The sequence below is a fragment of the Dactylosporangium sp. NPDC005555 genome (assembly GCF_040605635.1).
Taxonomy (GTDB): domain Bacteria; phylum Actinomycetota; class Actinomycetes; order Mycobacteriales; family Micromonosporaceae; genus Dactylosporangium.
Genome location: NZ_JBEXDG010000060.1, coordinates 1 through 57,671, shown reverse-complemented (window position 1 = coordinate 57,671; position 57,671 = coordinate 1). Strand labels below are relative to the sequence as shown.

At 73.7% G+C, this 57,671-nt stretch carries 47 protein-coding genes (1 of these 47 running past the window's edge); 30 read left to right on the top strand and 17 right to left on the bottom strand.

The window, feature by feature from the left end; translation table 11 throughout:
• Positions 1 to 3,530: the 3' portion of a hypothetical protein gene (locus ABZS58_RS41570; RefSeq protein ID WP_354789360.1), read on the top strand. Its footprint begins 10 nt before the window's first position; the window shows 3,530 of its 3,540 coding nt (coding positions 11-3,540); the start codon falls outside the window, past its left edge; it ends in the stop codon at positions 3,528 to 3,530.
• 7 nt (positions 3,531 to 3,537) lie between these two features.
• Here the strand turns inward: ABZS58_RS41570 and ABZS58_RS41565 are convergent, their stop codons facing one another.
• Both ABZS58_RS41565 and ABZS58_RS41560 read right to left on the bottom strand, forming a co-directional pair.
• Positions 3,538 to 4,680, bottom strand: coding sequence for a HAMP domain-containing sensor histidine kinase (locus ABZS58_RS41565; protein ID WP_354789358.1), 1,143 nt, complete (start codon positions 4,678 to 4,680; stop codon positions 3,538 to 3,540).
• Positions 4,680 to 5,333: a response regulator transcription factor gene (locus tag ABZS58_RS41560; protein ID WP_354789356.1), complete on the bottom strand. Its 654-nt coding sequence runs from the start codon at positions 5,331 to 5,333 to the stop codon at positions 4,680 to 4,682. The genes ABZS58_RS41565 and ABZS58_RS41560 overlap by 1 nt, the downstream gene beginning before the upstream one ends.
• 117 nt (positions 5,334 to 5,450) lie before the next feature.
• Here ABZS58_RS41560 and ABZS58_RS41555 point away from each other — a divergent pair, with 117 nt between their 5' ends.
• The gene (locus ABZS58_RS41555) at positions 5,451 to 6,320 is read left to right on the top strand and encodes an ABC transporter ATP-binding protein (protein WP_354789355.1); all 870 of its coding nucleotides are present in this window, start codon (positions 5,451 to 5,453) and stop codon (positions 6,318 to 6,320) included.
• Positions 6,317 to 7,318, top strand: coding sequence for a transmembrane transport protein (locus tag ABZS58_RS41550; protein ID WP_354789353.1), 1,002 nt, complete (start codon positions 6,317 to 6,319; stop codon positions 7,316 to 7,318). The genes ABZS58_RS41555 and ABZS58_RS41550 overlap by 4 nt, the downstream gene beginning before the upstream one ends.
• 45 nt (positions 7,319 to 7,363) lie before the next feature.
• Here ABZS58_RS41550 and ABZS58_RS41545 read toward each other — a convergent pair whose 3' ends face one another.
• Together ABZS58_RS41545 and ABZS58_RS41540 are read right to left on the bottom strand one after the other, a co-directional pair.
• A complete protein-coding gene (locus tag ABZS58_RS41545; protein ID WP_354789352.1) occupies positions 7,364 to 8,338 on the bottom strand; it encodes a helix-turn-helix domain-containing protein in 975 nt (324 codons plus the stop codon).
• 625 nt (positions 8,339 to 8,963) lie between these two features.
• Complete coding sequence (locus ABZS58_RS41540) at positions 8,964 to 9,545, bottom strand: TetR/AcrR family transcriptional regulator (protein WP_354789350.1); 582 nt, start codon at positions 9,543 to 9,545, stop codon at positions 8,964 to 8,966.
• A gap of 61 nt (positions 9,546 to 9,606) precedes the next feature.
• Here ABZS58_RS41540 and ABZS58_RS41535 point away from each other — a divergent pair, with 61 nt between their 5' ends.
• Together ABZS58_RS41535 and ABZS58_RS41530 are read left to right on the top strand one after the other, a co-directional pair.
• Positions 9,607 to 10,617 (top strand): hypothetical protein, encoded by a 1,011-nt coding sequence (locus ABZS58_RS41535; protein ID WP_354789349.1) that lies wholly within the window; start codon positions 9,607 to 9,609, stop codon positions 10,615 to 10,617.
• A gap of 56 nt (positions 10,618 to 10,673) precedes the next feature.
• Positions 10,674 to 11,135 (top strand): hypothetical protein, encoded by a 462-nt coding sequence (locus ABZS58_RS41530; RefSeq protein ID WP_354789347.1) that lies wholly within the window; start codon positions 10,674 to 10,676, stop codon positions 11,133 to 11,135.
• Between the two features lie 28 nt (positions 11,136 to 11,163).
• Here ABZS58_RS41530 and ABZS58_RS41525 read toward each other — a convergent pair whose 3' ends face one another.
• The 6 genes from ABZS58_RS41525 to ABZS58_RS41500 form a co-directional block, all read right to left on the bottom strand.
• Positions 11,164 to 12,105 (bottom strand): hypothetical protein, encoded by a 942-nt coding sequence (locus tag ABZS58_RS41525; RefSeq protein ID WP_354789345.1) that lies wholly within the window; start codon positions 12,103 to 12,105, stop codon positions 11,164 to 11,166.
• Between the two features lie 59 nt (positions 12,106 to 12,164).
• Positions 12,165 to 13,919: a hypothetical protein gene (locus ABZS58_RS41520; protein WP_354789343.1), complete on the bottom strand. Its 1,755-nt coding sequence runs from the start codon at positions 13,917 to 13,919 to the stop codon at positions 12,165 to 12,167.
• Positions 13,883 to 14,194: a hypothetical protein gene (locus tag ABZS58_RS41515; protein WP_354789341.1), complete on the bottom strand. Its 312-nt coding sequence runs from the start codon at positions 14,192 to 14,194 to the stop codon at positions 13,883 to 13,885. The genes ABZS58_RS41520 and ABZS58_RS41515 overlap by 37 nt, the downstream gene beginning before the upstream one ends.
• A 187-nt stretch (positions 14,195 to 14,381) precedes the next feature.
• Positions 14,382 to 14,822, bottom strand: coding sequence for a TIGR03618 family F420-dependent PPOX class oxidoreductase (locus tag ABZS58_RS41510; protein ID WP_354789340.1), 441 nt, complete (start codon positions 14,820 to 14,822; stop codon positions 14,382 to 14,384).
• Positions 14,823 to 14,832: 10 nt separating this feature from the next.
• A complete protein-coding gene (locus tag ABZS58_RS41505; RefSeq protein ID WP_354789339.1) occupies positions 14,833 to 15,300 on the bottom strand; it encodes a hypothetical protein in 468 nt (155 codons plus the stop codon).
• A gap of 157 nt (positions 15,301 to 15,457) precedes the next feature.
• A complete protein-coding gene (locus ABZS58_RS41500) occupies positions 15,458 to 17,122 on the bottom strand; it encodes a protein kinase (protein WP_354789337.1) in 1,665 nt (554 codons plus the stop codon).
• 213 nt (positions 17,123 to 17,335) lie between these two features.
• Here ABZS58_RS41500 and ABZS58_RS41495 point away from each other — a divergent pair, with 213 nt between their 5' ends.
• On the top strand, positions 17,336 to 17,800 hold the full coding sequence (locus ABZS58_RS41495) for a hypothetical protein (RefSeq protein WP_354789336.1): 465 nt from the start codon (positions 17,336 to 17,338) through the stop codon (positions 17,798 to 17,800).
• Between the two features lie 2 nt (positions 17,801 to 17,802).
• On the opposite strand, the gene ABZS58_RS41490 is transcribed toward ABZS58_RS41495, so the two are convergent.
• Together ABZS58_RS41490 and ABZS58_RS41485 are read right to left on the bottom strand one after the other, a co-directional pair.
• The gene (locus tag ABZS58_RS41490) at positions 17,803 to 18,297 is read right to left on the bottom strand and encodes a hypothetical protein (RefSeq protein ID WP_354789334.1); all 495 of its coding nucleotides are present in this window, start codon (positions 18,295 to 18,297) and stop codon (positions 17,803 to 17,805) included.
• An 888-nt stretch (positions 18,298 to 19,185) separates the two neighbouring features.
• Positions 19,186 to 20,619: an oligopeptide:H+ symporter gene (locus tag ABZS58_RS41485; protein WP_354789332.1), complete on the bottom strand. Its 1,434-nt coding sequence runs from the start codon at positions 20,617 to 20,619 to the stop codon at positions 19,186 to 19,188.
• 88 nt (positions 20,620 to 20,707) lie between these two features.
• On the opposite strand from ABZS58_RS41485, the gene ABZS58_RS41480 reads away from it, so the two are divergent.
• The gene (locus ABZS58_RS41480; RefSeq protein ID WP_354789330.1) at positions 20,708 to 21,262 is read left to right on the top strand and encodes an MOSC domain-containing protein; all 555 of its coding nucleotides are present in this window, start codon (positions 20,708 to 20,710) and stop codon (positions 21,260 to 21,262) included.
• A gap of 116 nt (positions 21,263 to 21,378) precedes the next feature.
• Here ABZS58_RS41480 and ABZS58_RS41475 read toward each other — a convergent pair whose 3' ends face one another.
• Together ABZS58_RS41475 and ABZS58_RS41470 are read right to left on the bottom strand one after the other, a co-directional pair.
• Positions 21,379 to 21,723, bottom strand: a complete 345-nt coding sequence (locus tag ABZS58_RS41475; RefSeq protein ID WP_354789329.1) for an L-rhamnose mutarotase — start codon at positions 21,721 to 21,723, stop codon at positions 21,379 to 21,381.
• A complete protein-coding gene (locus ABZS58_RS41470) occupies positions 21,720 to 23,837 on the bottom strand; it encodes an alpha-L-fucosidase (protein WP_354789327.1) in 2,118 nt (705 codons plus the stop codon). The genes ABZS58_RS41475 and ABZS58_RS41470 overlap by 4 nt, the downstream gene beginning before the upstream one ends.
• Positions 23,838 to 24,033: 196 nt before the next feature.
• Here ABZS58_RS41470 and ABZS58_RS41465 point away from each other — a divergent pair, with 196 nt between their 5' ends.
• Positions 24,034 to 25,353 carry a hypothetical protein gene (locus ABZS58_RS41465; protein ID WP_354789325.1) on the top strand — a complete coding sequence of 440 codons (1,320 nt, stop codon included), beginning with the start codon at positions 24,034 to 24,036 and terminating at the stop codon, positions 25,351 to 25,353.
• A 4-nt stretch (positions 25,354 to 25,357) separates the two neighbouring features.
• On the opposite strand, the gene ABZS58_RS41460 is transcribed toward ABZS58_RS41465, so the two are convergent.
• Both ABZS58_RS41460 and ABZS58_RS41455 read right to left on the bottom strand, forming a co-directional pair.
• Positions 25,358 to 26,050 (bottom strand): DUF4232 domain-containing protein, encoded by a 693-nt coding sequence (locus ABZS58_RS41460; protein WP_354789323.1) that lies wholly within the window; start codon positions 26,048 to 26,050, stop codon positions 25,358 to 25,360.
• Between the two features lie 75 nt (positions 26,051 to 26,125).
• The gene (locus tag ABZS58_RS41455; RefSeq protein WP_354789322.1) at positions 26,126 to 26,308 is read right to left on the bottom strand and encodes a hypothetical protein; all 183 of its coding nucleotides are present in this window, start codon (positions 26,306 to 26,308) and stop codon (positions 26,126 to 26,128) included.
• A 72-nt stretch (positions 26,309 to 26,380) separates the two neighbouring features.
• Between ABZS58_RS41455 and ABZS58_RS41450 the strand changes: the two genes are divergently transcribed.
• Both ABZS58_RS41450 and ABZS58_RS41445 read left to right on the top strand, forming a co-directional pair.
• Positions 26,381 to 26,698 carry a hypothetical protein gene (locus tag ABZS58_RS41450; protein ID WP_354789321.1) on the top strand — a complete coding sequence of 106 codons (318 nt, stop codon included), beginning with the start codon at positions 26,381 to 26,383 and terminating at the stop codon, positions 26,696 to 26,698.
• On the top strand, positions 26,695 to 27,573 hold the full coding sequence (locus tag ABZS58_RS41445; protein ID WP_354789320.1) for a fructosamine kinase family protein: 879 nt from the start codon (positions 26,695 to 26,697) through the stop codon (positions 27,571 to 27,573). The genes ABZS58_RS41450 and ABZS58_RS41445 overlap by 4 nt, the downstream gene beginning before the upstream one ends.
• Positions 27,574 to 27,734: 161 nt before the next feature.
• On the opposite strand, the gene ABZS58_RS41440 is transcribed toward ABZS58_RS41445, so the two are convergent.
• Positions 27,735 to 28,628: a DUF4437 domain-containing protein gene (locus tag ABZS58_RS41440; RefSeq protein ID WP_354789318.1), complete on the bottom strand. Its 894-nt coding sequence runs from the start codon at positions 28,626 to 28,628 to the stop codon at positions 27,735 to 27,737.
• A gap of 84 nt (positions 28,629 to 28,712) precedes the next feature.
• Here ABZS58_RS41440 and ABZS58_RS41435 point away from each other — a divergent pair, with 84 nt between their 5' ends.
• From ABZS58_RS41435 to ABZS58_RS41340, 20 genes are all read left to right on the top strand, one after another.
• Entirely contained in the window at positions 28,713 to 29,270 is a 558-nt protein-coding gene (locus ABZS58_RS41435; RefSeq protein ID WP_354789316.1) for a TetR-like C-terminal domain-containing protein, read from the top strand.
• Positions 29,267 to 30,010 (top strand): arylmalonate decarboxylase, encoded by a 744-nt coding sequence (locus ABZS58_RS41430; RefSeq protein WP_354789314.1) that lies wholly within the window; start codon positions 29,267 to 29,269, stop codon positions 30,008 to 30,010. The genes ABZS58_RS41435 and ABZS58_RS41430 overlap by 4 nt, the downstream gene beginning before the upstream one ends.
• A gap of 96 nt (positions 30,011 to 30,106) precedes the next feature.
• The gene (locus ABZS58_RS41425; RefSeq protein WP_354789312.1) at positions 30,107 to 31,780 is read left to right on the top strand and encodes an ABC transporter ATP-binding protein; all 1,674 of its coding nucleotides are present in this window, start codon (positions 30,107 to 30,109) and stop codon (positions 31,778 to 31,780) included.
• Positions 31,773 to 33,452: an ABC transporter ATP-binding protein gene (locus ABZS58_RS41420; RefSeq protein WP_354789310.1), complete on the top strand. Its 1,680-nt coding sequence runs from the start codon at positions 31,773 to 31,775 to the stop codon at positions 33,450 to 33,452. The genes ABZS58_RS41425 and ABZS58_RS41420 overlap by 8 nt, the downstream gene beginning before the upstream one ends.
• A 10-nt stretch (positions 33,453 to 33,462) precedes the next feature.
• Positions 33,463 to 34,299, top strand: coding sequence for an alpha/beta hydrolase (locus ABZS58_RS41415; RefSeq protein ID WP_354789309.1), 837 nt, complete (start codon positions 33,463 to 33,465; stop codon positions 34,297 to 34,299).
• Positions 34,296 to 35,111 carry a siderophore-interacting protein gene (locus ABZS58_RS41410; RefSeq protein WP_354789307.1) on the top strand — a complete coding sequence of 272 codons (816 nt, stop codon included), beginning with the start codon at positions 34,296 to 34,298 and terminating at the stop codon, positions 35,109 to 35,111. Before ABZS58_RS41415 ends, ABZS58_RS41410 begins: the two co-directional genes overlap by 4 nt.
• The gene (locus tag ABZS58_RS41405; RefSeq protein WP_354789305.1) at positions 35,098 to 36,138 is read left to right on the top strand and encodes an iron ABC transporter permease; all 1,041 of its coding nucleotides are present in this window, start codon (positions 35,098 to 35,100) and stop codon (positions 36,136 to 36,138) included. The genes ABZS58_RS41410 and ABZS58_RS41405 overlap by 14 nt, the downstream gene beginning before the upstream one ends.
• 124 nt (positions 36,139 to 36,262) lie before the next feature.
• The gene (locus ABZS58_RS41400; RefSeq protein WP_354789303.1) at positions 36,263 to 37,360 is read left to right on the top strand and encodes an iron chelate uptake ABC transporter family permease subunit; all 1,098 of its coding nucleotides are present in this window, start codon (positions 36,263 to 36,265) and stop codon (positions 37,358 to 37,360) included.
• Positions 37,357 to 38,145, top strand: coding sequence for an ABC transporter ATP-binding protein (locus ABZS58_RS41395; protein ID WP_354789301.1), 789 nt, complete (start codon positions 37,357 to 37,359; stop codon positions 38,143 to 38,145). The genes ABZS58_RS41400 and ABZS58_RS41395 overlap by 4 nt, the downstream gene beginning before the upstream one ends.
• 85 nt (positions 38,146 to 38,230) lie before the next feature.
• Positions 38,231 to 38,980, top strand: coding sequence for a 2,3-dihydro-2,3-dihydroxybenzoate dehydrogenase (locus ABZS58_RS41390; protein WP_354789299.1), 750 nt, complete (start codon positions 38,231 to 38,233; stop codon positions 38,978 to 38,980).
• 60 nt (positions 38,981 to 39,040) lie between these two features.
• Positions 39,041 to 40,222 (top strand): isochorismate synthase, encoded by a 1,182-nt coding sequence (locus ABZS58_RS41385; protein WP_354789298.1) that lies wholly within the window; start codon positions 39,041 to 39,043, stop codon positions 40,220 to 40,222.
• Positions 40,223 to 40,310: 88 nt separating this feature from the next.
• Entirely contained in the window at positions 40,311 to 41,900 is a 1,590-nt protein-coding gene (locus ABZS58_RS41380) for an AMP-binding protein (RefSeq protein ID WP_354789296.1), read from the top strand.
• Between the two features lie 5 nt (positions 41,901 to 41,905).
• Positions 41,906 to 42,547 carry an isochorismatase family protein gene (locus ABZS58_RS41375; protein WP_354789294.1) on the top strand — a complete coding sequence of 214 codons (642 nt, stop codon included), beginning with the start codon at positions 41,906 to 41,908 and terminating at the stop codon, positions 42,545 to 42,547.
• Between the two features lie 160 nt (positions 42,548 to 42,707).
• Positions 42,708 to 42,965, top strand: coding sequence for a phosphopantetheine-binding protein (locus tag ABZS58_RS41370; protein ID WP_354789292.1), 258 nt, complete (start codon positions 42,708 to 42,710; stop codon positions 42,963 to 42,965).
• Complete coding sequence (locus ABZS58_RS41365; protein WP_354789291.1) at positions 42,962 to 44,455, top strand: tryptophan 7-halogenase; 1,494 nt, start codon at positions 42,962 to 42,964, stop codon at positions 44,453 to 44,455. Before ABZS58_RS41370 ends, ABZS58_RS41365 begins: the two co-directional genes overlap by 4 nt.
• Complete coding sequence (locus ABZS58_RS41360; protein ID WP_354789289.1) at positions 44,452 to 45,765, top strand: cation:proton antiporter; 1,314 nt, start codon at positions 44,452 to 44,454, stop codon at positions 45,763 to 45,765. The genes ABZS58_RS41365 and ABZS58_RS41360 overlap by 4 nt, the downstream gene beginning before the upstream one ends.
• A gap of 38 nt (positions 45,766 to 45,803) precedes the next feature.
• The gene (locus tag ABZS58_RS41355; RefSeq protein WP_354789288.1) at positions 45,804 to 46,811 is read left to right on the top strand and encodes an ABC transporter substrate-binding protein; all 1,008 of its coding nucleotides are present in this window, start codon (positions 45,804 to 45,806) and stop codon (positions 46,809 to 46,811) included.
• Positions 46,812 to 46,824: 13 nt separating this feature from the next.
• A complete protein-coding gene (locus tag ABZS58_RS41350) occupies positions 46,825 to 47,487 on the top strand; it encodes a GNAT family N-acetyltransferase (RefSeq protein WP_354789286.1) in 663 nt (220 codons plus the stop codon).
• A 2-nt stretch (positions 47,488 to 47,489) separates the two neighbouring features.
• Positions 47,490 to 47,705 carry an MbtH family protein gene (locus ABZS58_RS41345; protein WP_354789284.1) on the top strand — a complete coding sequence of 72 codons (216 nt, stop codon included), beginning with the start codon at positions 47,490 to 47,492 and terminating at the stop codon, positions 47,703 to 47,705.
• A gap of 46 nt (positions 47,706 to 47,751) precedes the next feature.
• The coding region (locus ABZS58_RS41340) for an amino acid adenylation domain-containing protein (protein WP_354789283.1) at positions 47,752 to 57,671 on the top strand (9,920 nt) is incomplete at its 3' end.

Genomic DNA, 57,671 nt, shown 5'->3' with positions numbered 1-57,671 from the left:
TGGGGTTCGCGGCTGGGTTCGCGCAGCACACGACGTACGGCACCGTGGAGGTGATCGTGCCGTGGCCGGACGGCGGGTTCGCGTTGTACTTCTTCGACCGCAGCGCCGGGCGGTGGAGCGGGCCGTGGCCGTGTGTGCCGGCGTCGGTGGGCGTCGTCGACTCGGTCAGCTGGCACGAGGGCGACTACCAGAGCCAGGACGGCGAACACAACAACTTCGAGCTGGTGACCGTCGAGGACGGCAGGACCGTGCACTGGTTCCGGGACAACGGGCCGCCGAACCGGTGGACCCGCGCCCGCGTCGGGCTCGGCGGGGATCTGGCCGACGCGGCCGGCGCGACGCTCACCCGCACCAACTGGGAGCCCAGAGACGGGGACAGCGCTCCGCATCACAATCTGCTCCTGGTCGCCGCGACCCGCAAGGGCGGCGGCATGTATCAGCAGCGGCAGCTGATGACGCTGCATTCCGAGGTGTACGACTGGTCGGGCGCGCCGTTCGAGGAGATCGTCCAGCTCTACGCGACGAGCACGCGCACCGAGCCGGTCACCGGGCCGTTCGACGGTGCCGGCTGGGTGCTGGGGACCGTCGGCAGCGCGGAGACGGACTTCGAGGACAACTACCGGGGGCGGGAGATGTACGTGGCGGTCCGCGGTGACGGCACGCTGCGCTCGTTCGAGGCGGGCCGCTACCCGCTGAACATCGGCAGCGGGGTGCGGGGGCGGCCGGCGATCATCCAGAGCGACCGAGGCCGCTCGGACCCGGTCCTGGGCTTCGGCCGGCACGGCAACTACGAGGTGTTCGCACCTTCGAGGACCGGCGGCATCCGGCACTTCTGGCGGCCGAATCCCGGGTACGCCGACGAGAACAACGACTGGGTCGCGGTGGAAGGCACCATCGGCACCGGGTTCTACGACGAGGTGTCGGTCGTGCAGCTGCGCGACGAGGACACCCCCGACGGCGACAGCACCGCGCCGCTGTGGCTGTTCGCGCGCTGCGACGGGCAGTCGTGGGTGGACCTGTTCCAGCAGCGGCACATCGGCGACGGCTTCGTGTGGGAGCGGCTGCCGACGCTCGGCGACCCGGGCCGCCGACCCCAGGTGCGGCTGACCGTCGAGGAGGACTTCGTCGTCGTCAACCCGCTCAAGCGCGGCGAGGTGCGCCGGATCGCGTACACGTGCTTCGAGGGCAGCCCGGTCATCTGGGTGCAGCAGGACGGCGGCGGCTGGGTGTCGTCCCGGGGCGATGCCCTCCGGGACCGGATGCGCGCCTCGACGGTCCGCACGGACGGCGAGGCCGCCGCGGAGGAGGGCCTGGACACGTTCGAGCGGAAAGGCCACCTGGACACACCGTCGATGACGGCCGGCACCGTCGTGCGGATCTGGGGCACCACCGACCCGTCGGCGGACCCGAACGTCACCCCGCCGCCGCGCGACGCCGTCGCCTGCGTCATCGCGACCGGCCGGCCCGGCAACCTCGCCGAGGTGCACGCGTTCCCCGAGGCGGACCGGGTGCGCGTCGAGGTCACGCACGACGCCGGGCCCGTGTGCCTGATCGCGGAGATCGGCGAGGGTGAGCCCGCCGAGCACCGCCCGTACGGGCACGCGTACCACGCCTTCGACCGCCCGGCCGGCCGGTTCGTCTGTGGCGAGCTGCGGCAGTCGTGGCAGGAGGACCTCGTCAGGGCGCCGGGACACGAGCTGCGGCCGGGCGCTTCGTACACCGTCGTCGTGCGGGTCATGGACACCCGCGGCTACTGGTCGGAGACGGTCGCGCCGGTGACGCTGCGGCAGCGGCGCGTCGACGTGACCGTCGACCGGGTCGACATCGTCGCCTCCGGCGACTCCGGCTCCGCCGACGGCTGGTTCAGCGCCGAGGTCTACACCGGGCTCGTCCGGCAGGGCGTCGTCGAGCGGGTCCGCCGGTGGCAGTTCGGCGACGAGGACAACTGGGCGGAGCTGGAGGCCGGCGACGTGTTCGGCACCGGCGGCTCCCTGCACGCCGCCGGTCCGCCGTGGACCGCGACGATCGGGCCCGGCCCGACGGCGGTGCGGCCGTTCGGGGTGCGGCTGGAGATCTTCGACGAGGACGGTCTCTTCGAGCCCGACGAGCACGCCAGCGGCGCCTGGGAGACCGAGGACGACCGCCCCGTCGTCGACGCGCCGTTCACCGTCCGCACCGACCGGGAGCCGTCCTACGCGACGGCGGAGGCACGCGGCCGGTACACGATCGCCTACGTCAGCCCGCCCGGCCAGCCGGACCGGCTCGACTGGCGGTCGATGCGCGTCGACACGAGCCCCGACCTGCCCGCCGGCGCCGACTACAACGGCGACGGCACCATCGACCCCGGCGTCTGGCGGCCCTGGCCCGGAGCGTGGGTGATCGAGCTTTCGACCGGGGGTCCGCGGCGGTACGAGCTGGGCGAGCCGGGCGATCTGCCGGTGCCCGGCGACTACTCGGCGACGGGTTCCGCCGAGCCCGCGGTGTGGCGGCCGGGTGCGGGCACCCTGCGCACCCTGACCGGGCCGGCGTCGGCGCCGGCCGACCTGCCCCCGCACCGGCTCGGGGTGCTCGCCGTGTCCCTCGCCGCGCTGGTACAGGCGCTGCGCGCCGAAGGCCGCGACGCGGAGGCCGACGCGGTCGCCGTGGAGCTGGCGCGGGTCGAAGGCCCGGCGTACGCGACGGCGGCGATGTGGCTGCAGCGCTCGGTGGCCGCCCACCCCGCGGACATCCCGGCGCAGCTCACCGCGGCCCACAACGCGTGGGACATCGTCGCCCGGCTGACCGCGTCGCCCGCGGTGACGGCGGACCAGCTGCGGGTCCTGGTCGCGCAGCTGGACCTGCTCGCCCGGTTCCTGGCCTTCGGCTCGACCGACCCGTCCGACGGCGTGCGGGCCGCGACCCTGGCCCGGACGGTGTACGCCGGGCTCGGCGGTCACGAGCTGGAGATCGCCCGGTCCTGGAACAACCAGGCGCTCACCCACCACGAGGTCGCGTTCCACCCCGCGCAGCCGGACGCTCAGGCGCAGCTTGCCGCGCAACGGGACGCGGCCGGGCACGCCGCCGAGGCGTACGCCGTGGTGCTGCGGGGCCCGCTCGACGACACGCGACGCCTCGCCGTCGCCCGGGAGCTCGACCGGGTGGCCCGGCTGCGGGTGTTCGGCTCCGCCGACTTCGCGCCGTTCACGCCGATCGCGCGGACCGCCCGCGACCTGTTCCGCGCCGAAGACTGGGCGGACCTCGCCACGTCCTACGTGAGCGAGGCGGTGACGCACCACGAGATGGCCTTCCACCCGCGGCAGCAGGACGCCGCCGCCGAGTTCGCCGCGCAGCGGGCCGCCGCGAAGGAGGCCGCCGAGCTGTACTTCGACCACCTGCCCGGCGGTGACCCGCAGGCGGCCGCGGGGAACCTGCGGCAGCTCGTCGGCCTGCTGACGACCGGCCTCGACGACGCCGACACGAGCCCGGCCGCCGAGACCGCCCGGGAGTACGCGCGCCGCGCCGCCGAACTGGCGGCGTCCCTGACCGGCTAGTACCGCGTCAGGTGCGCAACGACGGGAACGTCACCTCGATGACGAGGCCGCCGCCGGGGCGGGGGTCGGCCTTGACGGTGGCGGCGTGGGCGGTCGCGATGGCGCGGACGATCGACAGGCCGAGGCCGTGGTGGCCGTCGTCGGCGGTGCGGTGCATCCGCTGGAACGGCTCGAACAGCCGGTCGACCTGCTCCGGCGGGACGACCGGCCCGGTGTTGGCGATCGCGAACGACACCCGCCCCACCCGCGGCCGGACCGCGACCTCGATCCGGCCGCCCGGCGCGTTGTAGTGCACGGCGTTGTCGCACAGGTTCGCGACGAGGCGGGCGACGAGCAGCGGGTCGCCGTGGATGCGGGCCGGCTCGATCGACGGCACCGCGCGCAGCCCGGCGCGGTCGAGGTCGCCGGCCCGGTCGGCGAGGGCCTGCTCGGCGATGCCGGCCAGGTCGACCGGCTCGCCGCGCGGCTGGTCGTGCTCGCTGCCGGACAGGGTGAGCAGCGCCTCGAGCAGCTTCGCCCGGCCGGCGCTGATCGACAGCAGGCGCTGGAAGTTCTCCCGGAACGCCTCGACGTCGGCGCCGGGGTCGATGAGCGGCTCCTCGAGCAGCGCGTGTTCGACGGTCAGCGGGGTGCGCAGCTCGTGCGCGGCGTTGGCGACGAACCGTCGGTGCGCGTCGAGCGACGTCTCGAGGCGGGCGAGGAGCCCGTCGACGGTGTCCGCGAGGTCCTTCAGCTCGTCGCGCGGGCCCTGCACCGCGAGCCGTTCGTGCACGTTGCGTTCGGAGATCCGCTGCAGCCGGCTGGCCATCGTGCGGACCGGACGCAGCAGCCGGCCGGCGATCAGCCAGCCGAAGCCGAGGGACAGGCCCGCCATGATCGCGAGGGCGAGGGCGGGGACGACGACCAGCGACGCGGGCTCCGCCGCACGACCGATGACGGGGTCCACGAGGGGCCCGGGATCGGGCACCGGGCCCAGGTCGTGCGGGGGCGGCGGCGCCGGCACGGCGTCCGGCAGGAATGCCTTGACGTCGCTGTTCAGGCCCCTCGACAGGCTGTACACGATGACCAGCAGCACGGCGCCGGACACCACCGAGACTCCGCAGATGACCAGGGTGAGCCGCCACCGGAGGCGGTTGGGACCGTGGCGCATCAGATCCGGTACCCGGCGCGCGGGACGGTCTCGATGAGCGGCGGGCTGCCGAGCTTGGCCCGCAACCGGTTCATCGTCGCCTTCACCGTGGTCGTGAACGGGTCCGCCGCCTCGTCCCACACGCGGTCGAGCAGCTCCTCCGCGGACACGACCCGGCCGCGGCAGGTCAGCAGGTACTCCAGGACCGCGAACTCCTTCGGGCTGAGCGGCAGCCGGGCACCGGCCCGGGCGGCGACACGTTGCGCCGGGTCGAGCCGCAGGTCACCATGCGTCAGTACGGGCGGCGTCGCTGGACGGGACCGCCGGCTGACGGCGCGGACCCGGGCGACGAGCTCGGCATAGGCGAACGGCTTCGGCAGGTAGTCGTCGGCGCCGAGGCCGAGCCCCTCGACCCGCTCCGCGACCGTGCCGGACGCGGTCAGCATGAGCACCCGCGCCGGCGACTCCCGCGCGACCAGGGCGCGGCAGACCTGGTCGCCGTGGACGACGGGCAGGTCACGGTCGAGCACGACGACGTCGTAGTCGACGACCGAGGTCCGCTCCAGCGCCGCGGCACCGTCATAGGCGACGTCGACGGCCATGCCCTCGCGCCGCAGCACCCGCGCGACCGAGTCGGCCAGCTCAGGTTGGTCCTCCACCACCAGCACCCGCATCGCCCGAGGTTATCCGGGCCGCGGTCACAGACCGGTCACAGCGTCACGGACCGTGCTGTGACCGCCCGCTGTCTAGAACTGACCTCGACACGATCCCTCGACGAGTAGGAGCGAGCGATGACAGCGGTCATCGAAACCCAGGCACTCGGCAAACGCTACGGGCACGTCACGGCGCTGACCGAGTGCACGCTGAGCGTCCCGGAGGGCCGCGTCGTCGGCCTCGTCGGCCCCAACGGCGCCGGCAAGTCGACGCTGCTCGGCCTCGTCGGCGGGCTCATCGCGCCGAGCGCCGGCAGCATCAGCGTGCTCGGCGACCCGCCGGCGGCCAGCGCGGCGCAGCTGGCCCGGGTCGGGTTCGTCGCGCAGGACGCGCCCGTCTACGGCAGCCTCACCGTCGCCGATCACCTGCGGCTCGGCGCGCACCTGAACCCGCGCTGGGACGCCGGCCTCGCCGAGAGCCGGATCCGGCAGCGCAACCTCGACCCGCGGCAGAAGGCCGGCCGGCTCTCCGGCGGGCAGCGGGCGCAGCTCGCCCTGACGATCGCCGCCGCGAAACGCGCCGACCTGCTCATCCTCGACGAGCCCGTCGCGGCGCTGGACCCATTGGCGCGCCGGGCGTTTCTGCAGGACCTGCTGGACTTCGTCGGCGAGCTCGGGGTCAGCGTCGTGCTGTCCTCCCACCTGCTCGGCGACCTGGAGCGGGTCTGCGACCACCTCATCGTCCTGGCCTCGGCCCGGGTGCAGCTCAGCGGCGACGTCGCGCGGCTGCTGGCGCAGCATCAGCGGGTGACCGGGACGCTCCCCGGTTTCGACGGGCTGCCGGCCGGCACCGACATCATCCACGCCGAGCACAACACCATGATCGTGCGGACGGATACCCCGATCGACGGCGCCGGACGCGTCGACCTCGAGGACCTCGTCCTCGCATACCTGACCCGGGCGGCGAGCTACGACGGCACGCCCATGCTGGCGGAGGCCCACCGATGATCTGGCTCACCTGGCGGCAGTTCCGCGTGCAGGCGATCGTGACCGCCGCCGCGCTCGCCGCGCTGACCGTGTACCTGCTGCTGATCGGCTTCGGCAGCCGCGACGCCTACGACACCGGCATCGTCGGCTGCACCCCTTCCGAGTGCGCCGCCGCGCTGCAGGCCTTCGTGCACGACTACAACGCCCCGTTCGGCATCATCGGCGCCGTGCTCCTCGCGATCCCCGCCCTCGCCGGCATCTTCTGGGGCGCGCCGCTCGTCGCCCGCGAACTGGAGGAGAAGACCGACAAGCTGGTCTGGAACCAGAGCGTCACCCGCCGCCGCTGGCTGGCGGTCAAGCTCGGCCTCATCGGCCTGACCACCGCCGCCGTCGCCGGCCTGCTCAGCCTCCTGCTCACGTGGAGCGCCAGCCGCTACGACCAGGTGACCGGCGAACGCTTCGCCGCGCTGACCTTCGTCGCCCGCAACGTCGTGCCGATCGGCTACGCGCTCTTCGCCTTCACCCTCGGCGCAGTCACCGGCATGATCGTGCGCCGCACACTGCCCGCCATGGCTATCACCCTCGCCGTCTTCGCGGCGGTGCAGATCGCCGTCCCCAACGGCATCCGCCAGCACATCATGCCGCCGGTCACCGAAACGGTCCGGCTGGACGCAGCGGCCGTATCGTCCATCAACGGCCTCGGCTTCCGCGGTGAGGGCACGGGCGGCAGCATCCACGGATACACGAAACCCGGCGTGTGGCCCCTCGTCGAGGAGATGCACCTCTACAAGTCCGACGGCTCCGCCTACCTCATCGCCGACGCCAAGCCCTGCATGGTCATGGGCAGCTTCGAGGAGTCGATGGCCTGCACCGCCGGCCAGGACCTGCACTTCACCTTCACCTACCAGCCCGGCGACCGGTACTGGCCGTTCCAGTGGATCGAGCTGACCGCGTTCCTGGTCCTCACCCTGCTGCTGACCGGCATCGGCTTCCTCTGGATCCGCCGCCGCCTCAACTGACCTTTCGCCCGCCGGAGATCGGTGGTGTCTGCCGGGCAGGGTCGGTCAGTTCCTCACCCGATACTCACTGGGAGACACCCCGTACTTCTCCCGAAAAATCCGACTGAAGTGAGCAACGGAACGGAAGCCCCAGCGGCTCGCGATGGCGTGAACAGGGCGGTCGCGCAGAGCGGGATCGGCCAGATCCTTCTGGCAGCGCTGCAGCCGCCGTGTGCGAATCACCTCGGCTACAGGGGCTTCACCGGCCAGAAAGAGGCGCTTCAGCGTGGTCATCGAGACGTTGTGCGCCGCGGCGACCATCTGCGGACCTAGATCCGGCCTGTCGAGGTTGGCGTCGATGAACGCGTCGATGCGAGTGCGCAGCACGACCTGCTGGACGTTCCTCGATAGGGAACCCGCGACGTTGAGCTGTTGCGCGAGCATCGCAGTGATCAGGTTGAGCGCGATGCCCGCGAGGAGCGGGGCGTCCGACGTGTCGTACTGCTCGGGATGGGCGCTGATCTGTCGCAGGTGCCGCGCCAGCAGGATGCCCATCCCCCCGGCTGACGGCAGGGGCATGCCAAACAGGCGGCTGACCTTGTCGTGCGGTATCGGCAGCTGCGAGTGCGGAATGACCACGACGATAGAAGCGACAGGCTCCGGCGCAACCGCCTGGATGCCGTGGGATGCCTCGTAGGGTCGGGACGAGGTGAGCAGCGTGAAGTGGCCCGGCTGGATGGCCGACTCAGACCGGTCCTGCTCGACCGTGCCGGAACCCGATGTCAGCAGCGCCAGATGGTACTGCTGAGGATCGGAGCGACGGATCAGTTTCGCCGTCCGCCGGGTGGTCAACGATGGAAACCGGAGCGTCGTGAGGGTGAGGGCCCCCAGACTGCTCATTCGCATCCAGACGTCGAAGTCGTGGGCGTGCGTGCTGCTGATCTGGTTGGGCGCGATCTCCTTGGCCACGAGATCCGCCCAGTGATCGAATCGCTCGGCGGGCGGGAGCGGGGACAGGTCCACAGTGTGCGTCGCCAGCATCTGCGATCATCCCCCGCGTGCTCCTGGACAGTTCCTCGGCGGGCCGGGGCGGCATCATATCCTTACGCGCGGCGATACTGTCAACGCGCGCTTCCGTGGCCGTCGACAAGGCAAGCCTGGCGAACGTGTCGGCCCACTGAGCCGGGCGGGCGCGGGCGCCGTGACGGACGCCGGTTCGCGTGCCGCACGCTCGGGGCGTTCGGGGTACATGAGCGGAATTTGGACCGCATCGACAACAACGTGGTCCGGATAGGCAACGACCGTTGCGTCTCCTGCCCACAGACTGGCACAGATCACCATGATCACTGGTGGCGACAGCAGGTGAACGGGGGGTGCGATGAAGCGGCAGAACTTGCCGGCCCATCGCTCCGCGTCGCGAACGGCCGCTGGGCCGCGTGACGCCATCACCAGCGGCCACTCGACCCAAAGGTCCTCGCCCCCGGGGCAAGCGTTCGCGCCGGGGGCGAGGCGCGCCCGTGGCCTCCATATGAACAACCCGGTGTCGAAGCGGGTGTCGTTCGACTCGTTGCCGCTGCCGGGTGACTCGGCAGCGGTGGCGGGCCCGGACGACGCGGCGGCGGCTGCCGGGGAAGCCCAGCGGACCACCGAGCGGCACGCTGCTCGTTCAGCCGCGGCCGCGGACGAGGGGTAGGAAGACCTCGTCGACGATCTCGACGAGGATCTCGTCGGGGACCGAGGGGATGCCGCGCATCGCGTACTCGGCGCGCAGCAGCATCATCGGGGTGGTGGCGACGCGCAGGTGGACCGCCGCCGGGGGAGCTTCGCCGCGGGCGACGGCGCGGGTGAGCATCGACAGCCAGGCGCGGTCCATGGTGTCCGCGCCGGAGCGTTCGCGCATGAGGGCGAGCAGTGCCGGGTCGTCGGCGGCGGCCGCGAGCAGGCCGCGCAGGATCGCACCGTGCGGCGACGACCAGGTCTCGTTCGCCAGGCGCAGCATTTCGAGCGCGTCGCCGCGCAGGGTCCCCGTGTCGGGTTGCGGCAGCACGGCGTCGGAGAGGTGGCGGTACGCCGCGATGCCCAGCGCCGCCCGGTGCGGCCACCGGCGGTAGATGGCGTTCTTGTTGGTGCCGGCGCGGGCGGCGACCCGGTCCATCGTCATCCCCGCGTAGCCGGACGTGCGCAGTTCCTCGGCCGCCGCCGAAAGGATCGCCCGCTCCAGCTCCGAACCCCGGCGCCGTGTCGTCATGGCTTGCAGGGTACTCGACGTACCCTATAAGGTACGCGAAGTACCTTAGGAGGGGGCGCCAATGCGCGTGTTCGGCATGAACTACGACACCGGGTTCGTCAGTGCCGGCTCCACGACCCACGAGCCGTGGGACCCGGAAGCCGTGCGTCGCGACCTACGCGTCATCCGCGACGAGCTGCGCTGCGACGCCGTGCGCATCACCGGCGGCGTGCAGGACCGGCTCGAGCTCGCCGCGCGGTACGCCGCCGAACTCGGCCTCGAGGTGTGGTACTGCCCGTTCACCAACGGCCTCGACCGCGACGGACTGATGGCGTTCGTCCTCGACGGCGCCGAGCGGGCCGAACGGATACGACGGACCGGGGCGTCGGTCGTCTACCTCACCGGGTCCGAGATCGCCATGTTCACCGACGGGTTCCTGCCCGGCCGGGACCTCGCCGAGCGCATGGCGCTGCTCACCGATCCGATGCGCCTGCGCGAAGCGGTCCCCAGGGCGCGCGACGCCGTGCGCGACTTCCTCGCCGAGGCGGTGCCCGCGGTGCGGCAGCGGTTCGGCGGACCCGTCGCGTACGCCTCGATCCCCCTGGAAGCCGTGGACTGGACGGCGTTCGACATCATCGCGAGCGACGCCGGCTACCGCGACGCCTCCAACGCCGCGGCGTTCCCGCAGTCGCTGGCGGCGGCGACGCGGCAGGGCAAGCCGTACGCCGCGACCGAGTTCGGCTGCTGCACGTTCCGCGGCGCGGGGGAGGTCGCCGGCTCGGCCGAACCCGTGACGTACGACCACGGGACCGGGCACGCAGAGCAGCTCACCCCCGGCCTGGAGCGCGACGAGGAGGGCCAGGCCCGCTACATCCTCGACCTGCTGCGCGACTACGAGGCCTGCGGAGTGGACGCGGCGTTCGTGTACACGTTCGCGAACCGGCACCTGCCCACCACCGACGACCCCGAACGCGACTTCGACCTCGCCGCCCGCGGGATCGTCCGGGTGCTGCCGGACGGTTCGTGGACCCCGAAGGCCGCGTTCCACGCCCTGGCCGAATACGGCCGCACACGCGCCGGACAAGCCGCATAGTCAGGACCGGGCGACCGATCTGACCCGCCGCGGACCACCGGCCTAGGCTGTCGATCGTGGCGATCCCAGACCGCGTGCCGATCACCTACGAGCCGGACTATCACACCCGCACGATCGGGCGGTACGACGAAGGGCAGTTCTTCGCCTGGGTGGTCGCGACCCTGGGCGACAGCGACAGCGCGGACGACGACTGGCCGAGCCGCAAACGGTGGTACGCCGTCCTGCACCGCTTCGACGACGACGGCGCGCACGCCGGCTCGACGATCGAGTACACGGGCACCAGCGTGGACGAGGCGACGTCCGTCGACCGGGCGCGGGCCCGGGTGGACGAGCTCGTCGCGGCGCTGCCCGGCGTGGAGTACGGCGACATCGCGATCCGCCTGTTCCAGGTCGAGGTCGACGGGGAGGTGTTCGGGCTCGTCGACTGGTCCGAGGAGTACGACGGCGACGACCACGCGGAGTTCCTGCCGGGCGAGCTGGGCTTCGACCCGCCGTGGGACGGCGCCTACGACACGTGAGGCATCGACTGGACGGGGCGCAATCCGATCATGCGTCGTCGTCCTGTGCGCCGGTGCGGTGCGGGACCTCGCCGGAAGGGGCGCTGCCGCGGGCCGGGGCGAGCGCCGTGGTGGTGAGCCAGCGGACGAGGAGGCAGCCGCCGGCGGCGATGGCGAGGACGGCCGGCACCGAGTACATCCAGCCGGGGAACATGCCGACGTCGGCGAGCGGGGCGACGAGGCCCGCGCCCACGCCGCCGGCGACCGCGAGCGCCGCTACGACGGGCAGTTCGCGCCAGTGGCGGCGGCGGGCGGCGGTGACCAGGCCGGTCAGCAGGATGGCGGTGGCCGTGGCGGCGCCGACCGTCACGGCCAGGACGGTGAGCGCCGAGCCGCCGATGCGGGCCGGTGGGTCGTAGAAGCAGCAGCCCTCGCCGGAGTCCGGGACGCCACGGCGCTGCCAGTCGCCGTGCACGTCGCGGAACAGCAGGCCGTCGCGGCCGTTGGCGACGAAGATCACGTGGCCGCCCGGCACGGCGTGCACCACCAGCGACCGCGACGATAGGTGCAGCGCCGGGTCGCCGAGGTCCGGATATTCGCCGCTGAGGCCGATGTACGAGGCACCGCCCACCTCCCACGCCGGGGTGAACGTGGCGCCGCCGTCACGGCTCTGCTCGACGCGGAGCGCATCGCCGGCGACCCGATAGCAGACGTCGCCCTGGCAGTGCTGGGACTGTGGCGTACCGCTGCCGCCGCCGTCGCCTTCGAGCCACTCGACGACCTCGCCGGTGTCGTCGACGCGCCATGCGGCGGCGCGGTCCTCGCGCACGGTCTCGACGACGACGGTGCCCGGCCGGTCGCCCTCGACGACCGCCGTCACCTCACCGACGGACAACGCCGACAGTGCCATGCCGCGCACGCACGCCCACAGCGCCACGCACACCACGCCGCCGACGAGCACGACGATCAGAACCTGCCCCCGCCTGTTCATCGACCCAGGATCCCAGCCATCGACAACGGTCAGGCCACGCCGAGGACACGACCCGACGGTCAGGCGGCGCTCTGCGATGTCAGGTCGATGACCCGCTGATACACGAGCGCCGCGCCCTCGTGGTCGTTCTGCTGGTCGTACATCTCGGCGAGGCGGACCAGCAGGTCGGGCCGCGCGGGTTCGAGCGCGATGCCTTCCAGCAGCGCGTGCTCGGCGTCCTCGGCGCGGCCGAGCTGGTCGAGGAGGACGTCGGCGAGTTCGGCGAGCGAGTCGGCGGTGTCGGCGGGCTGGCCCGTGCGCAGGCGTCCGATCCGGTCGTCGAGCCAGGCCCGGACCGCCGCCTCCGTGTCGACCGGCCGGCGCAGCGCGAGGGCCGCCCGGTGCGCCGGTTCGTCGCCCGCGTCCAGCAGGTCCCGGAGGAGGAACTCGGGCCTGATCCTGCCGTCCCACCGGCGGGCCGCCCCGGCGAGGACCCTGACGAGCGCGCGGGCGAGCGGCAGGTGACCCGGCGCCTCGTCCATGGGGACGGTCCGGAACGCCGCGCGGACCTGGTCGAGCCTGACCGGGCAGTCGTGCCGGTGCCGGACGATGCCGGCGAACAGCGCGATGAACAGGTGCCACGGCTGGACGACGGCGGAGCCGGCCGCCCTCGCCTCGTCCTCGGCCGCGACGAGCGCCCGCACGACGTGGATGTCGCACCGCGACAGCACGCCCGGCGGCCTTGCCTCGGCGTTCACCGCGGCGACGGGCCTGCTCAGGTACCCCATGTCGATGCCGTGGACGACGACGGGGAGCGCCAGCTGGTCGTCCCAGGCCCGCAGCGGACTGGCCGGACGGGAGTACCAGTCCCGCAGCTGCCGGTGCCGGAACTGGTAGACCCCTCCGGACCGGAGGAAGATCCCGGCCTCGTGCCCGCCGGCGAGGAACGTCTCGACCGCGGCGGGCCAGTTGCGGCGGACCGCTGCGGTGCCGAGGATCCGGTCGAGTTCCCCGCTCGGGGTCAGCGGGTCCTCGCCGTCAGGGGCCCTGGAGTGGATCCTCCTGCTCAGATGGCCCGCGAGGCCCACGCAGACGGCCGGGACCAGGCCAGCGGTCACGGCGACGCGCAGGGCGGTGCCGACGCCGGCGACGGGCCACGTCTCCAGGAACACGACCGCGCCGACGGCCGCCAGCACCAGCAGCGCGAAGACCACGAACGCGCCGGCGCCCACCAGGGGGTGGATCCTCGTGCGCGACAGGCGCCGGGTCTCCTTCCTCGCCCGGGGCACGCCGACGGCCGACAGGCCGAAGATCCCGAGCCCGGCGGCCACCGCCCCCGGCACGGCGGCGGGCGCGTGCGCCAGCTGGCCCAGACCCGACCGGATGCCAGGGATGACCGCTGTGCCGGCGACGAGGTCGACGAGCCAGGCGCCGAGCGTCAGCAGTCCCAGGGCGACCGCCGCGACGAGGGACCACGTCGCCACGGCGACCGCCCGCCGGATCAGTTCGACGGCCCAGGACCGGTCGGCCGAGCAGTGCGCGATGATGTCCTGCCGTGGCCCGCCCCTCGCCTCCTGCGCGCCGAGGTCCTCGGCGACGAGCCGGCACCAGGCCTCGGTCCGCTCCCCGGACTCGACCGCGTGCAGGCGGGCCCGGGCCGGCGCGAAGGAACGCACCAGCAGATCGCCGACTCTGCGCGTGTACCGATCGGCCGGCTCGTCGCCCCGGGGCACGAGTGCGTCCGAGCTGCCCTGGTCGAGGACGAAGGTGACGGCCAGCGTCAGCCGCCACGGCGTGCTCAGCGCGTGCCCGACGGCGGGCGCACCGTCCCGCAACGCGGCGAGGACAGGCTGCCAGGCGACCGGTTCCAGGCTCTCGATGCAGCCGGGATGAGCTCGCCGGCGAGGGCGCTCTTCCCGGCCCCGGCGGCTCCGAGGATGACGAGCCGGCGCTCCGCGGTGCCGGTGAAGAACCCGGCGATGTCGGTGTGCACGGCCGCGTCCGGGTCACCGGCGTCGCGGAACCGTGCGGTGAGCGCGACCGCGTGCCGGGCGTTGCGCAGCTCCTCGTCCCGGACCCTGGCGGCCAGCTCCGCGGCGCCGCTGGTCACGAGCCGCCGATCCTCGCGCGAGCGCCGCGCCGGCCCGGCCATCGACGCTGTGTCATACGCCTATCATCGACCCGCACGGCGTCCGCACGCTCGCGGAGATCGGTTGATCTCCGCAGCCGTGCCGGTGACGCCGCACCACCCGTTCGTCGCGCCCGGATGACCGCCGGCCGGTTGCAGCCGCGACACTTCAGGGGTTGGTGGCGAACCGTTCCGGCGTGACGAGCACGGCGACGCGGCGGTCCTCGACCATGGCCCGGTCATACTCGTCGAGGTCGGGGTGCACGCCACCGGCGGCGTGGTAGACGTCGCGCAGCAACAGCCGCAACGTCTCGGCCCCCGCCTCGGGTCCGACGACCTCGGCCGCCCCGCTGACCGAGATCCACTCCCAGCCGGCCCGGAACACGAGCGTGGCCCGCGGCCGTCCGGCGAGGTTCCGCAGCTTCGCGGTGTCACCCCGGGACACCAGCCCGACGACCGGCTCCCCGGTCACGGGGTGCGGCAGAATCCCGGCGTTGACGACCGACGTCGACGGATCCCCGTCGGGCCGGGTCGTCACGAGCACCGCCAGCCACTGCTCCCGGCCACCCAGCTCAGCCACCCGCGCCAGCCCCGCCTCGATCGTCGTCATGCCAGGCAGCCTAATGGCCTGCGGTGAGGTCGAAGGTCCAGACGGGGAACGGCGGGCAGGAGCTGTCCGGAGCGTCGACGGCGTCGGCCGGTCCGAGGTCCTCCCAGGCGACGAGACCGGGCGTGGCATCGCTGAGGAAGCCCGCGACGATGGCACCGAGCTCGTCGGTCCGGCGGTATCGGCCGCCGAACGGCAGGTTGTCCCGGGACCTGGAGGAGACCGAGCACCGCAACTGCCCCGCCTGATCGTCGTGCCACACGTAGAAGGTCGCCGTCCTGGCGGGGCCGGCGGCGCCGAGCCGCTGCTGGAGTGTGCGCGCGGTCCGCTGGAACGCGGCGACCACCTGCCCCACGGACAGGGTCGACAGCTCCTCGGCGCCGGCGCTGAGCCAGTGCGTGTTCGAGAACTCGGCCTTGACGTCGCCGGGCGTGAGCGTCACCGTGTCGCCGGCGATCTCCTCGATGTCATTGAGCAGCACCCGCCCAGTCTGGCAGGACCTGGGCGCAGATCTCCATCGTGATCAGGCACTCGGCGTGACCGGCACGGAGCGGGCCGCAGACCAGGATGCACCGGGCACGCGGCGTACGAGCGGCCGGCAGCGAGCCGTCAGAGCGCGATCGGCCGGTAGCTCAGGGTCATGCGGCCGGCGTGGTGGTGCAGACCCAGTCCTCCTGGGCGGTGGGGAAGTAGGGCGAGACGCCGGCGGCGTTCGACGCGCGGACCTTGAAGCACATGTAGGTCCCCGCCGTCAGGCCGTCCCAGGTGTACGACGTCGCGTTGGCGCCGATGGTGCGGGACGCGGCGCCGTTGATGACGGTGAAGCCGGTCTCGTTGCCCGAGTTGTCGGTCCATTGCAGGCGGATGGCGGTCGGGCCGGTCGGCGTCGCCGACAGTCCGGTCGGCGCGGCGGGACCGGAGCCGGCGAGGCTGGTCGCGCAGACCCAGTCCCCTTGCGCGGCCGGGTGATAGGCCGACGGCCCGGCGGCGTTGAACGAGCGGACCTTGAAGCACATGCGGGTGTCCGGCGCCAGGCCGTCCCAGTTGAGGCTGGTCGCGTTGGCGGCGGCATTGCGGGACGTCGCGCCGTTGAGGACGCTGAAGCCGGTCTCGTTGCCCGAGTTGTCGGCCCACTGCAGGCGGATCGTCGTGGCGCTGACCGGGGTGGCGGTCAGGCCGGTCGGCACCGCCGGTGCACCCGCCGCGGCGGAAGGCGCCGGACCGGTGGTGCCGGGGGCCGCCGATGCCGGGCCGGAAGCGCGTGAGGCTGTCGCCGAAGGGGTCGGCACAGGGACCTCGGTGAGGCCGGCGGCCGCGGCCGGGTGCGTCTCGCCGGTGTCGGCGGCGGCGGAGGGCGCGCCGGGGTCGCGGCCGTCGAACACGAGGAACGCCGCCACGACGGCGACGACCGCGAGCACCGCGACGAATCCGGCGAGCACCAGCGGTGGGCGGCGGGTCAGCGCCGGGGTCACGGGGACGGTCGGCTCCGCGACCATCGCCTGGCGGGCCGCGGCGGCGAGGGCGGCACCGGAGGGCCAGCGGTCCGCCGGATCCTTCTCCAGCGCTCGTACGACCACATCCCGGACAGCCAGGGGCACATCGGACGGTAAGGGGGGTGGTGCGTCGTGGGCGTGCCGGAGCGCGATCTGCAGCATGCTCTCGCCGGTGAACGGCAGGTCGCCCGCGAGGCACCGGTACGCGACGACACCCAGGGAGTAGATGTCCGACTGGGCGGTCGCCTGCTCGCCGCCGGCCCGCTCCGGCGCGATGTACGACGCGGTGCCCATCAGCAGGCCCATCGACGTCTCGTGGGTGCTGGTGGCGGACCGGGCGATGCCGAAGTCGGTGAGCACGGTGCTGCCGTCGGGGCGCAGCAGCAGGTTGGCGGGCTTGACGTCGCGGTGCGTCACGCCCTTCTCGTGCGCCGCGTGCAGCGCCTCCGCGGCCTCCGCGACCAGGCGCATCGTCGCCTCCGCGGTCAGTTTCCTGTCGCCGCGCTCGAGGGTGCGGGCGAGCGACTCGCCGTCGATGTACTTCATGACCAGGTACACGCCGGCGACCGGGTCGTCACCGAAGTCGTACACGTCGACGACCCCGGGGTGACTGATCGTCGCCATGGTGCGCGCCTCGGACCGGAACCGCTCGATGAACGACGGCTCGCCCACGGGCGCGCGGAGCAGCTTGATCGCGACGGTCCGGCCCAGCACCCGGTCGTGGCCCTGCCACACGTCACCCATGCCGCCGCTGGCGATGTGCTGCCCGACCTCGTACCGCCCGGCCAGAACCGTTCCCGCGCCGATCAACGCGTCTCCCTCCGCAGGCCCCTGACCGACCTGGACACGAGGACAGCCGGACAGCGGGATTCTGCCAACACCTGGCACCGAGGACAACCGCATCGGCCGGCCGGCCCGCAGTGCAGGCCTGTCGCGCCGCGTGGGACGCCCCACGGCGTGTGACGGTCGCGTGTGCGGACCGACACGCTGTGCATCGATGAGGGCGTGCCGGATGATCAGGGTATGGCGACACGGTCCCGGGCGACGAAGGTCGCCGCTGCGATGCTCATCCTGCCCCTGCTGCTCGGCTGCGGCTGCTGCGAGGGGCCTGCCGTGGTCCTGGACTCGATCCTCGGCGGGGACCGGGACACGTTCACGGATCAGGATGTGATCGGTGACTGGTCCAGCGACTGCGGTGGCTCGGTCAGCATCCGCGGCGACGGCACCGCCACCGTCAAGGATCTGCCGATCCGCGAGGAGCACGTCAAGGGCGCCGTCGACGACGTCGAGGTGAAGACGGGCGGCGAGTTCACGTGGAAGATCTTCGCCGCGACCGCGGACACCGACCAGGAGGTCCGGTTCCAGCCGAAGGAGCGCGGCGGGGAGGAGTTCAGCGCCCACGCGGAACGCACCTGGGGCGGCTTCGAGCATCTCGAGTACTACAAGAACACGCCGAGCGATCCGGTCTACTGCGTCCTCAGCAGGTAGCTTCAGGCGGGCTGGTCGTCGCCGGGGATGTCGGTGATGAAGCCGACCTGCGGCGGGGCCTGGTCGCGGCACGCGGCGGGCAGCACCGGCTCGGAGGTCGTGCCGCCGGCGAGACCGACGCGGAACGTGCCCGGGGCGCCGGTGCAGGACGTCGCGGTGTACGTGATGTGGGTGCTGTCCGGTGCCCACGTGGGTGCGGTCGCGGTGCGGTCGCTGACCTGGTGCTTGCCGGCGCCGTTGGCGCGCATGACCCAGACGGTGTTGTTGTGCACCCACGTGATGCGCTTGCCGTCGGGGGAGAGGCTCGGCTCGGCGTTGACCCGGTCCTCGGTGAGGCGCACCTCGCGGCCGGCGGTGCTGGTGTAGATGACGCCGGCGCGGGCGTAGACCTCGGTGCCGGCCGTGGCGGAGGCGTGGGCGGCGGTCCCGCAGAGAAGGCCGCCGAAGGTGGCGAAGCCGGCGAGCGCGAGCGCCTTGGTGATCGTGGTGCGGTTCATCCTTGCCCCCTGTGGTCCGTCGCTTCCGTGTGACGCTGGGACCATCGGCGCAACCGGCCGGCACCTGAACGATTCCCGCCGGCAACCTGGGTCAGGAGCAGCGGTGCCACCGACGACGGCGACGTCCTGCGACCCGGTGCCGACCTGCACCGTCCACAGTGGGCGCGGGCCCGCCGGCTCGGGCCGCTGTCCGGGACCGCAGGCGGTCACCGCGAGGACCGGTCCGAGCATGCCGACGACAGACCAGCGCATGGCGGCCACGCTATCGACCCGGGGCGATGCCCGCGGCCCGGCTCCGGCGGTAGCCCGCAAAGACGCGGACGGGATCCGCACCCCTCGATGCGGATCCCGCTTCTCGCGCGCGGCGCCGTTTGCATGCGACGCCCGGGCGGGTCGTACACCTCTGTGCCGGTCTTGGACTGTTTGACCCCCGGTGTAACCGCCCCGCCTGGCAGGGCGCTACCCAGCCGGAGCCGGCATCGAACAAAATTCGTCCGGTGTCCGATTTCGCGGAATCAGTACAGACGGGGAGGTAGCGGCGGACGGAGGTCGCGACGATGACCACGGCCGTGCCGGGCGCCCCGTAGCGGCGCAGGGCCGGCTGGTCCAGGGCGGCGGTGCGGCCGGACACGGTCACCAGCTCGGTGAGCAGCACCGCGACCGGGGTGTCGGACACGACGACCTGCCCGTCCGCCGGGAGGCCGGCGTCCGCGGCCAGGAACGCGGTGGGGCCGAAGACGCCGGCGGTCAGCTCCACCTGGACGCCGGCGGGTGACCGGCGACGGCCGCACGTCAGGCGTCGGCACCGGGTCGGGCCCGCCGCCGGTGCACGCGCCGGCCAGCAGGACGATCGCGAGCGCCGCCGCCGGCCGCATCGATGGCCTCCTGTCAGTGCACGCCGTCCATCATGCGCCGGATCGCGGGGACGAGCGCAGCGAGCAGCCCACCGAAGAGCAGGGCCGCGCCGCCGAGCGCGCCGAAGTACCACGGCTCCGAGTCCACGTCGTAGTAGCGGGCGAGGACTCCGGACATCGCCGTTCCGAGCGCCACGGACAGGAAGAACAGCGCGACCGTCTGGGTGCGGAACGCCACCGGCGCGACCTTCGTGGCGAGGGAGAGCCCGACCGGCGACAGCAGCAGCTCGGCGATCGTGAAGACCAGCAGGATCCCGGCGAGCGCGAGCAGCGGCGCGCTGCCGGGCCCGCCGCCGGCGAGCGGCAGGAACGCCAGGAACGCGAGGCCCATGACGGCGGTCCCGGCGGCGAACTTCGCCGGCGTCGACGGCTGCCGGTCGCCGAGCCGGGTCCAGAGGGCGGCGAACGCGCCGGACAGGACGATGACGAAGACGGGGTTGATCGACTGCACCCACGAGACGGGCATCTCCCAGCCGAGGATCGTGCGGTCCAGCCGCTGGTCGGAGTAGATCGTCACGACGGTGAACTGCTGCTGGTACAGCGACCAGAACACCGCGCTGGCCAGGAACATCGGGATGAACCCGATCATGCGGCGGCGCTCGACCGGGGCGACCGCGCGGCTGGACAGGATGACCACGAAGTACGCGGCGGCCGCGGCGGCGCTGACGACCACGACGGCCGTCGCGAGTCGGGACGCCGGCAGCAGGAACGCGATCGCCCCGATCGCCGCGGCGGTGAGGATCCCGGCGGCGGCGACCAGCGGACGCCTCGCGGCCGGGAGCGGGTTGGGCACCTCGCGGGCGGCGCCCGTCAGGTTCCGCCGGCCGATGGTGTACTGGCCGAGCCCGACCGCCATGCCGGCGGCCGCGAGCGCGAAGCCGTAGTGGAAGCCCGCCGTCTTCTGCAGCAGGCCGGTGAGCAGCGGCCCGGCCAGCGCACCGAGGTTGATGCCGAGGTAGAACAGCGAGAACCCGGCGTCGCGGCGCGGGTCGTCCTCCGCGTAGAGCATGCCGACGAGCGAGGTGGCGTTGGCCTTCACGCCGCCGCTGCCGACGGCGACGAGCACGAGGCCCACGGCGACACCCGCCAGGCCGGGGACCGCGGCGAGCGCGATGTGGCCCGCCATGACGAGCACGGCGCTGCCGAAGAGCACCCGTTCGGCGCCGAACAGCCGGTCGGCCGTCCACGCGCCGAGGATCGTGGACAGGTAGACCGCACCGCCGTACGCGCCGACGATGCTCGTGGCGGTGGCCTCGTCGATCCCGAGCCCGCCCTCCGAGGCCCCGTAGTAGAGGTAGATCAGCAGGATGCCCTGCATGCCGTAGAACGAGAAGCGTTCCCACACCTCGACGCCGAACAGGTTGGCCAGGACCCGCGGCTGCCCGAAGAAGGTGCGCTCCTCGCTCATACCGCGGGCCCTACCCCCGGCCACCCGGGTCCAATCGGCCCCGCGCCAACTTCCGCATCGACAGCGATAACTTTGTGAGACTGGAGGTATGACAGGGACGACGCAACCGGTGGTCGTGGCGGTCTCCCGCGACGACCAGCACCGCTTCAGCAAGGCCTCGACCGGGGAGATCACCCTGCTGGAGGGCCTCGGCGTCGAGGGCGACGCCCACGCGGGCGTCACCGTGCAGCACCGCTCCCGCGTCGCCGCCGACCCGACCCAGCCCAACCTGCGGCAGGTCCACCTGATCGCCGCCGAGCTCCACGACGAGCTGCGGGAGCAGGGCTTCACCGTCGCCGCCGGCCAGCTGGGCGAGAACATCACCACCCGCGGCGTCGACGTCCTGGCCCTCCCGCGCGGCACGGTCCTGCGGATCGGCCCGCACGCCGTCATCGAGGTCACCGGCCTGCGCAACCCCTGCACCCAGATCAACGACTTCCGTCCCGGCCTGCTCAAAGCCGTCGTCGGCAAGGACGACCAGGGCCACCTGATCCGCAAGGCGGGCATCATGGCCGTCGTCCTGCACGGCGGCCCGGTCGCCCCGGGCGACGCCATCCAGGTCTCGCTGCCGCCACCCCCGTACCACCCACTCGACCGCGTCTGAGCGTGCCCCTGCCTACGGGCGTCCGCAGCGGCATCGTACCGGCGCCCCGATCCGTTGCGGCCGACTCCGGAAGCGGTGACGTCGTGCTGTGTGAGATCTGGGGCCGGCTGATGTGGCTACGGTGGCGCAGGAACCTGGCGAGGGAGCTCCCAGGCGACCGGCAGGCCGGCGTCGCCGTCGGTGTAGTCGTGGGTGACGGCGAGGAGTTCGGCCATGCGGGCCTGCCAGGCGATGTTGACCGGCAGATCGGCGAGTTCGGCGAGCAGCCGGGGGTAGTCGTCGCAGTCGATGACGTGGAAGAGGTCCAGGCCGGAACGCCAGATCGTCCACTGGTGCGCGCCGGCGCGGCGGATCGCCAGGACCAGCTCGGCGGGGACCTCCTCGTGCGCCTGCTCGTAGGCGGTCTCGGCGCCCGGACGGAGCCGGGTGTGCAGGGCGATGCGCATCGGGCGGCCGTTCACGCGGTGACGTCGAAGCGGTCGACGAGCATGTACGTGCCCGAACGTTTTACGCCGCGCAGGGTGTGGGTGCCCGGCGGGAGGCCGCGGGCGCTCCAGATGACCTGCTGGGTCAGGCGTGGCCCGCTGGAGGTGTCGACCGTTGCCTGCAGTGCGCCGTCGAGGTACACGTCGACGAGACCCTGGTCGCTGTTGCGTTCGGCGAGGTAGTCGATGCCGGTGCCGGTGAAGGTGTAGCTGAACGAGGCGCCGTCGGTCGTCGTGTACGAGACGTCGTCGTTGAAGTCGCCGAGCCCACGGCCGGTGCTCGTGGACCAGCCGGCGGTGTAGGTGGCGACGGTGTCGTTGCGGCGGACGGTGGTCCCCGCGGCCGGGGAGAGCTGCGTGCGGGGCACGACCTGCGCCGGTGTGTTCGGGCTCGACCAGATGAGTTTCATGTACGCCTCGCCGCCGCGTTCCGTGTGTTCGAGGCGGATGTCGTACCGGCGGCCGGCGACGAGCGTGATGCCGCCCTGGTCGACCGCCGGGCCGTGCGGGGTGGTGTTGTCCACGAGCAGTTCGCCGCCGACCCAGAGGCGCACGGTGTCGTCGGAGACGGCGGTGAACGTGTACCGCTCGGAATACCGCGGCTCGATCGAGCCGGTCCAGCGCCCGGCGAAGTTGTCGGTGCCGATGGACGCGGCCGGTGACCCGCCGGACCGCCAGGCGTAGTTCACCGTCGGGTCGGTGCGGGTGACGAGCGGCGCGCCGCTGAAGGTCGTGTTGTTCCAGAACTCGGCCTTGAGGCCTGTTCCGGTGCCGGCCGCAGTCGGGGCCGGCGCGGCGATGTCCGCCTCGATGACGGTGGCGATGCTGTTGGTGGGGCTGCCGCTCGGGAGCAGGTCGAAGCCGTCGCCGGCCGCGCGGACCGTGACCGGCGAGGCGCTGCCGAGCACGCGGGCGCCCGTGATGGTGAAGGGTGAGCGCTGCCGCAGATGCAGGGTGCCGGCCCAGGCGTTGACGGTCAGGTACAGCTTGCCGCCGCTGCGGCTGACCCGTCCCCAGGCGGGCTGCTCGACGAGCCCGGTGTAGCCGGCGCCGTGCACGGCCTTGCTGTTCGTCGCCATCCACGTGCCCACGCCGCGCAGCGCGTCGGCCTGCCCGGCGGTGACAGCGCCGGTGTCCGTCGGGCCGATGTTGAGCAACAGGTTCGCGCTGGTGCTCGTCAGTGTCGTCAGGTTCCGCACGAGGGTGGCCGGCGACTTGAACGTCGTGTCCCAGGCCGCGTAGCCCCACGTGTTGTTGATGGTCATGCACGATTCCTGCAGCTGCGCCGACGGGGCGGCTGAGGCGAGCTCCTGCTCCGGGGTGCCGTAGTCGCCGTCGACGGCGCGGCGCTTGCCGACCCGGTTGTTGATGACGACCTGCGGCGAGATGCCCCGCACGTAGCGCTCCAGGTCCTCGCCGTCCTGCGGGGACCACGGGTTGGTGGGGTTGGTCTCGGTCCATTCGCCGTCGAACCACAGCAGCGCCGGGTCATAGGCGGTGACGAGCTCCTGGAGCTGGGCCTTCATCGTGGTCACGTAGCGGGGGAAGTTCGCGGTGAAGTCCGGGTTGTGCCAGTCCCAGATCGAGTAGTAGAGGCCGAGCTTGATGCCCTGCGCGGTGGCGGCGGTCTTCAGCTCGCGCAGCAGATCCCGGCCGGGGTCGAGGCTCGAATGGTTCCGCAGGTTCCAGGCGTTGGTGGCGGTGGGCCACATCGCGTAACCGTCATGGTGTTTGCTGGTGATGACGATGTACTTCTGGCCCGCCTGCTTGGCGAGCTGCACGATCGCGTTGGCGTCGAAGGCGGCGGGGTTGAACGCGGCGGCCTTCGCCTCGTAGTCGCTCCACGGGATGTCGCACTCGCGTTTGATCCATTCCGCGCCACGGCACGAGCCGTACTGTCCTTTGTAGACCGCATACGGTCCGAAGTGGACGAACATGCCGAACCTCGCCTCGTCGAACCACCGCGTGCGCGGCGCGCTCAGCGCGTCGTCGGCGACGAGGTTGTCCCCGGGGGCGGCGGCGGCCGGCGCGACCGGCACCAGCACCCCCGCGGCCATGACGAGCAATGGGATCAGTGCCCTCAACCGCATCGTGCCACCTCCTGACGCATCGACAGCGACCAACGAGTGTCGTCGAGTTAACATGGGATGTATCCATCGTGTCAAGGACTTCTCGGTGCCGATATGCACGGTCGTCCAGTTCAGTCATCCGATCTTTGTGCTACTCAGATCGGATGAGTACCCCAGCGGATAGTCGACCGGGCGCGGCGGCGCGACACTGGTCGGCATGGACGACGACGCCGCGAGGCGACGCGCGCGCATGGTCGCGCAGCTGGCCGCCACCTGGACGATCGGCGCGTTCGGCCTGCCCGCCGCGGCCGGCGTCGTCGCTCTCGCCGCATACACGGGCGGCTCCGGCGGGCCGATGGTCGCCGGGCCCCTGGCCGCCGGAGTCCTGGGGATCCTGCTGTGGCTCACCATCAGCGGCACCGCCACCGCGTCGGTGCTCGGCGGCACGATCCCCATGCGGGTGCTGTGGGTGCTGCTCGTGCTGGGCCCAGGCACCGTGCTGTGGGGGTTCGGGTGGGCGCTGACCGCCGGGTCCGTGTTCGGCATCGCCGGCGACGCCTGGCTCGTCCTGCTCTGCGGCGGTCTCCCGTTCGCCTTCGTCGCTGGTGTACTGCTCCGCGGCCGGCTCGCCCGCACCGCCGCGACCGGGACCGTGGTCGTGCTCACGGTGGCGGGATTCGTGGCCCTGGCAGCCTCCACGCCGACGGCGGCGCAGGAGCGGCTCGGGCAGGCCGGCCGCGAAACGCTGTACGTCGTGTCGATCCCCGGCTACCGCCCGATGGACACCTCGTACGGCGGGCACGTCGGCGCCGGCGGGTTCATCTCCGAGGTTCCCGAGGTGATCCCGCCGCAGCGCTGGATCACGATCGTCGCCTCCCCGCGCGGTGCCGCGGTCGACGAGCCCGGCCCGTGCGGCGAGACCGCGCGCGGCGCCGGTCTGGACGGCGCCGGGTGCACCGCCGAACCCGACGGCTGGATCTACCGCCGCGACGGCTCGGAGCACGGCTACCAGGTCACGTCCGGTGAGCTGCTGGTCGTGGTGGCCGGCCCGCACGCCGTGGACCGCCAGGTGCTGCGGGCCGCCGCCGCGACGGTGCACAGCGCGACCCCGGCGGAGCTGAGCGCGCTGAACGCCGTGGGGAAGGAGGGCATCCACATGGCCGACGTGCCCGGCTACATCGCGCACGTCCGGGGCGAGCCGCCCGGTGTGACCATGGAGCCGGCCAACGTGCCACCGCCGCAGAACCTGCTGATCGACCTGTCGACCGCCCTGACGGTGGACATGTGCGGCGGCGCGGACTGCACCACCGAGCCCGACGGGCTGGTCTACCGCCGCACCGACGGCAGACACGGCTACGTGGTGCGCCACGGCCGCGTCAACATCAGCGTCATGGGCGGCCTCGCCGTCGACAGGACCCTGCTGCGCCGGGCCGCCCTCGACGCCCGCCCGGCGACGGACGAGGAGATCCTGGGGTCCATGCCGCCGGTGCCGGAGCAGTCCTTCCTCGAGCGCCTGCGCGCCCGGCTGCGCGGCTGACGGCCTACAGGGTCACGCCCAGGGCGGTGACGCCGACCTTCCCCTGGCACGGCTGCAGCGGCACGGGACGCAGGATGATCGGCGCCCTGTCGCCCGGCACGCGGATCTCCGCCTCGTACGGATCGGCGAACCACGGCCCGGGGCAATCCTCGGCCTGCGCGACGATCTGATGGTTCCACAACACGTCGAACGCCACGTATTCCCCGGGTCGCACCACGTACAGCTGCGGCGGCCGCAGATCGACCCGGCTGACCTGCTGCTCGGGTCGCGCCCGCAGATCCGGCGCGCACGGGGACGCCACGAACGGGTTGTCGTCACAGAGCTGCGCCTTCCCGACCATCGTGAACTCGGCCCATCCGTTGAGCGTGCACGCACTGGAGGACCGGTTCGTCAGCGACACCAGTACATCGAACGCCCACGGCGCCGGCACCCTGTGCGACTCGTGGTTCGTGGCGCTCGCCCGCAGGTCCGTCGCCCGGCACACCCGCGTGGCCGGCGCGGTGGTGGCACCGGCACCGGCACCGGCACCGGCACCGGCACCGGCCCGCGCGCTCGGCGACCGCGGCACCGGGGCGGAGGCCGTGACGGCAGGCGGCGCCGAGGTGTCACGCGCCGGGGCCACGACAGGCGGGTGCGACGTGTCGCAGGCGGCGAGCCCCACGACGGTCAGCGCCAGCAGCATGTGCCGAACCCTCATGGCGCGCACGCTAGTCCGCCGGACGCGTCACCGAGCGCCCCGGCGGGATCCGTTCACGAGCCTTTCGTCCGGCCGTCAACCAGTGAGGAAGGCGACCGCCCGGTCGAGGACGTCCGCGGTGTCGATGAACCACAGGGCGTCGGTGCCGGGGACGGTCCGCAGGTGGGCGTCCGGCAGGTGGGTGGCGAGGTAGCGGGCGTGGCCGACGTCGACGTTGAGGCAGTTGCGGCGGTGCGGCACGAGCGTCGGGGCGGTCACGGCGGCGAGGCGGTCACGCAGGTCGGTGCCGGTGGCGACGGTCCGGATGGCGGTCGCGGTAGCCTCTCCGCCATGACGAGACGGCCGAAGGCGCCCTCCTCGGCCCGGCTCCAGGGGATGCTGGTCACCGCGGCCGAGGTCCTCATCATCGACGCCGGCCCGGTCGGTCTCGGCGTTGCCGGCGTTGCCCGGATCGTGGTGACCGGCGCGGACATCGCCGCCCTGCTCGCGGCGCCGCTGTCACCGGTCCACCTCGACGGCGCCGCGGCCCTCTTCGCCTGCCGCGGCTGGACCGGGCCGCCGCGTGCCGAGGTCCCGGAAGCGTTGCGCTCCCAGCTGGCGGCCCGGTGCGAAGCCGACGTGAGCGCCGTGATCGGCGGGACGCGGTGACGGCGTTGCTGCTGGACGGCCTGCGCCGGGCCGGGATGCGTGACGTTGTCGCGGTGGAGCCGGTCGTGGGCGGCCTCGCCGCGCTCGCGGGCATAGCGACCCGCCGGGACGCGCCACCGGTGTTCGTCAAGGCATTCGACGATGCGCCCGGCGGCGACGTCTTCGTCGCGGAGGCCGACGGGCTGGCGGCGCTGCGCGACCACGGTGGCGGCGTGGCGACGCCCGACGTGATCCTGGCGGGCCGGGACCTGCTCGTGCTGTCGGTGCTGCGGCCGAGGCCCGGCGACGAGCAGTTCTGGGAGCAGGTCGCACACAGCATGGCCCGCCTGCACATGGGCACGACGCACCCGCGGTTCGGCTGGCACCGGGACAACTGGCTGGGGCGGCGCCGGCAGGTCAACACCTGGGAGGACGACGGGTATGCGTTCTTCACGCGGCACCGGCTGCTGCGGTGGCTCACCGAGCCGCGCGTCGAGGCGGCACTCGACCCGGGCGACCGGGCGGCGTTGGAGCGGTTGTGCGACCGGCTGCCCGACCTCCTGCCGGCCAGGCCGGCCTGCCTGACGCACGGCGACTTCTGGGCGCCGAACGTCATGTCCACAACGGACGGCCGTCCCGCGCTGATCGACCCGGCCGTGTCCTACACGTGGGCCGAGGTCGACCTCGCCCATGTGTGGTCCGCCTCGCCGCCGCCCGAGGCGCGGCGGTTCTTCGCGGTCTACGCGGAGCTGACCTCACTCGACACCGGCTGGCGGGACCGCATGCCGATCATCCAGCTGCGGCAGCACCTCGCCGTGGTGGCGCAGCTCGACCACGACTGGGGTGCGGCGGACCTGATCCGCGCCACCCTCAAGCCGTTCCGCAAGCGCGGCTGACCACATCCGGACCACATCCCGGCCGCATCCGTGGAGGCGATCACCGGCCGCCCGGCACGCGCCGTCGCCGCCTTCGTCCGTGACCACGCCCCGCCTTCACCCCGGCGCGGCGTCCGCCGGTCAGACCCGGGACCGTTCCACCACAGGGCGGGACCGCCTGATCACTGGTAGGTGGGGTCACTCCAGCGGCCGACGCTGCGGGAGCGGACCGGCTCGATGAAGCGCGGCGCGGCGCTGTGCGGATATCCGGTGCCCCAGTTGGTGGCGTCGCCGTGCATCTGGACGCGGGCGTTGTCGGTGTACCAGTCGACGAGGTCCGCGTCGGAGCGCACGATCCACGTGCAGCCGGTCGCGGCGTCGGCGGTGAAGTCGCCGTGCCGGATGAGCGGCGGGCGCCAGAAGTAGGTGCCGGGCCACATCTTGCCGAAGTTGTAGTCGAAGCCGCCGTCGAGGCAGTACGCCTCCTCGGAGCACGGGTGGTGCGCCAGGGGCACCTCCCGCCAGCCGGGCTTGGCCTTGATGAGCCGGGTGTAGAAGCCCGTCTTCACGTCGCGGTGCAGCAGCTTGATGAACAGGCCCGGCACCGGCGTGCCACCGAGGTCGAAGCGCATCGGGCTGCCGTCCTTGACGTCGATCCACGGCATCGCGGCGCTGTCGAGCACGACGAGCCGCTGGTCGGGGCGCACCGCGTCGCGGTCCTGGTCCGCGGGCTCGAAGGTCCAGTCGCCGTGCTCGCGGAACAGCAGGATCTCGGTGCCCGCCGTGGCGGTGACCGGTGGGGTCCAGACGCCGGCGGGCGCGGTCCAGTAGCCCTCCGGGCCGAGCGTGACGTCGCCGATGACCACCCGGCCGGACAGCACGAACCACTCCGTGTCGGCATCGTGCACCCCGGCGGGCCGCGACCAGTCGCCGGTGAACCGGACCTTCAGCGACGCCGACCCGTCCTCCTCGTCGTAGCTGAGGTTGCGCTGCTCGGCGGCACCGGCGGCGTGCTGGAACTCCGCGACGTGCCGGATCAGGTCACGCTCGTCGACGATCTCCACGTGCGGGCGCATGGCGGCCTCCAGGGTCAGGGCTGAGTTTCCGGTGCGGAATGTATCGCTAAACAGTTTCGCGTACAAGGTGTACCGTCAACGCTCGTGACCCGCCCCGGCCGGCCCGCCGGCCCCACCACCGACACCGAGACCCTCGTGCTCACCGCCGCCCTCCAGCTGCTGCTGGCCGAGGGCGCCGCCGCGCTGACCGCCCAGCGCCTGCACCAGGTCACCGGCGCGTCCCGCTCCACCATCTACCGGCACTGGCCGACGCCCGGCGCCGTGCTCGCCGCCCTCATCGACGTCGCCCCGATGCCGCCCGCCGCGCCGACCGGTGACCTGGCCCAGGACCTGCACGCCGCCGTCGACCAGCTGTGCGACCGGCTCCGCGACCGGCCCGTCGGCGCGTTCCTGCAGGCCCTGGTGGTCGCGGCGGCGAGCGACCCGTCCGCGGTGCGGCTGCGGCACCGGTATGTCAGCGACCTGCTCGCACCGTTCCACACCGTGCTGCGCGCCGCCGGCGTCGCCGCCACGGACCGGGAGGACGCCGTCGCGGCGATCGTGTCGCCGCTGCTGCTCGACGCGCTGCTGCTGGACCGGCCCGCGGCCCGCACCCGCGCGCACCGCATCGTCGACACCACCGCCGGGAGGTTGTTTCCGTGACCAACGCCGTCGGACCCCGGGCCGTCTTCGGGGTCATCGTGCCCAGCACCAACACCGTCGTCGAGCACGACTACTGGTCCGCACGGGTGCCCGGCGTCGCCTACCGCGCCGGGTCCATGTACATCCCGGACCCGGCGATGGCCGACGACGCCGGCTTTACCGCACTCCTCGGGCAGATCCGCGCGTCCATCGACACCGCCGTCCGCGACGTCCTCACCGCCGAGCCCGACCGCCTGGTGATGGGCATGTCCGCCGAGACCTTCTGGGGTGGCGTGGAGGGCAACGCCGCCTTCGAGCGGCGCCTGCACGCGCTGACCGGTCTGCCCGTCACGACCGGTGCGAGCGCCTGCCGGGCCGCCCTTCGTGAGCTGGGCTGCCGGCGGGTCGCGGTGTTCTCGCCGTACCAGCCGATCGCCGACCGCGAAGTCGGCCGGTTCTTCACCGAGGCCGGCTTCGAGGTCGCCGCCATCACCGGCCTGCGCTGCCCGACCGCGCTGGACATCGCCAAGGTCCCCGCCGACCGGCTCCGCGCCGTCGTCGCCGAGCTGGACGCCCCGGACATCGACGCGGTCGTGCAGGTCGGCACCAACCTGTCGTTCGTCGCGCTCGCCGACCGTCTCGAGGAGGAGCTCGGCAAGCCCGTAGTCGCCATCAACGCCGCCACGCTGTGGCACGCCCTGCGCTCCCACGGGCTCGACGACCGGGTCACCGGCGCCGGCCGCCTGCTGCGCGACCAGTGACCGGCGCCACCGCCGCGATCCGGGCCGGTGCCCTTCCCTCTCCAGCGGCCGTAGAGTAGGTTAGGCTGGCCTAACTCGGTTGATGGAGGGATGTCAGTGGCGCAGCGCGGGGCCTTGGGCCTGATGACCTGGGGGCTGCGCGAAACGGGCGGCAGGATGTTCGTCGCCTGGCTGTTCGGGCTGACGTACCAGAGCGGCCTCGTGCTCCTGCCGTGGTGCCTCGGCCGCGCGCTCGACGAGGGCATCACCGGACGCGACCGCGGGGCGCTGCTCGGCTGGGCCGGCGCCGTCCTCGGCGTCTCGGTGCTGCTGACGGCCGGTGAGCTCGGCATGCGCTGGTTCTCCGCGATCGGCGCCAGCCGCACCGGCAACCGGCTCATCGCCCGGCTCACGGCCGCCGTGCTGCGCCTGGACCGCGGCGCTGTCGGCCGGTTCGGCCACGGTGACCTCGTCACCCGCGGCACCCGCGACGCCGAGGCCGTGCACACCTGGCTGCGCAGCACACCGTCGCTGCTCAGCGGGGTGCTCGGCTTCTGCGGCGCGGTCGTCGTCGTCGCGCTGCTCGACCCGGCGCTCGCCGTCGTCGGTGTGGCGACCGTGCCGGTGCTGATCCTGGTCAACCTCTGGTACCCGCCGCGCTTCGAGCGGGCCGGCCGGCGGGTCTCCGAGGCCCACTCCACCCGCGCCGACGCCGTCGAGGACCTGCTGTCCGCCAGCACCGCCGTGCGCGGGCTCGGCGGCGAAAGGGTCCTCGTCGAGCGGCACCACGCGCGCAGCGCCGAGGTCACCAGCGAGACCGTCGCCCTGGCCCGCATCGCCGCAGGCTGGTCCGCGCACGCGCCGTTCGTGCCGGCCATCGCCAGCGCCGTCGGCCTGCTCGCCGGCGGCCTCGCCGTCCTCGACGGGCGGATCAGCGTCGGGACCCTCCTCACCTTCACCACCTGGATGGCGCTGCTCAGCCTGCAGGTCATCACGCTCACCGACCGCTTCGGCGTCATCGGCCTGGCCTGGACCGCCGGTCGGCGCATCGCCGAGGTGCTCGAGGCCGAACCGGCGATCAAGGAACCGGAAAAGGCCGTCCCGCTGCCGAGGACCGGCGAGCTCGCCACCGCCGGGCTCCGGGTCGAGCTGCCCGACCGGGCCCCGCTGCACCTGCCCGACCTGCGCGTGCGGCCCGGCGAGTTCGTGGTCCTGACCGGGCTCGTCGGCAGCGGCAAGACCACCCTGCTGCGGCTGCTCGCCCGCCTCGCCGACCCGGCCGGGGGCACCGTCACCTACGGCGGGGTCGACCTGCGCGACGCCGCCCTCGCCGACCTGCGCCGCACGATCACCATCGTCGGCCAGCGCCCCCAGCTGCTGTCCGGCACGATCCGGGAGAACCTCCTGCTCGGCATCGACGAGGACGCGGATCTGGACGGTGCGTGCCACGTCGCGGCCGTCGACGAGTTCGTCGGCAGCCTCCCCGACCGCTACGACACCCTCGTCGGCGAGCGCGGCAGCACCCTGTCCGGCGGGCAGGTCCAGCGCATCGCCGTCGCCCGCGCCCTGCTGCGGCGGGCACCCGTGCTGCTGCTCGACGACGTCACCTCCGCCGTCGACGCCGGCACCGAGACCGCGATCCTCGACCGGCTCCGCGACTGGGCGCCCGGCACCACCGTCGTCGCCGCGACGTCGCGGCCCGAGGTGATGGCCCGCGCCGACCGCCTGATCAGCCTCGACACCAGCCTCGACCCCCGTGAGGCCGTGACCGCCGGGAGCATCGGTGGCTGACGTCCCGCGGCTGTCCGACGAGCCGGACCAGCGCCGGGTCCTGCGCCGCGCGTGGCCCCACCTGCGCCCGCACCGCGTGACGCTCGGCGTGGCCGTCGCGGTGAACCTGCTGTCCACGCTCGCGTTCACGCTCGTGCCGGTCGCGATCGGCGGCGCCGTCGACGCGATCCTGGCCCGCGACCGGGACCGGCTGCTGTGGCTCGCCGGCGGCGTCATCGGGCTCGTCATCGCCCGGATGCTGCTGCTCCGGCTCGCCGAGGTCCTGCTGGTCCGCGCCGGCGAACGCGTCGTGCGGGACCTGCGCGACCTCGCGGTCGAGCGGCTCAGCACCGCGCCGCTGCGGTTCGTGGAGACGCACCGCGGCGGCGACCTGCTGCACCGCGTCACGGTCGAGATCGCCGACCTCGCCGCGTTCGTCCGCGGGCAGGTGCCGGACCTCATCTCGCTCACCGGCTACGTCGTGTTCAGCACCGTCGTGCTGCTCGTGTACTCGTGGCCCCTGGCGCTGCTGCTCGCGGCGCTGTTCGTGCCGATGATGTGGCTGCTCGGCCGCCGCTTCCGGGCCGCCGCCGAGCCCGCCTACGCCGCCGAGGCCGCCGCTCAGGCGACCGTGACCGCGACGTACCAGGAAAGCCTCGACGCGCGTGAGCAGCTGCAGATCGCCGGGGCGCAGGCCCGCTGGCGGGACCGGCTCGAGGACGACCTCACCGCGTTGCAGGCGACGGTGCGGCGCACCCAGCTGTCGCTGAGCTGGCTGGAGACCGCCTGGATCGTGCAGGGTGTCGTCACCGCCGTGCTGCTCGTCGCCGGCGGCTCCATGGTCGCCTCCGGCGCGCTCACCGTCGGCGCCGTCGTCGTGTTCGTCCTCGCCAGCCGGGAGCTCTTCGGGTCCGCCGACGAGCTCACCTACGTGATCGGCGAGATGGTCGAGTCGAAGGTCGGCCTCGCCCGGGTACTGGACCTGCTGCGGACCACCGGGAGGCCGGAGCGGGCCACGGCCGGGCCCGTGGCCGCGACGGGCAGCCTCGTCGCGCGGCGGATCAGCTACTCCTACGGCCCCGACCGTCAGGTGCTCCACGACGTCGACGTGCGCTTCGAGGCGGGGGAGCGGGTCGCGCTCGCCGGCGAGACCGGCTCCGGCAAGACGACGCTCGCGAAGCTCCTCGCCGGGCTGTACACGCCGGACAGCGGCACGGTCACCTACTGCGGCACCGACCTCGCCGACCTGCCGTCCGCCGAGCTGCGCCGCCGGGTCATCCTCGTGCCGCAGCAGGTGCACCTGATCACCGGCACCCTCGCCGACAACCTCGCGCTCGCGCCCGGCGGCCCGGGCCGCGCCGATTTCGAACGCGCGGTGCGGACCCTGGACCTGGACGGCTGGGTCGCCGCGCTGCCCGACGGCTTCGACACCGACCTCGGCCCGCGCGGCGCCCACCTGTCCGCCGGCGAGCGGCAGCTCGTCGGGCTGGTCCGCGCCGCGCTCGTCGAGCCCGACGTGGTCATCCTGGACGAGGCCACCGCCGACCTCGACCCCGTCACCGCGCACCGCCTCGAGACCGCCGTCGGCCACCTGCACGCCGACCGGACCCTGATCGTCATCGCCCACCGACAGGCCACCATCGACGCCTTCCCCAGGGTGATCCGGATGGCCGCCGGAGCGATCGTCCAATGAGGACCCACCCATGCCGTTCGTGAACACCGGTGCGGTGACCCTGCACTACGACGACACCGGCAGCGGCGACGCCGTCGTCCTGCTGCCCGGCGCCGGCGCCGGCGGGCGCACCTGGCGGCTGCACCAGGTGCCCGCGCTCGTCGCCGCCGGGTACCGGGCGATCACCGTCGACAACCGCGGCATCGCCCCCAGCGACCCGGCGGGACCCGGCCTCACCGTCGCGGACCTCGTCGCCGACACCGCCGGCCTGATCGAGCGGCTGGTCGGCGGGCCGTGCCGGCTCGTCGGCTCGTCGATGGGCGCCCACATTGTGCAGGAGCTGCTGGTGGCCCGCCCCGACCTGGCCCGCCAGGCGGTGCTCATGGCCAGCCGTGGCCGCCCCGACGCGTACTCCCGGGCGCTCGCCGCCGCCGAGCAGTCGCTGTACGACGAGCACGTGCGCCTGCCCGCCGCGTACGACGCCGCCATGCGGGCCATGCAGAACCTGTCGCCGCGCACGCTGCAGGACGAGCGGGCGGCGCAGGACTGGCTCGACATCTTCGAAATGTCCACTTCGGACATCGGCGACGCGGGCGTCCACGCGCAGCACGGCGTCGACATCACCACCGACCGGCTCGCCGCGTACCGGGGGATCCGCACCCCGACGCTGGTGCTGTCCTTCGCCGACGACCTGGTCGCGCCGGCGGCCCGCGGGCGGGAGCTCGCCGCCGCCATCCCCGGCGCCCGCTACGCCGAGATCCCCGACGCCGGGCACTACGGCTACCTGGAGCAGCCCGCGCCGGTGAACGCCGCCCTGCTCGAATTCTTCGCAGACCCCGCCTCCGCAGACCCCAGGGAGCCCCGATGACGACCCCGGCCCGCGAGATCGAGATGGTCTGGCACGACCTCACGCCCCGGCTGCTGGAGGTGGCCAGGGTGCGGCGGGTCACGCCGCGGACCGTGCGCGTCACGCTCACCGGCGAGGACCTCGACGGGTTCTGCTACGCCGCGCCCGACGACCACGTGAAGGTGTTCTTCCCGGAGCCCGGCGCCGAGCTGCCCGTCATGCCGACCCTGGGCCCCGACGGTCTCGAGCCGCCGCCGCCCGGCTCGCCCCGGCCCACGTTCCGCGACTACACGGTGCGCCACCTGCGGCCCGAGCGGCGCGAGCTGGACATCGACTTCGTCCTGCACGGCCACGGCCCGGCGGGGGTGTGGGCGGCGCAGGCCGCGCCCGGGCAGCAGCTCGGCGTCCTCGGCCCGCGCGGCTCCAACATCAACCCGATGAACTTCGACTGGTACCTGTTCGCCGGCGACGAGACCGCGCTGCCGTCGCTCGCCGCCTGGCTGGAGAAGGTCCCGGCCGGCGTGCCGGTCTTCGCGTTCGTCGACGTCGCCGACGCCGCCGAGGAGCAGGACCTGACCGTCACCGCCGACACGACGCTCGTGTGGCTGCACCGCGACACGAGCATCGACGGCGGCCACCTGGAGCGGGCCATCCGCGGCCTGGAGGTGCCGCCCGGCGCCGGGTACTGCTGGGTCGCCGGTGAGGCCGGGTCGCTCAAGCCGATCCGCCGCTACCTGCGCACCATCGGCCTGCCCCGGGACTGGGTCGAGGTCGACGGGTACTGGAAGCGCGGCACCGTCAACCTCGACCACCACGACGATGACGAAGACTGACGCGGTAGTCACCCTGGTCAAGGCACGGTCTCCTTGGCGGGCGCGGGTCGCCGTGCTCGCCGGTCTGGTCCTGCTCGCCGGCGTGTCGGTGCTGCTCAGCCTCGGCCTGGGCGCGCAGACGCTGCACCCGGCCGAGGTGTGGGGCGCGATCGTCGCCCCCGACGGCGGCGACGCGACCGCCGTCGTGCGGGAGCTGCGGCTGCCGCGCACCGTCCTCGGCGTGCTCGTCGGCGTCTCCCTCGGCGTCGGCGGCGCGCTCATCCAGGGCCACACCCGCAACCCGATCGCCGACCCGGGCCTGCTCGGCGTGTCCGCGGGCGCGTCGTTCGCCGTCGTGCTCGGCACCGCCGTGTTCGGCGTCGGCTCGCTCACCGGCTACATCTGGTTCGCGTTCGGCGGCGCGCTCGCCGCCAGCCTCGTCGTCTTCGGCATCGGCGCCACCCAGCGCGGCGGCCCCACCCCCGTCACGCTCGCCCTCGCCGGCATGGCGATCAGCGCGCTGCTGAGCTCGTTCACCTCGGCCGTGTTGCTGTCCGACGCGGCGTCGCTCAACAGCTTCCGCTTCTGGGTCGTCGGGTCGCTGTCCGGCCGCGACCTCGACGTCGCCTGGCAGGTCCTGCCGTTCATCATCGCCGGTCTCGTCCTGGCCGCGGTGAACGCGCCCGCGCTCAACGCGCTCGGTCTCGGCGAGGACGTCGCCCGCTCGCTCGGGCAGCACATCGGGGCCGCCCGTGCCGTCGGCGTCGCCGCGATCATGCTGCTCACCGGTGCGGCGACGGCCGCGTGCGGGCCGATCGGCTTCGTCGGCCTCGTCGTGCCGCACCTCGCCCGCGCCATCACCGGGCCGGACCACCGCTGGCTGCTGCCCTACTCGGCGTGCCTCGGCAGCTGCCTGGTGCTGATCGCCGACGTCGCCGGCCGCCTGGTCGCCAGCCCCGCCGAGCTGCAGACGGGCATCGTCCTGGCCGTCTTCGGGGCGCCGTTCTTCGTGTACCTCGTCCGCCGCGTCCGCCTGGTGGCGCTGTGACGGTCCTGCCCGTGCCGCGCACCTGGCGCAGGTCCGTCGCGACCGTGCTGCCCGTGCCGCGCACCTCGCGCAAGGCCGTGCTGACTGCGCCTCGCACACTGCGCGGGGCCGGACCGGTGTGGTCGTGACCGTGCTGCCCCGCGCGCCGCGCAAGACCGGCGACGCCGTCACCGCACTGCCGCTGCCCGGGCGGGTCGTGCTGCGCGCCGGACCGGTGTCCGCCGCCGTGCCGTTGCGCGCGATCGTCGTCGGCGTCCTCGCCCTCGCCCTCGCGCTGTCGCTCGCCGTGATCAGCGTCGGCCGGGGCGAGTTCCCCATCCCGCCCGGCGCCGTCTGGGACGTCCTCAACGGCGAGGGTACCCGCGCGCAGCAGCACATCCTGCTCCAGCTGCGCATGCCCCGGGTGGTGTGCGCGCTGCTCGTCGGTGCGGCGCTGGCCATGTCCGGGGCGCTCACCCAGACGTTCGCCCGCAACCCCCTGGCCAGCCCCGACGTGCTCGGCGTGACCGGGGGAGCGGCGGTCGGCGCGGTCGCCGCCATCGTGCTCGGCGGCATCACCGGCGGCATACTGGGCGTGCCGTTCGCCGCGTTGCTCGGCGCCACGGTCAGCGCCGCGCTCATCTACGTCCTGGCCTACAAGCGCGGCATCGACGGCTACCGCCTCGTCCTCGTCGGGCTCGGCGTCGGCGAGGTCCTCAGCGCGATCGTGTCCTACCTGCTCGTCCGCGCGGACCTGGTCGACGCCAAGCAGGCCACGATCTGGCTCACCGGCTCGGTCAGCGGCCGCGACTGGAGCAACGTGCGGCCCCTGGCGGCCGCCCTGCTGGTGCTCGCTCCGCTCGCCGTCGCCGCCGCGGTCGCGCTGCGGGTCCTGCAGTTCGGCGACGACACCGCCCGCGCGCTCGGGCTGCGGCTGCAGACGGCCCAGCTGGCGGTCGTGGCGATCGCCGTCGCCCTCGCCGCCGCCGCCGTGTCGGCGGGCGGGCCGGTCGAGTTCGTCGCGTTCGTCGTGCCGCAGATCGCGCTGCGCCTGTGCGGCGGCAGCCGCCCGCCGGTGATCGTGTCGGGGCTGCTGGGCGCGCTGCTCGTGGTCGGCGCCGACCTCGCCGCCCGCATCGTGGTCGCGCCCCGGGAACTGCCCGCCGGCCTGCTCACCGCCATGATCGGCGCACCGTACCTGCTGTGGCTGCTGCTGCGCGGCACAAGGAGGACCATCGCATGAGCACCACCTCACGGTTGCAGGCCCGGGATCTGCGCCTGGCGTACGGCGACGTGACCGTCACCGAGCACCTCGACGTCGACGTCGTCGACGGGGCGATCACCGCGATCATCGGGCCCAACGGCTGCGGCAAGTCGACCCTGCTGCGCGCCCTCGGCCGGCTGCTGCGCCCGGCCGCCGGGCAGGTCCTGCTGGACGGCAGGCAGATCGACCGGGCGCCGACCCGGGAGGTCGCGAAGATCGTCGGGGTGCTGCCGCAGTCGCCGGTCGCGCCCGAGGGGCTCACCGTCGCCGACCTGGTGATGCGCGGCCGGCACCCGCACCAGAGCTGGTTCAGCCAGTGGTCGCGGGCCGACGAGGGCATCGTCGCCGAGGCGCTGCGGTGGACCGACATGATCGATCTCGCCGACCGGCCCGTCGACGCGCTGTCCGGCGGGCAGCGGCAGCGGGCGTGGATCTCGATGGCCCTCGCGCAGGGCACCGACCTGCTGCTGCTCGACGAGCCGACCACCTACCTGGACCTCGCGCACCAGATCGACGTGCTCGACCTCGCCGCGCGGCTGCACCGGGAGCTGCGGCGGACCGTGGTGATGGTGCTGCACGACCTGAGCCTCGCCGCGCGGTACGCCGACATCCTCGTCGCCATGAAGGACGGCCGGATCGTGGTGTCCGGCCCTCCGCAGGAGGTGCTGACGCCGCAGCTGCTGGCCGACGTGTTCGGGCTGCGCGCGCTCGTGGTCCCCGACCCGGCGACCGGCACGCCGTTGGTCGTCCCGCTCCCTCGATAAGCACAGGTGATGTTTCCGTCAAGTGACAGGGGACCGCTCGACCACTATCTTGTTAGGCAAGGCTAAGCTTAATCGAGGGAGTCGCATGCGCGCGTCTGGGATCGAGGGCGTGACCGCGCTCGTCACCGGCGCCGGCCGGGGCATCGGCCTGGCCGTGTCGGCCGCGCTCGCCGCGGAGGGCGCCCTGGTCGCCGCGGTCGACCTGCCCCGCAAGGAGGCCGGCGGACCGCGGGACTACGTGGCCGATGTCGCGTCCTCCCAGGAGGTCGACGCGGTCGTCGAGCGGGTCGAGCGGGAGCTCGGACCGATCGGCATCCTGGTCAACGTCGCCGGCGTGCTGCGCCCCGGTGCGGTGATCGACACCAGCGACGACGACTGGTCCGGGACCTTCGCCGTCAACGCGACCGGGGTCTTCAACACGAGCCGTGCCGTCGCCCGCCGGATGGTCCCGCGCCGCCGGGGCGTGATCGTCACCGTCTCCTCCAACGCCGCCGGGGTGCCGCGCAGCGGCATGGCCGCCTACGCCGCGTCCAAGGCCGCCGCGACCATGTTCACCAAGAGCCTCGGCCTGGAGCTGGCGCCGTTCGGCATCCGCTGCAACGTCGTGGCGCCCGGCTCGACGGACACGCCGATGCAGCGGGCACTGTGGACGGACGACGGCGCCGACCCGGTCATCGCCGGCGACCCGCACCGCTACCGCACCGGGATCCCGCTGGGCCGCATCGCCGAGCCCGCCGACATCGCCGACGCCGTGCTCTTCCTCGTGTCCGACCGGGCGCGGCACATCACCATGCACGACCTGTATGTCGACGGCGGCGCGACGCTGCGCGCCTGAACCCCGCGCACCGTCCGCACCGGCACCGGCAGCGACCTGCCGGCGAAGGGAGAACCATCCGTGACCACCGTCTCCGCCGCGCCGACCGCGGCCGAGCTGATGTCCGCCTACCTGCCCGGCTCGTCGTCGCTGTTCGCGTCGCCGTCCGGCACGCTGCTGGCCGAGGGCACCTTCTTCGCGGTGCCGCCGTCGGGCCGCCAGGAGGGCCTCGCCGACCTGGCCCGCCGCGTCGACGCCGTGCTGCGCGTCGCCGAGGCCGCCGGCCACGAGGTCCGCACGGTGGTGGGCGCCGTCCCGTTCGCCCCCGACGCCGACGCCCGGCTCGTCGTGCCGATGCGGCTGCGGCGCGGCGGCCCTCCGGTCGCGTCGCCGTTCCGAGCCACCCCGACAGCCACCGGCGCCGGGACCGTCAGGGTGCGGCCGGTGCCGGAGCCGTCGCGGTACCAGGACGCCGTCGCCCGCGCCGTGCACCGGATCCGCGCCGGTGAGCTGACGAAGGTCGTCCTCGCACGGTCGCTGCGGGTCGACGCGCCGCACTTCGACGCCCGCCCCGCGGTGCGCGCCCTCGCCGCCCGCGAGCCCGGTGGGTACACCTTCGGCGTCGACCTCGGCGACGGGCGGACCCTGCTCGGCGCCAGCCCCGAGCTGCTGGTCAAGCGGTCCGGCCGGCGCGTCGTGGCCAACCCCCTCGCCGGGTCCGCGCCGCGCAGCGCCGACCCGGTCGAGGACGCCCGCCGCGCCTCGGCGCTGCTCGCCTCGGCCAAGGACCGGCACGAGCACATCGTGGTCAGCGCCGCGGTCGCCGACGGGCTGCGCCCGTTCTGCCGCGACCTCGACCTGCCCGCCGGGCCGTCGCTGGTCCGCACGGCCACGATGTGGCATCTGTCCACGCTGGTCACCGGCGAGCTGCTCGACCCGGCGGTGTCGGCTCTCGAACTGGCCACCGCGCTGCACCCGACGCCCGCCGTCGGTGGCACGCCGACGGTCGCCGCCCGCGCCGCCATCGCCGAGCTGGAGCCCTTCGACCGGGGTTTCTACACCGGCATGGTCGGCTGGGGTGACGCCGAGGGCAACGGCGAGTGGGCGGTCACCATCCGGTGCGCCACCGCCGACGCCGACGGTCTCGACCTGTTCGCCGGCGCGGGTATCGTCGGCGACTCCGACCCGGCCGCGGAGCTGACCGAGACCACCGCGAAGCTCGGCACGATGCTCGCCGCCCTGGGACTGTCCGATGTGGCCTGACGAAACGGACCGGGACCGTCCGATGTGGCCTGACAAAACGGCCCGGGACCGTCCGATGTGGCTTGATGACACCGCCCGGGACTGTCCGATGTGGCCTGACGACTTCGCTCGCCGTTACGTCGAGCGCGGCTACTGGACCGGCGAGACGTTCCACGACTTCCTGCGCGACCGTGCGGCGAAGCACGGTGAGCGGGTCGCGGTCGTCGACGGCGACCGGCACATCACCTACGCAGGGCTGCGCGACCGGGCGCTGCGCCTGGCCGGCGGCCTGCACGGGCTCGGGATCGGCCACGGCGACCGGGTCGTGGTGCAGCTGCCGAACGTCGCGGAGTTCTTCGACGTCATCTTCGCCCTGTTCCGCCTCGGTGCGCTGCCGGTCTTCGCGCTGCCGGCGCACCGCTCCGCGGAGATCGGCTACTTCCTGGCGCACACCGGGGCCGCCGCGTTCGTCACCACCGGCGTGCACGAGGGCTTCGACCACCGCACCCTCGGCGGCGGGACGCGGACCATCGTGGCGGGGGACCCCGGCGGGCACACCGCCCTGGCGGACCTGTACACCGGCGCCGTCCCGGACACCACAAGAGCGCCGGTCGCCGGGGACATCGCGTTCCTGCAGCTGTCCGGCGGCAGCACCGGACTGCCGAAGCTGATCCCCAGGACGCACGACGACTACCTGTACAGCGTCCGCGCCAGCGCCGACATCTGCGAGCTGACGCCCGAGGACGCGTACCTGGCGGCGCTGCCCGTCGCGCACAACTTCACGCTCTCCTCGCCAGGGGTGCTCGGCGCGCTGCACGCCGGCGCCCGGGTGGTGCTCGCCCGGCGGCCCGACCCGGCGACCGTCCTGCCGCTGATCGAGGCCGAGCGGGTCACCATCACCGCGGCCGTGCCGCCCCTCGCGCTGGTCTGGCTCGACGCGGCCGCGTCCGGCAAGGCACCCGACCTGTCCAGCCTCAAGGTCCTGCAGGTCGGCGGCGCGAAGCTCGCGGCCACCGTCGCGGCCCGGGTCGCACCCGTCCTCGGGTGCCGGCTGCAGCAGGTGTTCGGGATGGCCGAGGGCCTGGTCAACTACACCCGGCTCGGCGACGGCGACGACGTCGTCCTGCACACGCAGGGCCAGCCGATCTCGCCCGACGACGAGGTCCTGGTCGTCGACGACCAGGACCGTCCCGTGCCGGCGGGGGAGGTCGGCCACCTGCTGACCCGCGGGCCCTACACGATCCGCGGCTACTGGCGGGCCGACGAGCACAACCGGGCCGCGTTCACCGCCGACGGCTTCTACCGCACCGGCGACCTCGTCCGGGTCCTGGAGGGCGGCTACCTCGTCGTCGAGGGCCGGGCGAAGGACCAGATCAACCGGGGCGGGGAGAAGATCGCCGCCGAGGAGGTCGAGAACCATCTCCTCGCCCACCCGGACGTGCACGACGCCGCCGTCGTCGCCGTCCCGGACCCGTTCCTGGGGGAGCGCAGCTGCGCGTTCGTGGTCGCCCGCCCCGGCGCGGAGCCGCTCACCCTCGCCGCAGTCCGCGCCCACCTGCGTGAGCGCGGCCTGGCCGCCTACAAGATCCCGGACCGGGTGCGGCTGGTCGCCGGGTTCCCGACGACCGGTGTCGGCAAGACCAGCCGTCGCGAGCTGCGCTCCCTGCTGCGCGACGCGGCAACCACGAAGAAGGGCTGAAACCCGTGCTCCCACGTATCACCGCGTACCAGGTGCCCACAGACATCGGACGCGGCACCGCGAAGGCCGGCTGGCGGCTGGATCCCGCCCGTGCCGTGCTGCTCGTGCACGACATGCAGAACTACTTCCTCGCCCCGTTCGGCACCTCCGACCGGGCGCTGCTCGCCCGGGTCATCGACAACATCGCCACGCTGCGCAAGCACGCCGCCGAGTTCGGCATCCCGGTCGTGTACTCCGCGCAACCGGGCGGGCAGAGCCGCGAGGAACGCGGGCTGCTGCGGGACTTCTGGGGCGACGGGCCGCCCGCCGACCCGCGCGCCCTCGCGATCGTCGACGCGCTGACGCCGGGACCGTCCGACGTGGTGCTCACGAAGCGGCGGTACAGCGCCTTCGTCGGCACCCCCCTCGCCGACATCCTCGGCGGCCGGGACCAGTTGGTCATCACCGGCGTCTACGCGCACATCGGCGTCCTGGCGACCGCGCTGGACGCCTTCATGCGGGGCGTGCAGCCGTTCGTCGTCGCCGACGGTGTCGCCGACTTCAGCCCCGCCGACCACCGGGCCGCGCTGCGGCACGTCAACGACCGGTGCGGTGTCGTCGCGCTCACCAGCGACCTCGCCGACGACCTGCGCCGCCACGCGAACTGACGCAGCGGGGCGTGACCATCGTCGCTTTACTGTCCTAAAAAGTTAGGCTAGCCTTGCCTCACATTCGCCGCTGCCAGTGTGTCCGGATGCCGTGCGTACTGCGCAGATCGCGGTCGCGGATGCCCGGAAACGCAAGACCCGATCATCGAAGGATGGCCGCATGACCGCACCCCTAAGCCTCGACCGACTGCGCAGTGACGTAGCCGAGGCACTCGCCGAGGAGCCGGGCAGCATCGCCGACGACGAGAACCTGCTCGAGCGCGGCCTGGACTCGATCCGCATCATGAGCCTCGCCACCCGGTGGCGCGAGGCCGGCTTCGAGGCCGGCTACCTCGACCTGGCTCAGGAGCCGACGGTCGCCGCCTGGTGGAGCATGGCCGCCGCCGCCGACGGGCAGAACGCGGAGGCCGCCAAGTGAGCGCCGTCGAGGTCGTCACGGAGCAGGCCGACGTCGTCGTGGTCGGCGGCGGTCCCGGCGGGTCCACGGTCGCCACCCTGATCGCCAGGCGCGGGCACCGGGTGGTGCTGCTGGAGAGGGAGACCTTCCCGCGGTACCAGATCGGCGAATCGCTGCTGCCGGCCACCGTCCACGGCATCTGCCGCCTCCTCGGCGTCACCGAGGAGATGGAGCAGGCGAAGTTCACGGTCAAGCGCGGCGGCAGCTTCCGGTGGGGCACCAACCCACAGCCGTGGAACTTCCTGTTCGCCTTCGCGCCCGAGCTGTCCGGCCCGACGTCGTACGCCTACCAGGTCGAGCGGATGAAGTTCGACGACATCCTGCTGCGCAACGCCGCCAAGCACGGCGTCGACGTGCGGGAGAACAGCGCCGTCAACGAGATCCTCGGCGACGACGAGCGGGTCCGCGGCGTGCGGTACACCGACCCCGGCGGCGTCGTGCGGGAGATCCACGCGCGGTTCGTCGTCGACGCGTCCGGCAACCGCAGCCGCATCCACCAGAACGTGCGCGGCGAGCGGCTGTACTCCGACTTCTTCCGCAACATCGCGCTCTTCGGCTACTTCGAGGGCGGCAAACGCCTGCCCGCCCCCGACTCCGGCAACATCCTGTGCGCCGCGTTCGACGAGGGCTGGATCTGGTACATCCCGCTGTCGGACACGCTCACCAGCGTCGGCGCGGTCATCAGCCGCGAGCACGCCGCGAAGCTGCAGGGCGACCAGGAAGAGGCCCTGCGCGGCTTCATCGACCGGTGCGAGATCGTCAAGGGCTTCCTGTCCGACGCGACCCGGGTCACCGAGGGCACCTACGGCGAGATCCGCACCCGCAAGGACTACTCCTACACCAACAGCACGTTCTGGCGCCCGGGCATGCTGCTCGTCGGCGACGCCGCGTGCTTCATCGACCCGGTCTTCTCCACCGGCGTGCACCTGGCCACCTACTCGGGCCTGCTGGCCGCCCGCTCGATCAACACGGTCCTTGCGGGCGGCTCCTCCGAGGAGCGGGTGTTCACCGAGTTCGAGGGCCGCTACCGCCGCGAGTACCGGGTCTTCTACGAGTTCCTGTCGGCGTTCTACGACATGCAGAGCACCGAGGAGTCGTACTTCTGGAAGGCCCGCAAGGTCACCAACTTCAACGCCAGCGACATCGAGGCGTTCGCGACGCTGGTCGGCGGCGTCCACTCCGGTGAGACGGCGCTCGTCGACGGGTTCCGCGCCTCCTCGGAGAAGCTCGCCGACGCGATCGAGAAGACCGGCACCATGCAGACGCCGTCCGGCGAGCGCATGCACCACCTCTTCGGTACCCCGGTGGTCCGCGAGGTCATGACGGAGATGAACGCCATCCAGGTCCGTGGCGTCCAGGGCGAGGCGGCCCGCGAGCTGCCCCTGCTGGAGGACGGCCTCGTCCCGTCCGCCGACGGCCTCGGCTGGGCGGAGCCGGCGAACGTCGCATGAGTACCCCTCTACCGAGCTTGGGCGGTCACGAGCTGCTGCTGTTCCTGCTGCAGGCGAGTGTGCTGCTGCTCGTGGCCCTCGCCCTCGGCCGGCTCGCGGTCCGCCTCGGCCTGCCCGCCCTCGCCGGCGAGCTGCTGACCGGCGTCGTCCTCGGCCCGTCGCTGCTCGGCACCATCGAGCTCGAGCCCGTCACGTGGCTGCTGCCGGCGGACGCGGACCAGCTGCACCTGATCGACTCCGTCGGTCAGGTCGGCGTCCTGCTGCTCGTCGGCGTCACCGGCGCGCAGCTCGACATCGGCATGCTGCGCCGCCGCGGCACGACCGGCCTGCGGATCAGCCTGTCCGGCCTGGTCATCCCGTTCGGGCTCGGCGTCGCGGCGGGCTACCTGGTGCCGCCGGCGCTCATCCCGGGCGACATCTCCCGGGGCGTGTTCGCGCTGTTCATCGGCGTCGCGATGTGCGTGACCGCGCTGCCGGTCATCGCCAAGACCCTCGCCGACCTGCGCCTGCTGCACCGCGACATCGGGCAGCTGATCCTCACCGCCGGCACGTTCGACGACGCCGTCGGCTGGTTCCTGCTGTCGATCGTCGCCGCGGCGGCCACCACCGGCGTCTCCGGCGGCTCGGTCGCCCTGTCCGCGGCCTACCTGGTCGGGTTCCTCGCCGCCGCGCTGCTCGTCGGCCGGCCGCTCGTCCGGTGGGCGATGCACGCCGCGGGCAGGTCCGCCGACCCCGGCCCGCGGGTCGCTGTCGCGGTCGTGATCGTGCTGCTCGGCGCCTCCGCGACGCACGCCATGAAGATGGAGGCCATGTTCGGCGCGTTCGTCGCCGGCATCCTCATCGGCCAGTGCAAGCGCGACGACGAGCCACGCACCCTCTGGCAGGACCTCGGTCCACTGCGGACGGTCACGCTGTCGGTCCTCGCGCCGCTGTTCCTGGCCACCGCCGGGCTGCGCATGGACCTCACCGAACTGGCCGACCCGACGGTCCTCGTGGCCGCGCTGGCGCTGCTCGCGATCGCCGTGCTCGGCAAGTTCGCCGGCGCCTACCTCGGCGCCCTCGGCAGCAGGCTGAGCCGCTGGGAGGCGACCGCGCTCGGCGCCGGCATGAACTCGCGCGGCGTGGTGGAGGTCGTCATCGCCTCGGTCGGGCTCCGGCTCGGGGTGCTGACCACCGCCGCGTACACGATCGTGCTGCTGATCGCCGTCGCCACGTCCCTGATGAGCCCGCCGATCCTGCGGTGGGCGATGTCCCGCGTGGAGACGACGACCGAAGAGCACGAGCGCGAGGCCGCGCTCGCCGCGAAGTGATGTTCCCGAAGTACCGACAGGTGATGAGGATGATGACCATGAAGCGCAGATTCAGCGCGGGTGTGCTGAGTGTGCTGGTGGCCTCCACGGCCGCCCTGACCGCCTGCGGCGACGACGCCAAGGACACGGCCGCCCCGGCCGCGACCGGCCCGGCGTCCGCGGCGGCCGCGTTCCCGGTGACTGTGACGCACAAGCTCGGCAAGGTCACGCTGGACAAGGCACCCGAGCGGATCGTGGCGCTGTCCGACGCGGACCTCGACGCGCTGCTCCTGCTCGGCATCCAGCCGGTCGGCATCGCCGCGTCGCTGGACGAGGGCGGCATCACGCCGTGGGCGAAGCCGAAGCTCACCGGCAAGCCGGCGCTGCTGGAGGCCGGCGACGAGGGCGTCAACGCCGAGGAGGTCGCCAAACTCAACCCCGACCTCGTGCTCGCCGGCAGCGACTACTACATCGACCAGGAATACCCGAAGCTGTCCCCGCTCGTGCCGACGACCGCCTACGAGACCGGCCCGTTCGAGGACCCGTGGCAGACCACGCTGCGCCAGGTCGCGAAGCTCGTCGGCAAGGCCGAGCAGGGCGAGACGATCATCAAGGACGTCGAGGCGAAGGTCGCCAAGGTCAAGACCGACCACCCGGAGCTCGTCGGCAAGACGTTCTCGCTGTCGCAGGTCTTCGAGGCCGGCACCATCGGCGTGCTGCGCTCCGACAAGGACACCGGCGTCAAGGGCCTCAACGGCTTCGGCCTGACCCTCGCACCCGAGGTGGCGAAGCTGACCGGTGACGACTTCGCGACCACGCTCAGCCTGGAGAAGATCGCCACGATCGACGCCGGCGTCGTGCTGATCTACTGCACCGAGCCGGACCTGAAGACGGCCCTCGAGGGCAACACGCTGTTCAAGAACCTCAACGCGGTCAAGAAGAACGCCTACGTGCCGCTGACCCGGGAGCAGTTCTCGGCGCTGCGCTACCCGACGCCGCTGACCATCCCGTACTTCATCGACAACGTCATCCCCACGATCGCGACGGCCGCCAAGGCCGGCAGCTGACTTGGCTGCCGAATTGGCACCTGATCGGGACATCCGCCGGCCGGCCCAGCTGGACCGGCCGGCGGATGCCGCCGCCTCCTTCCGCGAGGTGCGCGACGGCCTGTCCGACGCCGTGATCGCCGCCGGCCCCCCGCCGGTGCCGGTCCTCGGCCCGCCGTGGCAGCTGCGGCAGGCCGACCCGGACTCCGGCGACCCGGCCCTCATCGCCGAGTGGATGTCACTGCCGCACGTCGACCGCTTCTGGGACCAGGCGTGGCCGGCCGGCCGATGGGCCGCGGCCCTGCGCGGGCAACTCGCCGGCGAGTGCACCCGCCCCTGCGTCGCCTCCTACGAGGGCATCCCGCTGGCGTACCTGGAGCTGTACCGCACCGCCCGGGACGTCGTCGGCCGGCACTACCCGGCGCACGCCCACGACCTCGGCGTCCACATCGCCATCGGGCCGCCCGACGACATCGGGCGCGGGCACGGCCGGGCACTCGTCCGAGCCGTCGTCGCGGGCCTCTTCGCCGCCGACCGGCGGTGCGCCAGGGTCCTCGCCGACCCCGACGCCACCCACGCCGTCGCCCGCCGCATGTTCACCGCCGCCGGGTTCTCGCTCATGCAGGAGAGCGACCTCGGCCACAAACGCGCGGCCCTGCTGGTCGCGGACCGCCACCCCGTTCTGAGGAGCACCTGACGATGAGCAACCCCTTCGACGACGAGACCGGCACCTTCCTCGTCCTGGTCAACGACGAGGGCCAGCACTCGCTGTGGCCGTCCTTCGCCCAGGTGCCGGCCGGCTGGACCGTCGCGCTGCCGGAGACCGACCGGGCCGCCGCCCTCGCCTACGTCGAGGCCAACTGGACCGACCTGCGCCCGAAGAGCCTCATCGCGCAGATGGACGCGGCGGGCTGAGCCCGCCCGCCGTGCCGTCCCACCGTCGCTGAAGACCTTGGAGCCCGTGTTGACCCGCCACGACGAACAGCTGCCACTCACCGGTGCCCAGGCCGGAGTCTGGTTCGCCCAGCAGATCGACGCCACCAACCCCGTCTTCAACACCGGCGCCGGGATCGTCATCCACGGCCCCGTCGACCCGGACCGCCTCGCCGGGGCGACCCGCCGGCTCGTCGCCGAGGCCGACGTGCTGCGCATCCGCCTCGTCCACGACGGCGACGACGTCCGGCAGGTCGTCTCCGCGGCACCGGGTCCGGACCTCACCGTGCTCGACCTGCGCGGCGAGACCGACCCGGACGCCGCCGCCGACGCGTGGCTGCGCCGGGACCTGCGGACCCTCGCCGACCTGGGCACCGGCCCCGTGTATCACCAGGCGCTGCTCCGCGTCGCCGACGACAGGTCGATCTGGTTCCAGCGGTGCCACCACATCGCGATGGACGCCTACACGTTCGGCCTCCTCGCTCGCCGCCTCGCCGCGCTGTACACCGCAGGACAGGAAGCGGGGCCGAGCCCGTTCCGGCCGCTGCGCGACATGGTGGCCGAGGACGCCGAGTACCGCGCCTCGGACGCGTTCGAGGACGACCGGCGGTTCTGGGCCGAGCACCTCGCGGACCGGCCCGGCACCGTCAGCCTCGCCGCCGGCGCCGCGCTGACGTCGCACACGGTCCTGCGCGCCGACCGCGGCCTCAACACCGCCGTCACCCAGCGGCTGCACACCCTCGCCAGGGCGGCCCGAGCCACCCACGTCGAGGCGCTCCTCGCCGCCGTCGCGCTCTACGCGCACCGGCTCACCGGCGCCCCCGAGGTCGTCCTCGGCCTGCCCGTCATGGGCCGTCTCGGCCGCGTCGCCGCCGCCGTGCCCGGCACCGCCGTCAACGTCCTGCCGCTGCGGGTGCCCGTGTCCTCCGCCGACACGATCGCCGACCTCGTGGGCCGGGTCGTCGTCGAACTGCGGGCGACCCGCCGGCACCAGCGCTACCGGGGCGAGGACATCCGCCGCGACCTGCGGCTGCTCGGCGGCGACCGGCGGCTCGTCGGCCCGTGGGTCAACATCAAACCGTTCGGTGCCGAACTGGACTTCGGCGGGTATCCCGGCCGTCCCCTGTACCTCGCCGCCGGCCCCGTCGACGACATCGCCGTCACCATCGACGACCGCGGCGACGGCCGGCTCGGCGTCACCGTCGAGGCCAACCCGGCCCTGTACCCGGCCGGTGCCGTCGACGCGCACGCCGAGCGGATCGTCGCGCTGCTCACCGCGTTCGCCGCGGCACCGGAGACGCTGCCCGTCGGGCGGCTCGGCGTGCTGCACGGCGCCGAGCGGGAAAGCAGCCGCGCGGCGGCGCAAGGCCCGGTCCGGGATCTGCCGGGCGGCGGCCTCGACGCGCTGTGGCGGCCGCAGGTAGCCCGGACACCGTCGGCCCCGGCCGTCATGGGGAGCCGCACCCTGACCTACGCGGAGCTCGACGCGGCCGTCGACCGGCGCGCGGCGCAGCTGCGGGAGCTGGGCGCGGGACCCGGCCGGCTCGTCGCGGTCAGCATGGCCCGGTCGCCGGAGCTGCTCGTCGCGCTGCTCGCGGTGGCCCGTACCGGCGCCGCCTACCTGCCGCTGGACCCGGACTTCCCGGCCGACCGCATCGCGCTGATGCTCGCCGACGCGTCCCCGGCGCTGCTGGTCACCGACACCGGCGTGGAAACCCTGCCCGGCGGCGAGTTCGACGCCGGCGCCGCCTATGTGCTCTACACGTCAGGGTCGACCGGCCGGCCCAAGGGCGTCGTCGTCACCCACCGCAACCTGGTCAACTTCCTGCTCGCCATGCAGGACCCGGTGCCGCTGTCCACCGCCGACCGGCTCCTCGCCGTGACGACCGTCAGCTTCGACATCTCCGCGCTGGAGCTGTACCTGCCGCTGCTGTCCGGCGCGTGCGTGGTCATCGCCGCGAAGGAGGCCGTGCAGGACCCCGACGTCCTCGGCCGGCTCGTCGCCGAGACCGGCACGACCGTGCTGCAGGCGACCCCGACCCTGTGGCAGACGGTCGCCGCCGGCACCGGCCTGCGGGGCGTCCGCGCCCTCGTCGGTGGTGAGGCGCTGCCCGCCGACCTGGCCGCCGCTCTGCTGGAGCGCACCGCGTCCGTCATCAACGTGTACGGCCCGACCGAGACGACCGTCTGGTCGACGGCGCAGGTGATCGACGCCGGCACGGCGGCCGCCCCGCCGATCGGCCGCCCGATCCTCAACACCCAGGTGCACGTCCTGGACGGCGCCCTGCAACCGGTCCCGGCCGGCACCGTCGGCGAGCTCTACATCGCCGGCGACGGCGTCGCCCGCGGCTACCTGGGCCGCCCGGCGCTGACCGCGTCCCGGTTCGTCGCCGACCCCGACGGCCCGCCCGGCAGCCGCATGTACCGCACCGGCGACCTCGCCCGCCGCCACACCGGCGGCACGTTCGAGGTCCTCGGCCGCGTCGACCACCAGGTGAAGCTCCGCGGCTTCCGCATCGAGCTCGGCGAGATCGAGGCCGCCCTCACCGCCGACCCGTCGGTGGAGCGGGCCGTCGTCGTGCTCCGCGAGGACACCCCCGGGCAGCGGCGCCTCGTCGGTTACGTCACGCCGAGCGGCGGGTCCACAGTGGACCCGGCCGGGCTGCGGGCGCGGCTGCGGACCGGGCTGCCGGAATACATGGTGCCGGCCGCCGTCGTCGTGCTCGACGCGTTCCCGCTGACGCCGAACGCGAAGCTGGACCGCAACGCCCTGCCCGCGCCGGACCTCGGCGGCTCCGGTGAGGCGGACGCCGCGCTCACCTCCGTGCAGGAGATCCTCGCCGGGGTCGTCGCCGACGTCCTCGGCCTCGGCGGTGTCGCCCTGCACGACAACTTCTTCGACCTCGGCGGGCACTCGCTGCTCGCGGCGAAGGTCGTCGCGCGGGTGCGGGCCGTGTTCGGCGCCGACCTCACCATCCGCGACGTGTTCGACGCGCCGACCGTCGCCGGCCTCGCCGCCCGCCTCGACCGGGCGCCCGCCGGGCGGCCCGCGCTCACCCGCGGCGCGCAGCAGGAGCGCACGCCGCTGTCCTACGCGCAGCGCCGGCTGTGGTTCCTCGGCCAGCTCGACGGCCCCGACCCCACCTACAACCTGCCCCTCGCCCTCACCCTGACCGGCGACCTCGACCTGGCCGCGCTGCGGGCGGCCCTCGATGCCGTGGCCGCCCGGCACGAGCCGCTGCGGACCGTGTTCGCCGCCGTCGACGGCGTCCCGCACCAGGTCGTCACCCCGCCCGCGGCCGTGCCCCTGGACGTCCGCGACGCCACCGACGGCGCCGTCGAGGCGGCCGTGCGGGTGCCGTTCGACCTCGAACGGGACCTGCCACTGCGGGCGCACCTGTTCCGGCACCACGACCGCGAGCACACGCTGCTGCTCGTCGTGCACCACATCGCCGGCGACGAATGGTCGCTCACGCCGCTGCTCGGCGACCTCATCGCCGGCTACAACGGGACCCCGGGCGAGGCCGCGCCGGCGGTCCGGTACACCGACTACACCCGCTGGCAGCGGGACCTGCTCGACGGCCCCACCGGCGTGCGGGCGCGGCAACTGGAGCACTGGCGCGGCATTCTCGCCGGGCTGCCGCCGCGACTGCCGTTGCCGACCGACCGTCCACGGCCGGCCCGCGCCACCCCGGACGGCGCCACGGTCCGCTTCGCGCTGCCCGGCGACCTGCCCGCCGCGCTGCACCGCACCGCCCGCGCCTGCGGCGTCACCATGTTCATGCTCGTGCAGGCCGCGACCGCGGTCCTGCTGCACCGCCACGGCGCCGGCACCGACATCCCCCTCGGCACGCCCGTCGCCGGCCGCCCCGACGACGCCCTCGACCCGCTCGTCGGCTTCTTCGTCAACACCCTCGTCCTGCGCAACGACCTGACCGGCAACCCCACGTTCCGCGACCTGCTCGCCCGGGTCCGCGACACCGACCTCGCCGCGCTCGCCAACGCCGACCTGCCCTTCGACGTCCTCGTCGACGCGCTGCAGCCGGAGCGGACGCTGAACACGACCCCGTTGTTCCAGGTGATGGTGTCGTACCAGAACGCGCTGCCCGACACCGGCGCGCTGCGCGGTCTCGACGTCGCGGCGCGGCTGGTGGACACCGGCACCGCCAAGTACGACCTCACGTTCGACATCGCCGAGCAGCGCGGCAGCGACCGCCCCACCGGCAGCATCGAGTACCGCACCGCACTGTTCGACCGGACCACTGTGGACGGTCTCGCTTCGCGGCTCGTCCGGCTCCTGACGGCCGTCGCCGCCGACCCCGGCGTCCGCATCGCCGACATCGACCTCCTCGGCGACGCCGGCCGGGCCGAGGCGCTGACCCGTGGCACCGGCCGGCCCGGCGCCGACGCGCCCGCGACCCTGCCGGAGCTGTTCGAGCGGCAGGCCGCGGCAACGCCCGACGCGATCGCCGTCGAGTGGACCAACGGCACGCTCACCTACGCGGAGCTCGACGCCGCCGCGGACGCCCTCGCCGCCCGGCTCGCCGCCGCCGGTGCCGCACCTGAGCGGTTCGTCGCCGGGCTGCTGCCCCGCTCCGCCGACTCGGTCCGCACACTTCTCGCGGCCGCCAAGTCGGGCGCCGGCTACGTGCCCCTGGATCCGCAGTACCCGGACGCCCGCCTCGCCGTCATGACCGCCGACACCGCGCCGGTCCTGCTCGTCACGACCACCGACCTCGCGGAGCGAGCCCCCGCCGGGATCCCCGTGCTGCTGCTCGACGGCCCGGCCGGCCCGACCCGGACGCCGACCCGGCCGCAGGCGCAGCACCCCGCGTACGTCATCTTCACCTCCGGCTCCACCGGGCGGCCCAAGGGTGTCGTCGTGCCGCACGCCGGCCTCGAGGACCTCGCCACCGCCGTCGCGCAGACGTTCGGCACCGGGCCGGGCAGCCGCGGCAGCCAGTTCGTCTCGCCCGGCTTCGACGTCGTCTACAGCGAGCTGGCCATGACGATCCTCTGCGGCGGCACCCTCGTCGTCGTCCCCGAGGACCGCCGCACCGGCCGCGACCTCACCGGCTTCATCACCGGGCGCCGCCTCACCCACGTCGACCTGCCGCCCGCGCTGCTGGCCGCGCTGCCCACCGACGCCCTGCCCGCCGGCCTGACCGTCGTCGTCGGCGGCGAGCAGTGCACCCCGCAGCTCGTCGGACGGTGGGCACCCGGCCGGCTCAAAGGCCTGTTCAACGCCTACGGTCCGACCGAGACGACCGTCACCGCCACCACCTGGCGCGCCACGCCCGGCGGCCCGGTCCTCATCGGCCGGCCCGACCGTGGCCGCACCGCTCACGTCCTCGACGGCCGGCTGCGTCCCGTCCCGCCCGGCGTCGTCGGTGAGCTGTACCTCGGCGGCTCCGGCCTCGCCCGCGGCTACCTCGGCGCGCCCGCGGCGACCGCCGCCAGGTTCGTCGCCGACCCCTACGGCCCGCCCGGTGCTCGCCTCTACCGCACCGGCGACCTCGCCCGCTGGGTCGGCGACGACCTGGAGTTCGCCGGCCGCGCCGACGACCAGGTGAAGCTGCGCGGGTTCCGGATCGAGCTCGGCGAGGTCGAGGCCGCGCTCGCCGCCCAGCCCGGCGTCACCGGCAGCGCCGCCACCGTCCGCGAGGACATCCCCGGCATCCGGCGGCTCATCGCGTACGTCACGGGCACGGCCGACGGCGACGACCTGCGCGCCGCGCTGACCGCCACCCTGCCGGAGCACATGGTGCCGGCCGCGATCGTGCACCTGGACACGCTGCCGTTGAACGCGTCCGGCAAGGTCGACCGGCCCGCGCTCCCCGCACCCGACCGCACCCCGATGGTGCGCGTCGCACCGCGTACACCCGCCGAAACGACGATGTGCGAGCTCTTCGCGGGTCTGCTCGGGCTGCCCGAGGTCGGCGCCGACGACAGCTTCTTCGCCCTCGGCGGCGACAGCATCGTGTCGATCCAGCTGGTCGCCCGCGCCCGCAACGCCGGACTGAGGATCACACCCCGGCAGGTGTTCGAGCACAAGACACCCGCCGGGCTCGCCGCCGTCGCCACCTCCGGTGCCGCCGGGCCGTCCGGCGACGACCGCGGCACCGGCGCCGTGCCGCTGACGCCGATCCTCGCCTGGGCCCGGGACCTCGGCGCGCCCGTCGACCGCTACTCACAGGCGATGCTCGTGCACGCGCCCGCCGACCTGACCGCCGATGGCCTCACCGCCGCCGTGCAGGCCCTCCTCGACACGCACGACGTGCTGCGCGCCCGCTGGACCCCGGCGGGCCTCGACGTGCCCGCCGCCGGCTCGGTGGCTGCCGCGCCGCTGGTCCGGGTCGTGCCCGGCGGCGACCCGGCTGAGCAGTTCGCCGCCGCCGCGGACCGGCTCGCCCCCGCCGACGGGGTCATGCTGCAGGTCGTGTGGCTCGGCGACCGGCTGCTGCTCGTCGCGCACCACCTCGTCGTCGACGGCGTCTCGTGGCGGATCCTGCTGCCGGACCTCGCCGCCGCCTGGGACGCCGTCCGGGCGGGGGAGCCGGTCCGGCTCGCCCCGGCCACCACCTCGTTCCGCCGCTGGGCCGAGCAACTGTCCACCGTGGACCGCACGACCGAGCTCGACCGCTGGCTCCCACCGGCCGGCGCCCTCGGCACCCAGGACGCCGCGGCGGGCACGGCCGGGCAGCTCGAGCACCGCGACGTCGAGCTCGACCTGGCCGCATTGACCGAGACCGCTGACGCGTTCCACGGCAACCCGCAGGACGTCCTCCTCGCCGGGCTGGCGACCGCCGTCGCCGACGGCGCGGCCGGCACCGTCCTCATCGGACTCGAAGGGCACGGCCGCGAGGAGCACCTGGTCGCGGGCGCCGACCTGAGCCGGACCGTCGGCTGGTTCACCACCGAGTTCCCGGTCGCGCTCACCGTCACCCAGCAGCCGGGCGCGACGCTGAAGGCCGTCAAGGAACACCTGCGCACCCTGCCGGACGCCGGCGCCGGCTTCGGCCTCCTCCGACACCTCGACCCCGCCGCCGGACCGGTCCTCGCCGCCGCGCCCCAGCCGGCCATCGTCTTCAACTACCTCGGCCGGCTCGGCGGCGGCACGGGCGGGGAGCCGTTCACGCCGGCGCCGGAGCTGCCCCCGGCCGCCGTCGCCCTCAGCCCGGACATGCCGGTCCGGCACGCGCTGACCATCAACGCGACAGCCGGCGCCACGCTGCGGCTGCGGCTCACGTACCTGCCGGGCCGCCTCGACATCGACGGGCTCGTCGCCCGCTGGACCGCCGCCCTCGCCGCCCTGCGCACCGCGCCCGGCGGACGCACCCCGTCGGACCTGCCGCTGCTGCGGCTGCGCCAGGACGACGTCGACCGGCTCGAACGCGCGCACCCCGGCCTCGCCGACGCGTGGCCGCTCTCCCCGCTGCAGGCGGGTCTGCACTTTCACGCCGACTACGACCACGACGGCGACGACGTCTACACCGTGCAGCAGGTCTTCGACCTCACCGGCCCGCTCGACGCCGGCCGGCTCCGCGCCGCCGCCGACGCGCTGCTGGTGCGCCACCCCAACCTCCGCGCCGCGTTCGTCACCATGGACGACGGGCCGATCCAGGTCATCCCGTCCACGGTGGACGCACCGTGGTCCGATGTGGACCTCACCGCCCTGCACGGCGACGACCGCGACACGACCCTGCGGGACCTGCTCGCCGAGGACCGGGTCCGCCGCTTCGACCTCAGCGCCCCGCCCCTGCTGCGCCTCACCCTGATCCGGCTCGGCGTCGAACGGCACCTCCTCGCGTTCACCCAGCACCATCTGCTCCTCGACGGCTGGTCCGGGCCGATCGCCGCCCGGGACCTGTTCACCCTCTACGCCGGCGGGGCGCTGCCCGCGGTCCGCCCGTACCGCGACTACCTGCGCTGGCTGGCCTCGCAGGACCCGGCGGACACCCTGGCCGCGTGGCGGTCCGCCCTCGACGGCCTCACCGCGCCGACCCTCATCGCCCCGGACGCCGCCGGCGCCACCGCCGTCGTCCCCGAGGTCGCCGAGATCCTCGTCCCGGCGGAGAAGGTCACCGCCGTCGCACGCCGGCACGGCCTCACCCTCAACACCGTCGTGCAGGGCGCCTGGGCCGTCCTCCTCGGGCGGCTCACCGGCCGCACCGACGTCGTGGCCGGGGCCACCGTCTCCGGGCGCCCCGCCGACCTGCCCGGCGGGCAGGACATCGTCGGCCTGCTCATCAACACCATCCCGGTGCGCACCCGGCTGCGGCCCGCCGACACCTGGCTCGACCTGCTCACCCGCCTGCAGGCGGGGCAGGCCGAGCTCCTCGACCACCAGCACGCGGGCCTCGCCGACCTGCAGGCCGCCGCAGGGCTGCCGCGGCTGTTCGACACGCTGACCGTCTTCGAGAGCTACCCCCTCGACGCAGGCGCCCTCGACGCGGCCGTCGCCGGCACCGGCCTGCACGTCACCGCCGGGATCCCGCTCGACGCGACCCACTACCCGCTCGGCCTGGTCGTCATCCCCGGCGACCCGCTGCGGCTGCGCCTGGAGTTCCGCCCCGACCTGTTCGACGAAGCCGCGGCCCGCGCGATCCTGGACCGGTTCGCCGGCCTGCTGGCCGCGTTCGCCGACGCGCCGGACCGTCCACTCGCGACGGTCGACGTGCTCACCGGCGCCGAACGCGCCGACCTCACCGCATGGAACGCCACCGCCCGACCCGCCGGCGCCGGCACCGTCGTCGACGTGTTCGCGGCCCAGTCACGGGCGACCCCCGACGCGGCCGCGCTGGTCCACGGCGACGAAACCCTGTCCTTCGCGGACCTGGCCGCCCGCGTCGACGTCCTCGCCCGCCGGCTCGTCGCGGCCGGCGCCGGACCGGAACGCGTCGCCGCCGTGCTCCTGCCCCGCGGCACCGACGCGGTCGTCGCGTGGCTGGCGGCGCTGCGGGCCGGCGCGGTCTACCTCCCGGTCGACGCCGACCTCCCCGCGGACCGGATCCGCTTCATGCTCGCCGACGCGGGCGCCGCCGTGGTCGCCACCACCAGGCGCCTCGCCGCCCTGCCCGGCGCCGTCCCCGTCCTGCTGGTCGACGAAGCCGACGACCCGCCCACGGCCGACCTGCCCGTCGTGACCCCCGCGATGGCGGCGTACGTGCTGTACACGTCCGGCTCGACCGGCACGCCGAAGGGCGTGGTGGTCGAGCACGGCGCGGTGGTGAACTTCTTCGAGCACCACCGGCGCGAGATCTTCGGACGGCTCACCCGCGACCGCATTCGGGTCGGCCTGTCCGCGGCGTTGTCGTTCGACACGTCGTGGGAGGGTGTGCTGTGGCTCCTGGCGGGCCATGAGCTGCATCTGTTCGACGACGAGACCCGCCGCGACCCCGCCCTGCTCAACGCCTACGTGGCCCGGCACGGCATCGACTTCCTGGACGTGACCCCGTCCCTGGCCGACCGCCTCGTCGCGGAGGGCCTGCTCGACAACCCGCCCGCGATCCTGGCGTTGGGCGGCGAGGCGGCGGGATCCGCGCTGTGGACGGCGATCCGCGCCACCGACGGCGTCACCGGCGTGAACCTGTACGGCCCGACCGAGGCGACCGTCGACACGCTGATGGCCTGGATCGGTGACAGCGCAACGCCGCTCGTCGGCCGGCCGATCGCGAACACCTGCGCCTACGTCCTCGACGGCGCACTCCGGCATGTCCCGGTCGGTGTCGCGGGGGAGCTGTACCTGGCAGGTGCACCCCTTGCCCGGGGCTACCTGGGCCGGCCGGGCCTGACGGCGGGGCGGTTCGTCGCCGACCCGTTCGGCGCGCCGGGCACCCGCATGTACCGCACGGGCGACGTCGTGCGCTGGACCGCCGGCGGGTCCCTGGAGTACGTGGGCCGGTCCGACGATCAGGTGAAGATCCGTGGGTTCCGGATCGAGCTCGG

Excerpts from the sequence above, each read along its gene's own strand:
- ABZS58_RS41565 (WP_354789358.1), bottom strand. The coding sequence starts at position 4,680 with ATGCGCCACGGTCCCAACCGCCTCCGGTGGCGGCTCACCCTGGTCATC.
- ABZS58_RS41560 (WP_354789356.1), bottom strand. The coding sequence starts at position 5,333 with ATGCGGGTGCTGGTGGTGGAGGACCAACCTGAGCTGGCCGACTCGGTC.
- ABZS58_RS41555 (WP_354789355.1), top strand. The coding sequence starts at position 5,451 with ATGACAGCGGTCATCGAAACCCAGGCACTCGGCAAACGCTACGGGCAC.
- ABZS58_RS41550 (WP_354789353.1), top strand. The coding sequence starts at position 6,317 with ATGATCTGGCTCACCTGGCGGCAGTTCCGCGTGCAGGCGATCGTGACC.
- ABZS58_RS41545 (WP_354789352.1), bottom strand. The coding sequence starts at position 8,338 with ATGCTGGCGACGCACACTGTGGACCTGTCCCCGCTCCCGCCCGCCGAG.
- ABZS58_RS41540 (WP_354789350.1), bottom strand. The coding sequence starts at position 9,545 with ATGACGACACGGCGCCGGGGTTCGGAGCTGGAGCGGGCGATCCTTTCG.
- ABZS58_RS41535 (WP_354789349.1), top strand. The coding sequence starts at position 9,607 with ATGCGCGTGTTCGGCATGAACTACGACACCGGGTTCGTCAGTGCCGGC.
- ABZS58_RS41525 (WP_354789345.1), bottom strand. The coding sequence starts at position 12,105 with ATGAACAGGCGGGGGCAGGTTCTGATCGTCGTGCTCGTCGGCGGCGTG.
- ABZS58_RS41510 (WP_354789340.1), bottom strand. The coding sequence starts at position 14,822 with ATGACGACGATCGAGGCGGGGCTGGCGCGGGTGGCTGAGCTGGGTGGC.
- ABZS58_RS41495 (WP_354789336.1), top strand. The coding sequence starts at position 17,336 with ATGGCGACACGGTCCCGGGCGACGAAGGTCGCCGCTGCGATGCTCATC.
- ABZS58_RS41490 (WP_354789334.1), bottom strand. The coding sequence starts at position 18,297 with ATGAACCGCACCACGATCACCAAGGCGCTCGCGCTCGCCGGCTTCGCC.
- ABZS58_RS41485 (WP_354789332.1), bottom strand. The coding sequence starts at position 20,619 with ATGAGCGAGGAGCGCACCTTCTTCGGGCAGCCGCGGGTCCTGGCCAAC.
- ABZS58_RS41480 (WP_354789330.1), top strand. The coding sequence starts at position 20,708 with ATGACAGGGACGACGCAACCGGTGGTCGTGGCGGTCTCCCGCGACGAC.
- ABZS58_RS41470 (WP_354789327.1), bottom strand. The coding sequence starts at position 23,837 with ATGCGGTTGAGGGCACTGATCCCATTGCTCGTCATGGCCGCGGGGGTG.
- ABZS58_RS41465 (WP_354789325.1), top strand. The coding sequence starts at position 24,034 with ATGGACGACGACGCCGCGAGGCGACGCGCGCGCATGGTCGCGCAGCTG.
- ABZS58_RS41460 (WP_354789323.1), bottom strand. The coding sequence starts at position 26,050 with ATGAGGGTTCGGCACATGCTGCTGGCGCTGACCGTCGTGGGGCTCGCC.
- ABZS58_RS41450 (WP_354789321.1), top strand. The coding sequence starts at position 26,381 with ATGACGAGACGGCCGAAGGCGCCCTCCTCGGCCCGGCTCCAGGGGATG.
- ABZS58_RS41440 (WP_354789318.1), bottom strand. The coding sequence starts at position 28,628 with ATGCGCCCGCACGTGGAGATCGTCGACGAGCGTGACCTGATCCGGCAC.
- ABZS58_RS41415 (WP_354789309.1), top strand. The coding sequence starts at position 33,463 with ATGCCGTTCGTGAACACCGGTGCGGTGACCCTGCACTACGACGACACC.
- ABZS58_RS41410 (WP_354789307.1), top strand. The coding sequence starts at position 34,296 with ATGACGACCCCGGCCCGCGAGATCGAGATGGTCTGGCACGACCTCACG.
- ABZS58_RS41405 (WP_354789305.1), top strand. The coding sequence starts at position 35,098 with ATGACGAAGACTGACGCGGTAGTCACCCTGGTCAAGGCACGGTCTCCT.
- ABZS58_RS41395 (WP_354789301.1), top strand. The coding sequence starts at position 37,357 with ATGAGCACCACCTCACGGTTGCAGGCCCGGGATCTGCGCCTGGCGTAC.
- ABZS58_RS41390 (WP_354789299.1), top strand. The coding sequence starts at position 38,231 with ATGCGCGCGTCTGGGATCGAGGGCGTGACCGCGCTCGTCACCGGCGCC.
- ABZS58_RS41380 (WP_354789296.1), top strand. The coding sequence starts at position 40,311 with ATGTGGCCTGACGACTTCGCTCGCCGTTACGTCGAGCGCGGCTACTGG.
- ABZS58_RS41370 (WP_354789292.1), top strand. The coding sequence starts at position 42,708 with ATGACCGCACCCCTAAGCCTCGACCGACTGCGCAGTGACGTAGCCGAG.
- ABZS58_RS41360 (WP_354789289.1), top strand. The coding sequence starts at position 44,452 with ATGAGTACCCCTCTACCGAGCTTGGGCGGTCACGAGCTGCTGCTGTTC.
- ABZS58_RS41355 (WP_354789288.1), top strand. The coding sequence starts at position 45,804 with ATGAAGCGCAGATTCAGCGCGGGTGTGCTGAGTGTGCTGGTGGCCTCC.
- ABZS58_RS41345 (WP_354789284.1), top strand. The coding sequence starts at position 47,490 with ATGAGCAACCCCTTCGACGACGAGACCGGCACCTTCCTCGTCCTGGTC.